Source organism: Rothia mucilaginosa, assembly GCF_964211445.1.
Taxonomy (GTDB): Bacteria; Actinomycetota; Actinomycetes; order Actinomycetales; family Micrococcaceae; genus Rothia; species Rothia mucilaginosa_E.
In genome coordinates, this window is sequence record NZ_CAXOQT010000011.1 from 1 (window position 1) to 57671 (window position 57671).

General features: G+C 60.7%; 46 protein-coding genes and 1 pseudogene (1 of these 47 running past the window's edge). 39 read left to right on the forward strand and 8 right to left on the reverse strand.

The annotated features are described in order from the left end of the window. The 15 genes and pseudogenes from AB8E48_RS03960 to hemW all read left to right on the forward strand — a co-directional run. Positions 1 to 197: pseudogene (locus tag AB8E48_RS03960) on the forward strand (DNA-directed RNA polymerase subunit omega); the annotation flags it as partial. A 30-nt stretch (positions 198 to 227) separates the two neighbouring features. Continuing rightward, entirely contained in the window at positions 228 to 1667 is a 1440-nt protein-coding gene (locus tag AB8E48_RS03965) for a bifunctional phosphopantothenoylcysteine decarboxylase/phosphopantothenate synthase (RefSeq protein WP_070604309.1), read from the forward strand. 383 nt (positions 1668 to 2050) lie between these two features. Further along, positions 2051 to 2965 (forward strand): RNase adapter RapZ, encoded by a 915-nt coding sequence (gene rapZ, locus AB8E48_RS03970; RefSeq protein WP_005505957.1) that lies wholly within the window; start codon positions 2051 to 2053, stop codon positions 2963 to 2965. 109 nt (positions 2966 to 3074) lie between these two features. Further along, positions 3075 to 4127 (forward strand): uridine diphosphate-N-acetylglucosamine-binding protein YvcK, encoded by a 1053-nt coding sequence (locus tag AB8E48_RS03975; RefSeq protein ID WP_368885839.1) that lies wholly within the window; start codon positions 3075 to 3077, stop codon positions 4125 to 4127. A gap of 146 nt (positions 4128 to 4273) precedes the next feature. Beyond that, on the forward strand, positions 4274 to 5239 hold the full coding sequence (gene whiA, locus AB8E48_RS03980; RefSeq protein WP_005505961.1) for a DNA-binding protein WhiA: 966 nt from the start codon (positions 4274 to 4276) through the stop codon (positions 5237 to 5239). Positions 5240 to 5483: 244 nt separating this feature from the next. Further along, positions 5484 to 6740, forward strand: coding sequence for a ComEA family DNA-binding protein (locus AB8E48_RS03985; RefSeq protein WP_368885840.1), 1257 nt, complete (start codon positions 5484 to 5486; stop codon positions 6738 to 6740). Continuing rightward, a complete protein-coding gene (locus AB8E48_RS03990; protein ID WP_368885841.1) occupies positions 6740 to 8848 on the forward strand; it encodes a ComEC/Rec2 family competence protein in 2109 nt (702 codons plus the stop codon). The genes AB8E48_RS03985 and AB8E48_RS03990 overlap by 1 nt, the downstream gene beginning before the upstream one ends. Before the next feature lie 149 nt (positions 8849 to 8997). Beyond that, positions 8998 to 10032 carry a DNA polymerase III subunit delta gene (gene holA / locus AB8E48_RS03995; RefSeq protein ID WP_368885842.1) on the forward strand — a complete coding sequence of 345 codons (1035 nt, stop codon included), beginning with the start codon at positions 8998 to 9000 and terminating at the stop codon, positions 10030 to 10032. A gap of 15 nt (positions 10033 to 10047) precedes the next feature. Next, the gene (locus AB8E48_RS04000) at positions 10048 to 10689 is read left to right on the forward strand and encodes a type II toxin-antitoxin system PemK/MazF family toxin (protein WP_368885843.1); all 642 of its coding nucleotides are present in this window, start codon (positions 10048 to 10050) and stop codon (positions 10687 to 10689) included. A 261-nt stretch (positions 10690 to 10950) separates the two neighbouring features. Next, positions 10951 to 11214: a 30S ribosomal protein S20 gene (gene rpsT, locus AB8E48_RS04005; protein ID WP_005505969.1), complete on the forward strand. Its 264-nt coding sequence runs from the start codon at positions 10951 to 10953 to the stop codon at positions 11212 to 11214. Positions 11215 to 11570: 356 nt separating this feature from the next. Continuing rightward, on the forward strand, positions 11571 to 12593 hold the full coding sequence (locus AB8E48_RS04010) for a PAC2 family protein (protein WP_368885844.1): 1023 nt from the start codon (positions 11571 to 11573) through the stop codon (positions 12591 to 12593). A 96-nt stretch (positions 12594 to 12689) separates the two neighbouring features. Next, a complete protein-coding gene (lepA, locus tag AB8E48_RS04015; protein ID WP_371260509.1) occupies positions 12690 to 14531 on the forward strand; it encodes a translation elongation factor 4 in 1842 nt (613 codons plus the stop codon). A 237-nt stretch (positions 14532 to 14768) separates the two neighbouring features. Next, positions 14769 to 15116, forward strand: a complete 348-nt coding sequence (locus tag AB8E48_RS04020) for an AAA family ATPase (protein ID WP_368885845.1) — start codon at positions 14769 to 14771, stop codon at positions 15114 to 15116. A gap of 89 nt (positions 15117 to 15205) precedes the next feature. After that, positions 15206 to 16270: an ATP-dependent nuclease gene (locus AB8E48_RS04025; RefSeq protein ID WP_439958498.1), complete on the forward strand. Its 1065-nt coding sequence runs from the start codon at positions 15206 to 15208 to the stop codon at positions 16268 to 16270. 124 nt (positions 16271 to 16394) lie between these two features. Beyond that, entirely contained in the window at positions 16395 to 17666 is a 1272-nt protein-coding gene (hemW, locus tag AB8E48_RS04030; RefSeq protein ID WP_368885846.1) for a radical SAM family heme chaperone HemW, read from the forward strand. A gap of 745 nt (positions 17667 to 18411) precedes the next feature. Here the strand turns inward: hemW and AB8E48_RS04035 are convergent. Continuing rightward, a complete protein-coding gene (locus AB8E48_RS04035) occupies positions 18412 to 18831 on the reverse strand; it encodes a DUF4870 domain-containing protein (RefSeq protein WP_368885847.1) in 420 nt (139 codons plus the stop codon). 261 nt (positions 18832 to 19092) lie between these two features. Continuing rightward, the gene (locus AB8E48_RS04040; protein ID WP_368885848.1) at positions 19093 to 19962 is read right to left on the reverse strand and encodes a DUF3097 domain-containing protein; all 870 of its coding nucleotides are present in this window, start codon (positions 19960 to 19962) and stop codon (positions 19093 to 19095) included. 229 nt (positions 19963 to 20191) lie between these two features. Here AB8E48_RS04040 and dnaJ point away from each other — a divergent pair, with 229 nt between their 5' ends. The 24 genes from dnaJ (at position 20192) to AB8E48_RS04160 (ending at position 52894) form a co-directional block, all read left to right on the forward strand. Continuing rightward, a complete protein-coding gene (dnaJ, locus tag AB8E48_RS04045; protein ID WP_296546127.1) occupies positions 20192 to 21328 on the forward strand; it encodes a molecular chaperone DnaJ in 1137 nt (378 codons plus the stop codon). A gap of 169 nt (positions 21329 to 21497) precedes the next feature. Next, positions 21498 to 22271, forward strand: a complete 774-nt coding sequence (locus AB8E48_RS04050; protein ID WP_368885849.1) for a 16S rRNA (uracil(1498)-N(3))-methyltransferase — start codon at positions 21498 to 21500, stop codon at positions 22269 to 22271. A 126-nt stretch (positions 22272 to 22397) separates the two neighbouring features. Next, positions 22398 to 23534, forward strand: a complete 1137-nt coding sequence (locus AB8E48_RS04055) for a PhoH family protein (RefSeq protein WP_368885850.1) — start codon at positions 22398 to 22400, stop codon at positions 23532 to 23534. Between the two features lie 3 nt (positions 23535 to 23537). Further along, positions 23538 to 24059, forward strand: coding sequence for an rRNA maturation RNase YbeY (gene ybeY, locus AB8E48_RS04060; protein WP_005505992.1), 522 nt, complete (start codon positions 23538 to 23540; stop codon positions 24057 to 24059). 9 nt (positions 24060 to 24068) lie between these two features. After that, entirely contained in the window at positions 24069 to 25523 is a 1455-nt protein-coding gene (locus tag AB8E48_RS04065; RefSeq protein ID WP_368885851.1) for a hemolysin family protein, read from the forward strand. A gap of 139 nt (positions 25524 to 25662) precedes the next feature. Further along, on the forward strand, positions 25663 to 26820 hold the full coding sequence (locus AB8E48_RS04070; protein ID WP_368885852.1) for a GTPase Era: 1158 nt from the start codon (positions 25663 to 25665) through the stop codon (positions 26818 to 26820). A gap of 226 nt (positions 26821 to 27046) precedes the next feature. After that, the gene (locus tag AB8E48_RS04075) at positions 27047 to 28486 is read left to right on the forward strand and encodes an LCP family protein (protein ID WP_368885853.1); all 1440 of its coding nucleotides are present in this window, start codon (positions 27047 to 27049) and stop codon (positions 28484 to 28486) included. A gap of 413 nt (positions 28487 to 28899) precedes the next feature. Further along, complete coding sequence (gene leuA, locus AB8E48_RS04080; protein ID WP_368885873.1) at positions 28900 to 30648, forward strand: 2-isopropylmalate synthase; 1749 nt, start codon at positions 28900 to 28902, stop codon at positions 30646 to 30648. Positions 30649 to 30843: 195 nt separating this feature from the next. Next, positions 30844 to 31746 carry a hypothetical protein gene (locus AB8E48_RS04085; RefSeq protein ID WP_368885854.1) on the forward strand — a complete coding sequence of 301 codons (903 nt, stop codon included), beginning with the start codon at positions 30844 to 30846 and terminating at the stop codon, positions 31744 to 31746. Positions 31747 to 31922: 176 nt separating this feature from the next. Further along, positions 31923 to 32771: an undecaprenyl-diphosphate phosphatase gene (locus AB8E48_RS04090; RefSeq protein ID WP_200963036.1), complete on the forward strand. Its 849-nt coding sequence runs from the start codon at positions 31923 to 31925 to the stop codon at positions 32769 to 32771. 159 nt (positions 32772 to 32930) lie between these two features. Next, positions 32931 to 34247 (forward strand): cysteine--1-D-myo-inosityl 2-amino-2-deoxy-alpha-D-glucopyranoside ligase, encoded by a 1317-nt coding sequence (gene mshC, locus AB8E48_RS04095; RefSeq protein ID WP_368885855.1) that lies wholly within the window; start codon positions 32931 to 32933, stop codon positions 34245 to 34247. A 280-nt stretch (positions 34248 to 34527) separates the two neighbouring features. Beyond that, a complete protein-coding gene (locus tag AB8E48_RS04100; protein ID WP_368885856.1) occupies positions 34528 to 35613 on the forward strand; it encodes a tRNA (adenine-N1)-methyltransferase in 1086 nt (361 codons plus the stop codon). A 138-nt stretch (positions 35614 to 35751) separates the two neighbouring features. Next, positions 35752 to 37578, forward strand: a complete 1827-nt coding sequence (gene arc / locus AB8E48_RS04105; protein WP_368885857.1) for a proteasome ATPase — start codon at positions 35752 to 35754, stop codon at positions 37576 to 37578. Between the two features lie 124 nt (positions 37579 to 37702). Continuing rightward, on the forward strand, positions 37703 to 39514 hold the full coding sequence (gene dop / locus AB8E48_RS04110; protein ID WP_368885858.1) for a depupylase/deamidase Dop: 1812 nt from the start codon (positions 37703 to 37705) through the stop codon (positions 39512 to 39514). Positions 39515 to 39704: 190 nt separating this feature from the next. Continuing rightward, positions 39705 to 39899: a ubiquitin-like protein Pup gene (locus AB8E48_RS04115; RefSeq protein ID WP_005506016.1), complete on the forward strand. Its 195-nt coding sequence runs from the start codon at positions 39705 to 39707 to the stop codon at positions 39897 to 39899. 29 nt (positions 39900 to 39928) lie between these two features. Further along, on the forward strand, positions 39929 to 41401 hold the full coding sequence (gene pafA, locus AB8E48_RS04120; RefSeq protein WP_368885859.1) for a Pup--protein ligase: 1473 nt from the start codon (positions 39929 to 39931) through the stop codon (positions 41399 to 41401). Between the two features lie 228 nt (positions 41402 to 41629). After that, positions 41630 to 42691: an FKBP-type peptidyl-prolyl cis-trans isomerase gene (locus AB8E48_RS04125; protein ID WP_368885860.1), complete on the forward strand. Its 1062-nt coding sequence runs from the start codon at positions 41630 to 41632 to the stop codon at positions 42689 to 42691. Between the two features lie 114 nt (positions 42692 to 42805). Then, the gene (locus tag AB8E48_RS04130) at positions 42806 to 43201 is read left to right on the forward strand and encodes an FKBP-type peptidyl-prolyl cis-trans isomerase (RefSeq protein ID WP_005508667.1); all 396 of its coding nucleotides are present in this window, start codon (positions 42806 to 42808) and stop codon (positions 43199 to 43201) included. A 145-nt stretch (positions 43202 to 43346) separates the two neighbouring features. Further along, complete coding sequence (locus AB8E48_RS04135) at positions 43347 to 45614, forward strand: WYL domain-containing protein (protein ID WP_368885861.1); 2268 nt, start codon at positions 43347 to 43349, stop codon at positions 45612 to 45614. 438 nt (positions 45615 to 46052) lie between these two features. Next, a complete protein-coding gene (gene tatA, locus AB8E48_RS04140) occupies positions 46053 to 46298 on the forward strand; it encodes a Sec-independent protein translocase subunit TatA (protein WP_005506024.1) in 246 nt (81 codons plus the stop codon). 132 nt (positions 46299 to 46430) lie between these two features. Then, positions 46431 to 47312 carry a twin-arginine translocase subunit TatC gene (tatC, locus tag AB8E48_RS04145; RefSeq protein WP_070634059.1) on the forward strand — a complete coding sequence of 294 codons (882 nt, stop codon included), beginning with the start codon at positions 46431 to 46433 and terminating at the stop codon, positions 47310 to 47312. 281 nt (positions 47313 to 47593) lie between these two features. Beyond that, the gene (locus AB8E48_RS04150; protein WP_368885862.1) at positions 47594 to 50635 is read left to right on the forward strand and encodes a DEAD/DEAH box helicase; all 3042 of its coding nucleotides are present in this window, start codon (positions 47594 to 47596) and stop codon (positions 50633 to 50635) included. Positions 50636 to 50846: 211 nt separating this feature from the next. Next, positions 50847 to 52025 (forward strand): amidohydrolase, encoded by a 1179-nt coding sequence (locus AB8E48_RS04155; RefSeq protein ID WP_368885863.1) that lies wholly within the window; start codon positions 50847 to 50849, stop codon positions 52023 to 52025. A gap of 134 nt (positions 52026 to 52159) precedes the next feature. Continuing rightward, positions 52160 to 52894: a polyprenol monophosphomannose synthase gene (locus AB8E48_RS04160; RefSeq protein WP_368885864.1), complete on the forward strand. Its 735-nt coding sequence runs from the start codon at positions 52160 to 52162 to the stop codon at positions 52892 to 52894. Between the two features lie 195 nt (positions 52895 to 53089). Here the strand turns inward: AB8E48_RS04160 and AB8E48_RS04165 are convergent, their stop codons facing one another. The 6 genes from AB8E48_RS04165 to AB8E48_RS04190 all read right to left on the reverse strand — a co-directional run. Continuing rightward, a complete protein-coding gene (locus AB8E48_RS04165) occupies positions 53090 to 53428 on the reverse strand; it encodes an RNA polymerase-binding protein RbpA (RefSeq protein WP_005506034.1) in 339 nt (112 codons plus the stop codon). Between the two features lie 189 nt (positions 53429 to 53617). Next, entirely contained in the window at positions 53618 to 54613 is a 996-nt protein-coding gene (locus AB8E48_RS04170) for an SPFH domain-containing protein (RefSeq protein WP_005506035.1), read from the reverse strand. 80 nt (positions 54614 to 54693) lie between these two features. After that, positions 54694 to 55143 carry an NfeD family protein gene (locus AB8E48_RS04175; RefSeq protein ID WP_368885865.1) on the reverse strand — a complete coding sequence of 150 codons (450 nt, stop codon included), beginning with the start codon at positions 55141 to 55143 and terminating at the stop codon, positions 54694 to 54696. A 544-nt stretch (positions 55144 to 55687) separates the two neighbouring features. After that, positions 55688 to 56761: an anthranilate phosphoribosyltransferase gene (gene trpD, locus AB8E48_RS04180; RefSeq protein ID WP_314657563.1), complete on the reverse strand. Its 1074-nt coding sequence runs from the start codon at positions 56759 to 56761 to the stop codon at positions 55688 to 55690. A 114-nt stretch (positions 56762 to 56875) separates the two neighbouring features. Next, entirely contained in the window at positions 56876 to 57229 is a 354-nt protein-coding gene (locus AB8E48_RS04185) for a HesB/IscA family protein (protein ID WP_005506039.1), read from the reverse strand. Between the two features lie 248 nt (positions 57230 to 57477). Next, positions 57478 to 57671, reverse strand: partial view of a dipeptidase gene (locus tag AB8E48_RS04190; RefSeq protein ID WP_368885866.1) — the end only. It continues 1201 nt past the right edge of the window; the window shows 194 of its 1395 coding nt (coding positions 1202–1395); its start codon lies off the right edge, out of view — the gene reads right to left on this strand; it ends in the stop codon at positions 57478 to 57480.

Genomic DNA, 57671 nt, shown 5'->3' on the forward strand with positions numbered 1-57671 from the left:
CTGACCGTGTTGTGGCAGAGCACCGCCCGGACGCTAAGTTCGACGAGGACGGCTACCCGATTCCCGAGGATCTGTCCGCTGTGATTGATTTCAGCGCGGCTGAGTTCTCTGGCGCTATCGAGGAGGAGTACATCCCCGCAGGTAGCGAAGAGGTTATTGCTATCGAAGAGGTTATCCTCGACGAGTCCGCTGAGTAATCTGCTTCTACAAGGATTCTTTGACGTACCATGCGCATTATCGTTGGTATTGGAGGGGGCATTGCTGCGTATAAGGCGGCGATGCTCCTTCGTCTTTTTGCGAAGAATGGCGACGAGGTAATCGCCATGCCCACCCCGAACGCGACGAAGTTCGTGGGTGTTCCCACCCTGGAGGCGCTGAGCGGCAACCCCGTCTCAACGGACGTGTTTGACCGTGTGCCGGAGGTGAACCACGTGCGTCAGGCTGAGCAGGCTGATGCTGTGGTGATTGCCCCGGCGACCGCTGATTTGCTGGCTCGTTTGGCGGCTGGTCGTGCTGATGATCTGCTGTCCTCTACGGTGTTGACGACGCACGCTCCGGTGATTTTGGCGCCGGCGATGCACACCCAGATGTGGGAGCATCCGGCGACTCAGGCGAATGTGCAGACGCTGCGTTCGTGGGGTTATCACGTGATTGAGCCTGCGATTGGGCGTTTGACGGGCCCGGATTCTGGTCCGGGTCGTATGCCAGAGCCGGAGGATATTTTCGCGGTGGCGCTGGATGTGATTGCTCGCTTCCCGAAGGGGCAGGTGCACCCGGTGTACACGCCCGGTTACGCGCCGACTGAGCCCCTGTACACGGGCACGGAGCAGGAGCGTATGGCGGCGGCGCGTGCGGCGACGCTGACTTCGGCGTTGCTGGGTCAGGGTGATTCGAGCCAGGTTGAGCCTGGTCAGGTTGATTCGGGCCAGGCAACTGGCGCATCCGAATCGCTGCGTGGTCCTCTGGCCGGTCGCCTCGTGGTCATTACCGCTGGCGGCACCCGTGAGGCACTGGACCCGGTACGCTTCCTCGGCAACCGTTCGACCGGCAAGCAGGGCGTGGCGCTCGCGGAGGCGGCACGCGACCTGGGCGCGACCGTGCACCTGATTGGTGCGAACCTTGAGGTTCCCGCGCCGGAGGGTGTGCAGGTGACCCGCGTGGTGAGCGCCCTGGAGCTGCGTGAGGCGACCCTTGAGGCGAGCGCGGCGGCGGATGTGCTGATCATGTCTGCGGCGGTGGCTGATTTTAGGCCCGCCGAGTTTGCCGAGTTCAAGATTAAGAAGAGCGCCGATTCTGAGGATGCGCCGGTGATTCAGCTGGTGCGCAACCCGGATATTCTGCGTGAGGTCGTGGTGCGCCGCCAGCAGGCTCATGAGGCGGGGGAGAGCACCCTCGGTCCGAAGCTCATTGTTGGTTTTGCGGCGGAGACCGGTTCGGCGGAGAAGACTCCGTTGGAGCTGGGTCGTGAGAAGCTGCAGCGTAAGGGCACGGACTTCTTGGCGGTCAATACGGTGGGTGTGAATCGTGGTTTCGGCACGGACGATAACACGATTACGTTGCTGTCGACCCTGAATGATGAGGCGCCGGTGTTCTCCGGTTCGAAGAAGGAGCTGTCGGTGCGTCTGCTGGAGCATGTGGCGGCTTTCCTGCCTGAGCTTTCTGCCTGAGTTTTCTGTCTAAGGCAACCTGGCGTATCCGCGTAGAGTTTTGGAGCGTTTATAGTGTGGAGCCCGTGCGGTGCCTCCTGTGGGAGGTATCGTGCGGGCTTTGCTGTGCCCGCGGCAGTGTTACCGCGCGAGGTTCTTAGCCGGGGGCTGTACCCTCCGTAGCTCTGCCGTCCGCCTCCTTCTGTAGACCCCTCGGAGAGCATTATGTGCAAGCACTTGTGATGCGGGTTTCTTTCTTCTGGGGTTCCTTCTGGGGTTCGGTCGGGGGAGCGTCTCATATTTCTGTCATAGTGGTGAAATTTCTGACCGTACCCCTGAACCGTCAGATAAAGGTCTTGTATCATGGCATAGAGAGTATTTCGCGTTGAAGGGGAAGAAGCACCATGCCCGAGAATCAGAGCAAGCCCGCCACGGTACAGTCCGCCCAGAGTGAGGAGCGCCCTCAGATTCTGGTGATTACCGGTATTTCCGGTGCCGGCCGCAGCACTGTCGCAAACGTGCTGGAGGATGAGGGCTGGTACGTTATCGATAACATCCCACCGCAGATGCTCGGTTCCCTGGCTGAGCTGGTGACCCGTGACGGTGCGCGAGTTCCGAAGGTGGCGCTCGGCATTGACGTTCGCGCCCGCGCACTGTTCTCCGATCTTCCCGCTGCGATTGAGACTCTGCGCAAGTCCGATATTGACTTCTCCATGCTCTTCCTTGACGCCAAGGACGAAACCATTATTGCCCGCTACGAGGCTCAGCGCCGCCCGCACCCGCTGCAGGGTGAGGGCCGCGTCCTCGACGGTATCCGCGCTGAACGCACTCTCTTTGAAGGTCTGCGCCTCGCTTCTGACCGCACCATTGACACCACCGGCATGAATGTTCACGAGCTGGCTCGTACCGTGCGTGAAATGTTTGCTGAGGGTGCGGATAAGAAGCTGAACCTGACCGTGATGAGCTTCGGCTTCAAGTACGGTGCGCCTTCGGACGCTAACTACATGGCTGATATGCGTTTCATCCCGAACCCGCACTGGGTTCCGGAGCTGCGCCCCCTGACCGGTCAGGACGCCCCGGTGCGCGACTACGTGCTGGAGCACGCAGGCACCGAGGAGTTCATCAGCAACTATCTTGCGGCTCTTCGCCCCGTGCTTGAGGGCTACCGCCGTGAGGGTAAGTACTACGCCACCATCGCAATTGGCTGCACCGGTGGTAAGCATCGTTCCGTGGCTGTGACGGAGGAACTGGCTCGTCGTCTCTCTGCTTTCGGTGAGCTGAACGTGAATGTTCAGCACCGCGACAAGGGCCGCGAGTAAGTTTTTCCCGGCGCGTCCCAACCACCGCGTCGTGTTTCATTAGCCGCCGTCCGGCCCCGCACACCGTGGGGCCGGCATACCATTCCTTCCGGGTATGTGAGGTATTACTATGTCTACCCATTCGACCAGTTATGACACTCAGGGTATTCCGCGCCTGCCGGCTCTGCCGACTCAGGCTTTGCGCTTGTTGAAGACCACGCACCGTTCGCCGAAGGTTACGGCGATGGGCGGCGGCCACGGGCTGTACGGTTCCCTGTCTGCGTTGCGCCACGTCACGCCTGATTTGACGGCTGTTGTGACGGTTGCTGACGATGGCGGTTCGTCGGGTCGTTTGCGTGAGGAGATGGGTATTCTCCCTCCGGGTGATTTGCGTATGGCGCTTTCTGCGCTGTGTGATGACACCGATTGGGGTCGCACGTGGCGTGATGTGATGCAGCATCGTTTTAGCGCACCCGAGGGTTATGAGGGTGAGTTCCCGCTGGATTATCACGCGCTCGGTAACCTGCTGATTGCTACTCTCTGGCAGCTGCTGGATGACCCGGTTGCGGGTCTGGACTGGGCGGGTGCGCTGCTGAATGCGCGCGGCCGCGTGCTGCCGATGGCGCTGGATCCGATGGTCATTTACGGCACCGTGTTGCGTGAGCATAACGGCGGCGGTATTGAGCGTGTGAAGGTGGTCGGCCAGGTGAACCTCTCGAAGGAGGAGCGGGTTCACGATATTGGTCTATCTCCCGCAAATGCGCGTCCTTGCCCGGAGGCGCTCTCCGCTATTGAGGAGTCCGACTGGATTGTTTTGGGTCCGGGTTCGTGGCGTACTTCGGTTCTGCCGCATCTGCTGCTGGACGCTCAGCGTGAGGCGATTATTCGCACGGAGGCGCGCCGCTGCGTGGTTATGAACCTCTCCGACGATAAGGAGACGGTCGGCTTCACCCCGGCAACTCACCTGGACCTGTTGCGTCAGTACGCCCCGAAGCTGCACCTCGACGCCGTAATTGCTGACGCTGATATGCAGGCTGATCACCGTTCCGAGCTGGAGCGTGAGGCTTCCGCGATGGGTGCGAAGGTTGTGTGGGCGCATCTGCGCTCGAGCGCCCAGCCGAATGTGCACGACCCGCTGAAGCTTGCGGCCGCATATAACGAAGCGTTTGAGCTGAGCGCCTAGCGCTTTGGCTGGCGCATCCCAACGCTCAATCCTCACCGGCTTGCTTCACCGCGCGTGTGCGGTGTGAGTCCGGTTGTTGCGCGCGCCTCTCCCGCATTTCCCCGAATTTATAGACTCTTAGACACTACGCCCAGAAGGACCTGTTCATGGCATTAACCACGCTCGTCAAGGACGAACTTGCCAACTACGAGGCAACGAAAGTCTCTGCACGTAAGGCAGAAATCTCTACGATTCTGCGTTTTACCGGAGGCCTGCACATTGTCTCGGGGCGAATCGTGGTGGAGTCTGAGGTCGACCACGAGGCAACCGCCCACCGCATGCGCCGCACCATCGCCGAGATTTACGGCCACGACTCCGAGCTGACCAGCGTTAGCGGTGGTGGTCTGCGTCGAGGCGGCAGGTACATCGTGCGCGTGGATCACGGCGGTGAGGCGCTGGCTCGCCAGACCGGTCTGCTGGATTTGCGTGGCCGCCCGGTGCGTGGTCTGCCGCCGGCCGTGGTGAATGGCTCTCTGCAGGACGCGGAGGCGGTCATGCGCGGTGCGTTCCTGGCGCACGGTTCGCTGACTGAGCCGGGTCGCTCCTCCTCCCTGGAAATTACCTGCCCCGGTCCGGAGGCGGCGCTCGCGCTGGTGGGTGCGGCTCGTCGCCTGGACATTATTGCGAAGGCACGCGAGGTGCGCGGCACGGACCGTGTGGTGGTGCGTGACGGCGAGACGATTTCGCAGCTGTTGGAGCGTATGGGCGCGACCGGCACCCTGACCACGTGGCGTGAGGCGCGTACCCGCAAGGAGGTTCGTGCGACCGCGAACCGTCTGGCGAATTTTGATGATGCGAACCTGCGCCGTAGCGCTCAGGCGGCTGTTGCGGCGAGCGCTCGCGTGGAGCGTGCCCTGCAGATTCTGGGTCATGAGGCGCCGGATCATCTGCGCTATGCCGGTGAGCTACGTGTGTTGCATAAGCATGCGTCGTTGGATGAGCTGGGTCGTCTGGCTGATCCGCCGATGACGAAGGACGCGATTGCGGGCCGTATTCGTCGCCTGCTGGTGATGGCTGATAAGCGTGCTTCGGAGCTGGGCGTTCCGGGTACTGAGTTGCCGCGTGAGGACTAAGCGAGGGCTAGATTCTGGTCTGTGCGGCGCGGTCTGCGCGTGTGGCGGTGCTTGTGTCTGGGCATGTGGCTGAGGTGTTTGTGACGGTTTTATGACAAACCGAAACCCGCCGTTTTTGAACAAAAACCGCATATTTTTCAAAAATGAGCCTGTGGATAGCTTCTTTCTCGTTGTTCGAGGGGAGTTATCCACAGGTTCTTTGTTCGCGCTCGTGCGTTCGCGCGCGTGAGCCTAGGGTAGGGGTATGACGAGCATGACCCCCAACCCCGACCAGAACGCTGTACAGAGCCCTGCGCAGGACAGCGCAGCCCAGCCTGGCAACACAACCCAGCAGGGCGGCGCGCAGCGTAGCGCCCGCTCCCTGATGAACAGCCTCTACCGCAGCCCCCGCGCCCGCAAGAACGGTGCGCCGGATGCCGAGGACACCGTGCCGCTGGCTATTGCCGCTGAGGTAACGCCCGCGGAGGTAGCTGCCGAAGAAGCTGAGGCACCGCAGCCTGAATTTTCGCTGCCTAATTCTTCTCAGCCCGGCACCGCACAGCCCAGGGCGAGCCAGCCCGTACCTACCGGCGACCCTGTACCTACCAGCAAGCCCACGGCATCCCAGCCGGAGTCGAATGGTTGGGCTGACTGGGATCAGCAGCCCGATTGGAACGAGGTGGACGACTGGGCGGAGTGGGAGCAGGCCGATCAGCCCGGCACCACCCGCAGTGCCCGTTGGGGCTTGTCGCCGCGCGTGCTGCTTCTGGTGGCGGTGTTGGCGTTGGTTGCCGTGGTGTGGGGTGTGACCCAGTTTTCGGCGGCGCCGCGTGCCGAGCAGGTCGCCTCCCCGGGCGCTTCTGCCGAGTCGGTGCAGGCGGTGGGTGCCCAGCAGAGCCCCGGAACTCAACCCGGCACCCAGTCCGCTACTCAATCTACTGCCCAGCCGGGCGCTCATCCGAGTGAATCCGCGCAGGGTGGTGGCGCCTCCGGTGAGGCTACCGTGCGGGTACACGTGGCGGGTGCCGTGAACAACCCCGGCGTGTACACGCTGCCCGCGCAGGGTCGTGCCGTGGATGCGATTGCCGCCGCCTCCGGTGCCGCAGCGGATGCTGACCTGGACCGCGTGAACCTTGCCGGTGCGCTCAGTGACGGGGTGCAGATTTATGTGCCGCATCGTGGTGAGACGGCTGCTCCGGCGCAGATTCAGCCCAACGGTGGCACGGCGAATGCGGGTCAGGGTAATACCGCGCAGAGTGGCGCGGCTCAGAATAATGCCCCTCAGCCTGCGCGCACGCTGACCGCTTCGGGGGGCGCGCAGAAGGGCTCAACCCCGGTGAACATTAACACCGCCACCGCCGAGGAGTTGCAGAGCCTGCCGCGTATTGGTCCTGCGATGGCTCAGCGCATTATTGCTTGGCGTGAGGCGCACGGCGGTTTCCGTAGCGTCGATGAGCTGGATGCGGTGCCCGGCATTGGTCCGTCGATGCTGGAGAATCTGCGCCCGCTGGTGACGGTCTAATGTTCTCGCGGAACCGCCGGGAGATTGCGCCTCAGGGTCGCCCTTCACGGGGCAAGCGGGTATCTTCGCGAAAGCCCGCCGCACCTCAAAAACTCAGCACGCCGCACAAGCGTGCGGGGCAGGCAGAGGAGCTATTTCCCGGTTCCTCGCGCCTCACCCGGCGCCTCACCCGTTCCGCGGCTACGGCGTATGACCGTGCCCGCTACCGCTGGAGTATCGGCGCTGAACGGTGGCGTACCCGCCGTGATGAGCAGGAGCTGCGCGCCCAGGGAAGCCTCATTCACCTGGACTTTCGCCTGAGTTTTACGGTGCTGGTGCTGTGGGCTTTTACCGCGGCGGCGCTGACCGTGGGTACGTGGCGGGTGGTGCATCCGCTGGCGTGTGTGCTCATTGCCCTGCTGGGGTGCCTGGTGATTCTGCTGTTCTTTCCGCCGCGTGCGGTGATGCCCTACAGCCTGCTCTTTCGCACGACCGGTCAGCTGGTTTTTCTGGCGTGTATTGTCACGGTTCAGGCGGTGCTTTTGTGCGCTACGGGGGTGGATGCATCCCGCGCCACACTGCAGCAGGCGCAGGGTGCTTCGCTTCGTCTGAATGGCACGGTGGAGCAGGTTCGCCGCGTGGATCCGCGCACTACTCTGGTGGTTATTAAGCTGGAGGAAATTCAGGGGCGGAGCGTGCGTGCGCTGGTGAATGAGCGGGTGCGCGTGTACCGGCGTGACGGTTCGGCAAAGAGCGCCGCGCAGCGTCTGGAGGCAAGCTCGGCGACGAGTTCGGCGGCTCAGCAACAGGGGAACGGTAGCGCGCGTTCGCAGGCAATCTATCCTGGCATGAAGGTGACCGCCCTCGGCACAGTAGAATTCAACGGTTCCACGGCGAAGCTGAGCGGCGCAACTATTTTTCCCGCGCCCGCCTACGGTGCCGGGTCGAACACTGCCACCCGGCCTGCGGAGGAGCCGTACCTGTCCACGCTCAAGGAGCAGTTGCGTACCCGCGCCCTGGACACCCTCGGCACGGAGTCGGCGGCACTGGTTTTGGGTACCGCCTACGGGGATGATTCGCTGATGAGTTCCACCGCGCGGGAGGAGTATAAGCTCAGCGGGCTCAGCCATATTACGGCGGTGTCCGGGGCGAATATTGCCATCGTGTTTTTGGGTGCGTACCGGCTGGTGCTGGTGATTCGCCCGTACCGCCTCGCCAGCGCATACCTGCTGCTCTGTTCTTTGAAGGAACAGCTACGGGGGAGAGGCACGGCTCGTTCTCGCCGCCCCGCGTACCCCCGCCGCCCCGCCCAGTCTCAACAACATACCCCTCCAAATGCCCACGCCCTGCCGCCGCTCGTGCACCGGCTGAGCACCCTCGCCATTCCGCACCGCGTCATGGTGCTGTGCGGGGTCGCGGCGGTACTCGCCTACGCGATGCTGTTGGACTCTGAGGGTTCCGTAATTCGTTCCCTCGCCATGGGTCTGCTCGGCGCTTACGCGATGCTGCGCGGTTCGGGTCGCCAGTCCCTAGCGGCGCTGCAGACCACAGTGCTGATGTGTCTGCTTGCCGCCCCGCACCTCGCCGTGGACATGGGGTTCGCACTGTCGGTGACGGCGACCTCCGCACTGATTCTGCTGGGCCCGCCGCTGATTCGTCTGCTCATGCGCGTCATGCCGGTGTTCTGCGCGGAGATGCTTGCCGCGCCGATTGTGGCGTCCCTGTGGTGCACTCCGCTGATTCTGGCGATGAGCGGTACGGTGCCGCTCTATTCGGTTCCGGCGAATCTGCTTGCCGCTCCTTTGGCGCCGCTGAGTATGCTCGCCGGGTTGGCGGCGCTCGGATTCATGCTCCTGGGTGTGCCCACGCTGGCGGATTTGTGCCTGCGTGCCGGTGGTCTTGCCGCGCAGGGCATCGAGTGGGCGGCACACACTGCCGCACACGCGCCGGGTAACCCGTGGGAGCCCGGTTCGAGCGTGCCCGCGGTGGTGTGTAGCGCCCTCTGCGTGCTGGCGTTGAGCATTGCCCTCTGGTGGGTGGATGCACGCCGCTACCGTGCGGTCACGCACCGGCAGTATCTGCGGGTGGTACCGCACACCGCGCGCTCCCATCAGCCCGCCCGCCTCTGACAAACTACCCGACCAACTCCCTGACTAACCCTAGGAGGCACCTAAAAAGAAAACGCTATGATGGATACTCGAGACTCTACCCGCGCGGCACCCCCCCGCAGCGGGCCCGAGTTCACCCCGTACCCTGCAGATAAAGGCGAGTGATAAGCGTGTCCGAGCGTAAGCGTTCAACCCAGCGTGGTGGTTCCCGAGGCTACGCCCGCCGAGGTGGCCCCGCCCTCGACACCGCGTGGTGTACCGTCACCCCGGCACCCGCCGTCATGCTGTACGGTCCGGAGGAGTACTTCGCTTCCCGCGCTGCGGCACGCCTGCGTGAGCTCTTCCGCGAGGCGCACCCGGAGGTGGACCGCGTTCAGATTAACGCCGCCACCTACACGGCGGGGGAGCTGACCCTGCACGCTTCGCCCTCCCTGTTCGGTTCGGCGAAGATTATTGAGGTTGAGAACGTCGCCTCCATGAGCGACGAGTTTTTGACCGATACGCTCGCCTACCTGAACGCCCCCGAGCCGGACATCATGCTCATTCTGAACCACTCGGGCGGTAACCGCGGCAAGAAGCTCATCGATCTGGTGCGCTCCCAGTTCGTGCTCATCAACTGCAAGGCGCTCAAGACCGACCGCGAGAAGAGCGAGTTCTTGGCGGGGGAATTCGCCGCCGCCCAGCGCCCGATTACCGGCGGCGCCCTGGCACTGCTGACTGCCGCCGCCTCCGACACTGCGGAGCTTGCCGCCGCATGCCAGCAGCTGCTCTCTGACGTGCCCGGCGACATCACCGAAGAGGCGGTGAACCGCTACTACGGCGGCCGCACCGAGGTCACCGCGTTCCGCGTGAGTGACGCCGCGATTTCCGGCAACGCCCCCGAGGCTCTGCGCTTGCTCCGCCACTCCCTCGCCACCGGCACCGAACCGATTCCGATGCTTGGCGCGCTCGCCATGCGCATCCGCAATATTGCGCGCGTGCACCACGTGCGTATGAGCGCTAACGAGCTGGCGCGCGAGGTGGGCATGGCGCCCTGGCAGGTTGAGCAGGCTCAGCGTGACGGCCGCCGTTTTACCGGCGCCCAGTTGGCGCATATTGTGCAGCTTCTGGCTGATGCTGACGCGCAGCTGAAGGGCGAGTCGCAGGACGCCGTGTATGCGGTGGAGCAGGCTGTTTTGGCGATTGCTCTACCGCCGCGCCTGTAGTGCATAATAGAGCCCATGCTCGAAATTCTGAAGAAAATTTTCTTTGCTCTGCTGCCCTTCCTGCAGAAGGCGGCAGAGGATGCCCTCAATGACGCTACTGCGTCTAAGGGCGGCTCCGAGTCCTCCCAGAAGAGTGAATCCCGCAAGGGTGATTCTCGTCAGGGTGAGGCTCGCACCTCCGGCTCTTCGGCACCTAAGCCGAGCGCCCCGAAGCCTTCCTCTTCGACTCGTTCGGCAAGCACCGCCTCCGCTTCTGCGGGTTCGGATTACCCGGGCGATTACCGCGGCATGATTGACTTTGAGTACTCGCCCTCCCTGGATGGCGACGCTGACCCGGGTGAAATCGTGTGGACGTGGGTTCCCTTCGAGGAGGACCACTCACAGGGTAAGGACCGCCCGGTGCTCCTGGTGGGTCGTGACGGTGAGTACCTGCTGGCGCTGATGATGACCAGCAAGGACCACAATAACCGTGAGCACGCTGATTCGAACTACCTTGATATTGGTTCGGGTCCGTGGGATCCGCAGGGCCGCGCCTCTGAGGTGAAGCTGAACCGTGTGATTCGTGTTCGCCCGGATGCGATGCGCCGTGAGGGTGCGATTATGCCGGAGGATACGTTCCGCCTGATTGAGCGTGCGTGGACTCGCCGTAACGGCTAGCATCCTGTGCCGGTAGTTTCACCGGCGACCGGCGCCAATCGTCTGCGCCGGATGTGGAGTCCGCGTGTAGCGGTTTTCACAGTATTTTTCTCTCCGCGGGGGTCTGTCGTGGAGGCTGTTCATCTGGTATTATGTGTGGTTGAGTGTCCGATGGTCATCGGGCACTGCTGGCCGGTTGCCATAGGCATCCCCACGCCGCTCAGTCGATGATCGGCCAGCGTCGCCCTCACCGACCAATAAGACAAAACAGAAAGTTTAATTGTGGCTAACATTAAGTCTCAGAAGAAGCGTATCCTCACCAACGAGAAGGCTCGCCTGCGCAACAACATTGTAAAGTCCGAGCTGAAGACCGCGACCCGCAAGGTCAAGGCTGCTGTTGAGGCACAGAACCAGGAAGCTGCTGTTGAGGCTCTGCGTTTTGTGAACCGTAAGCTGGACAAGGCTGTTTCCAAGGGTGTTCTGCACAAGAAGACCGCTGCAAACAAGAAGTCCGGTCTTGCTGCGCTGGTAAACAAGGCTTTCTAAAACTTGCGGGGTACGTGAGTACCTCTCTGGTTTAAGGGCAGAGACCCCCTGTGTTCCCCCTCCTCTAAGGGGAATGCAGGGGGTTTCTTTATGCCTAATTCTTGGCACGGATTCCCTGCCCAGATTCGGGGAGGCACCCGCCCGGTGACGAAACCGCTTGCGGGTCGCGTGGGAGCCCGTATAGTGGGAACTATCAGCGGTAGCGCACACCGCCCACGCCTGCATATAGCGCCCTAAACGGCACTGCGAACGGCACTGGGGGAGCAAGCACCGCCGATACACACCACACAACCACCGACGGTTCACCGGCAACTTTCCATACACCCGGTGAACCGACCACGAGCTAAGGACCAACGATGAGCCAGCCGAACTTCCCGCCCGCCCGACTCTTTGACGCTTTCGCCAAGCCCGCCTCCACAGAACAGCCCGCGAAGAAGGGACTGCTCGGCAAGCTGGGCCTGGGCGAATCCTCCGAAGAGGACAGCTACACGACCGTCATGCTGGTCGGCTTCAACTCCGCGAAGGAACCGCCGGGCAACGGTGAGGACGCCCTCGACGTGATTCACCGCGCCTTCGACCCGTGCGATGAGAGCCCCGGCTTCGACATGGACGACTTCTACGACTATGCTTCCGTCGCCCCGCAGCTGCTGAACAACGACGACTCCGAATCCACGGTCCTGGTGTGGCCCAAGATGTTCTACAATATGGTCACCATCCCGGAGCGCCGCCTGCGCCTGCTTGTGGTGACCGGCCCCGCCCCGAGCCTGTGCCTGCAGCGGTTCATGACCCGCTTCTTCAAGTACGTGAAGAAGCTCCACGTGGACCACGCGATTTTCGTTGAGACCTTCGAAGATGAGGTGGCGCACACCCGCCCGTACCCGTACACGCTGACCACTCACGACGAGAAGCTGGCGGCAATCCCCGGCATTCTGCACGAGGACTACACCGGCCCCACCTCGGTGACGATGGCGATGTCTGCGCTCGCCGCCGAGCACGGCCTGTCCTCCTCGGTCATGCTGCGTATGAGCATCCCGGGGTATCTGAGCTTTGACCAGCAGAACCCGCGCGCGGTCGTGAGCCTAATCGAGGCGCTGGAAGTCATCCTCGGCATTAAAGTCGAGTCTGAGGAGTACGACCGCCTGCGCACCCACGCTGATGAGTGGGAGGCGGAGCTCGCCGAAGAAATGGCGAAGGACTACGAGAAGGTTGAGCTGGTGCGTGAGATTGAGCAGAAGATGGATTCGACTCTGCGCACTGTCTCCGGTGAGGTGATTGCCGAGGATATTGAGGGCTACCTTGATTCCCTCAGCGGCGCCTCCGAGGGCGTAAACCCTGCCGATGATGGTGCGGATTCCGCGGAGGATTCTTCGGAACGTTAGGTCCGTTCGCACATATGGCGCGGGTATGGGAAAATGATAGGTAACTATGCCCATACCCGCAGCCAGCATCTCGAAAGGATGATGTGATTGGCACCCATGTCGAAGAACCCGCCCGTACCGGCGGCGACCGACCCCGCGATTATTCGCAACTTCTGCATTATCGCCCACATTGACCACGGTAAGTCCACCCTCGCAGACCGTATGCTGCAGGCCACCGGCGTGGTTGCCCCGCGCGATATGAAGGCGCAGTACCTGGACCGCATGGACATTGAGCGTGAACGCGGTATCACCATTAAGTCTCAGGCTGTGCGCATGCCCTGGGATGTTGACGGCACCTCCTACGCGCTGAACATGATTGACACCCCCGGCCACGTGGACTTCACCTATGAGGTGTCCCGCTCCCTGGCTGCGTGTGAGGGTGCGCTTCTGCTCGTGGACGCCGCCCAGGGTATCGAGGCTCAGACCCTGGCGAACCTGTACCTGGCGATGGAGAACGACCTGACCATCATCCCGGTGCTGAACAAGATTGACCTTCCCGCGGCTCAGCCCGATAAGTACGCTGAGGAGCTGGCGAACCTGATTGGTTGCGAGCCGGACGAGGTCCTGCGCGTATCGGGTAAAACCGGTGAGGGTGTTGAGGCTCTGCTGGACCGTATTGTGGAGGCGATTCCCGCCCCGCAGGGTGACGCATCCGCCCCGGCGCGTGCCATGATTTTTGACTCGGTGTACGACTCGTACCGCGGCGTGGTCACCTATGTGCGTGTTGTGGACGGTAGCCTGCAGCCGCGTCAGAAGATTAAGATGATGTCCACCGGCGCTGAGCATGACCTGCTCGAAATCGGCGTGATTTCCCCTGAGCCCGTCCCGTCGAAGGGCCTGGGCGTGGGCGAGGTGGGTTACCTCATTACCGGTGTGAAGGATGTCCGTCAGTCCCGTGTGGGTGATACTGTCACCTCCGCCGCGAAGCCTGCGCAGGAGTCCCTGGGTGGTTACGAGGACCCCAAGCCGATGGTGTTCTCCGGTCTGTTCCCGATTGACGGTTCGGACTACCCGGCGCTGCGTGACGCACTGGATAAGCTGAAGCTTAACGACGCCGCACTGATTTACGAGCCGGAAACCTCTGCTGCTCTGGGCTTCGGTTTCCGCTGTGGCTTCCTGGGTCTGCTGCACCTGGAGATTGTGCGTGAGCGCCTGGAGCGCGAGTTCAACCTGGACCTGATTTCGACCGCGCCGAACGTTATTTACGACGTGGTGGACGAAGCCGGCAACGCTAAGCGCGTGACCAACCCGAGCGAATTCCCCGAGGGTAAGGTCGCGACTATTCGCGAGCCCATGGTGGCGTGTACGATTATTGCCCCGAGCGAGTACATCGGCGCGATTATGGAGCTGTGCCAGGCGCGCCGCGGCCAGATTGGCGGCATGGATTACCTCTCCGAGGACCGTGTGGAGATGCGTTACCGCCTGCCCCTGGCAGAGATCGTGTTCGACTTCTTCGATCAGCTGAAGTCCCGCACCCGCGGTTACGCGTCGCTGGACTGGAAGTTCGACGGCGAGGAAGAGGCCGACCTGGTGAAGGTCGACATCCTGCTGCAGGGCGAGAAGGTGGATGCGTTCAGCGCCATTACCCACCGCGATAAGGCGTACTCGTACGGCCTGATGATGACCTCGAAGCTGCGTGAGCTGATTCCTCGCCAGCAGTTTGAGGTGCCGATTCAGGCGGCTATCGGTTCGCGTATTATTGCCCGCGAGAACATCCGCGCGATGCGTAAGGACGTTCTGTCGAAGTGTTACGGTGGCGATATTTCGCGTAAGCGTAAGCTGCTGGAGAAGCAGAAGGAAGGCAAGAAGCGCATGAAGATGGTCGGTCGTGTGGAGGTCCCGCAGGAGGCCTTCATTGCGGCACTGTCTTCGGGCGAGGAGAAGGAAAAGAAGAAGTAGCCTTCTCGGCTCTTCCGATATAGGCGGCGTGCTCTACCCCTAAATGGGGGAGGGGTACGCCGCCTTTGTTGCGTCTAAACCGGCGTAAGCTACTTGGTGATAGGCAATTAGCATTATTTTGATATTCATTAGGGATAACGTGTGTTACCCCTTGTCAGGATATGGTAAGAAGGCGTAGGGTAGCAGAGGGTGTAGCACAGATGATTACACCCATGGTTTCCATTCAAAGGAGAATGTATGTACATTTCTAAGTTATCCATTGAAAATATTAAAGGATTTTACGGGAAAACTGAATTTAAATTCCAAAATGGCATGAATTACATCGTCGGAAATAATAACTCTGGAAAATCAACAATTTTTGATGCATTTAATTATCTATACGACTCAAAATCTGTTCCTGGAATCTATTCAAAAGAATCTTTTGAAAGCTCAGTCGAAATATGCCTTCGTGGGGGAGATTTAGAAGAATTGATGCAGATTGGAGATTTCAAAAAATTTCAAAACCATGTTTATCAAGTAGATGGTGAATCTGAAATTAGGTTCCGACGCAGTCTAAGGAAGAAAAACACGGAAGAAAAAATATAAATGAAAGAACGATTCTGGTATGGAATCAAGGTTCTGGATCTTTCGAAAATATTACTGGCATAGATGCATTATTTAAGAAATTTTTTGATATTACTATAGTTTATGCTGATGATACTCCCGAGAATCATCTGAATGCTGCATCGACTAAAACTTTAGGAAAACTTCTATCTAACGTGTATAAGAGTATTCAGGAAACATCGGAGTGGTCAGAGTATGTGGAATCACATAGAGCACTCTTTAGCGGCTCAAAGATTTCAAGAGATATACAGAGTATAGAAAATTCTTTGAACCAGCGGCTTAGTGGTCAGTATGGGAATTCAAACCTGCATCTCAACTTTGCTATTCCCGATGCAAGCAATTTCGTTAAAAACTGCTCGATTGAGTCAATCGAAGAGGTAAATGATGCACAGTACTCAGTTCCAATATCGGGTAAAGGTACAGGTGAACAGAGAGCAGTCATGCTTGCGCTACTACAAATACTTGCTGATCAGCAATCAAGCCTTTCAGGGGAATCTTCAGGGGAATCGGATATAAATAATATGATTTTTGGGTTCGATGAACCAGAAACATGGTTGCATCCAAAGGCGCAAATTAACCTAGCAGAGGCTCTTTGTAAAATTTCTGAAGATATGCAAATATTTGTGGTAACACATTCACCATATTTTATTCGAGAACTGCACAAATCTGGCTCAATGATTAATATTTCAGGGCCTGAATCAGGTGAAAATAGGGTGCGGTATGTTAATTCTTTGTCGAGTATGGGCCTTAACCGTCTATCTGCGGATGCCGTAAATTACTATGCCTTTGATATACCTAGTACGGGATTCATGGATGAATTATATGGACACTTTGCAGGTTGTTGCATGAATCCCAATGGTGGTACGGCTAATGAAAAAGATATTGAGCGAAAGCTAAAAGAGATCATGCCTGGAATATCTATTAAAAACTGGACAAGAGAACGAAAAGACGGTTCAACGAGTACATACCAGGTGCCTACATGTATATATGTAAGAAACTCCATCCATCACCCAGAAAACAATAATAATCCAAAGTATACATATACCGAACTTGATGATTCTATCCGTCAGCTAGAAGAAGCAATCCTGACAATAAAAAATAATTCTGGAGACTTCACTTGCAAGTGCCCATCGTAATATAAATATTTAAAATTTCACCCTTCGAATTAATCTATTACCTGAATTTTGGTAATCAGATGGTTAAAGGTGCGGACGCCTCCTATAATGGGGTGTCCGCACCATTGCTTTTCCAGGAGGCAGAATGCCCGCCCAGCCCACCGGCGACCCCGCACCCCGCGACGGGCGCATCCCCGCCACCAGCGCCGCAGGATGCGAAAACCGCGACTTCAGCCTCTACGTACACATCCCCTTCTGCTCCGTACGCTGCGGTTACTGCGACTTCAACACCTACGCCACCGAAGACTTCGGCGACGGCATCGGCCTCGGCACTTACGCCGACGACGCCATCGCAGAAATCCTCTTCGCCGCCCGCACCCTCGAAGCATCCGGCGTCGCAAAACGCCCCATGCACACCGTCTTCTTCGGAGGCGGCACCCCCACCAAACTGCCCGCCCGCGACCTCGTGCGCATCCTGCAAGCAGCTATCGACGTATTCGGCATCGTCGAGGGTGCAGAAGTCACCACCGAAGCGAACCCCGACTCCGTCACCCGCGAAGACTTGCAGACCCTCAAGGATGGCGGCTTCACCCGCGTGTCCTTCGGTATGCAGTCGGTCGTGCCCGAGGTGCTGCAGGTGCTCGACCGCACCCACACCCCGTCGAACGTGCCGAAGGTTGTCGCCTGGGCTAAAGAGGTTGGCTTGCAGGTGTCCGTGGACCTGATTTACGGTTCGCCGGGGGAGAGCCTGCAACAGTGGGAGCAGAGCGTTCGCGCCGCAATCTCCTACGAACCCGACCATATTTCCGCGTACTCGCTCATCGTGGAGGACGGCACCAAGCTTGCCGCGCAGATTCGCCGCGGCGAATACACCATGCCCGATGAAGACCTCATGGCGGACATGTACCTGCTCGCCGAGGAGCTGCTCACCGAAGCCGGCTACCAGTGGTACGAGGTCTCCAACTACTCGCGCAGCGAGGACACCCGCAGCGACCACAACCTCGCCTACTGGCGCAACCAGGACTGGTGGGGCATCGGCCCCGGCGCTCACTCGCACGTGAATGGCACCCGCTGGTGGAACGTGAAGCACCCGGTGCCCTACGCGCAGAAGGTGCGTGCGGGGGAGTCCCCGGCGGCGGCACGCGAGGTGCTGGACGCTTCGACCCGCGCCTTCGAGATGATCATGCTCATGATTCGTGTGCGCGAGGGCTTGGCGATGCGCGAGCTGCTCGCCGTGCACGACGAGGCGCAGCTGGGTGCCTCGTTGCGCTGGCTGGTTTCTCAAGCTCTGATTGAGCCTGATGCTTTGACCTCTCAGGCTGAACCTGACCCTGAAGCTCACGTGCGACTGACCCTTAAGGGCCGCCTGTTGGGCGATGCTGTGACGCGCGAGCTGCTTCCGGAAGTCTCTGAGTAGCGCGAGGAGCACTAAGAAATACCCGCGTGATAAGGGGCTTTTCAGTCTGGGTGGCATGCTGGTGCAGGTCTGTCGCAGCTCCACTTGGGCTCCGTCCCTGCCACCGCCCGCGCGCAACGCACACCCCGGGATTGCCGTAATATTTCGGTGATTTCGGGGTGTTTTCGCGGGTTCAGAAAAATTTTTAAAAAAATTTTCGGGGCTGTTTGGGGGAGTGCGAGGAGAGCATCAGACCTTACACCGGCGTGCTAATTGTTCGCATTTGTGCTGGACTAGCTGAAAGAATTTTCCACTCTTTCGTACTACTTTTAGGGTTCGTATTTTTCGAATACTTTCCTAAGAAAAATTTTCTCAAAACACCCAATTTCAAGTTGTGGTTGAAGGTTACGCTGTGCCATAATAGGTCATGGCAGGACGGTATATGTCTAACAGCGTGTTCTCGTCTTTGCTGAAGTTGAGTGAATACGGTTGTGGGCTCCTGGTAACAGGGGCCCACGATCGTTTAACAACGATTATGTACAGCACCATTCGGTAGAGTTTGCGGCAATTCATGCGCACTAGGCAAAGAAGCTCAGGTAAGGGAATTTAGGCAGTGCAGCTACAGCCCCAGCCAGGCACAGAACCGTCAGACACAAACCAGGTGTGCTAGCACCTCCGCCAGTAGCTTTGAGAACAGCAGCGCTTAAACGTAGAACGCCCCGCACACAACGTGCGGGGCGTTCATCGTAAAAGTTATCAGCGCGGTTTAGGACTCTGCAGACTCAGCGTTATCAGTGGAGTAGAAGCGGTCCAGCAGACGCGGGTTCAGGCGGTAGCTGTACGGCTCGCCGCGGTTCACCTCAATACCGGCGCGCAGCGACGCAACAGCCATGAACAGCCACACGAGCGCACCCAGAACCATGGCAATGTTGCCCATGCCGGGCAGGAACGACACAACCCACAGCACCACCAGAGCGATGGAGGGCAGGAGGGTGAAGTTCATTGCCTCGCGAGCTTCCTGCTCAGCGAAGGGCGCGTTATTGCGGCTGACGTAGAAAACCGCAGCGGAGGGGATGATGCCGAGAATACCGCCGAAATGCGCGAGAGTCGCGCGGTTGCGGTCCTGAATCACGCTAATCTTACGGGTTTTCTGAGGCCCGGTTGCCGGGCGAACATCGTTAGTCACGAAAATCCTAGTTCGATAGAAGTTTCTTGTGGCGGTCACCGAAGCCGGTGGATTTGCCCTCTGAAGAGGCAAATCGTTTGAGCGGTGGTGACCGGAGTGTAGTGATGGTGCAACATAAACCCACAGGGTCAATGCCACAGCTCAACTATTGTACCGCTTTAGCGGGTAAAACCCACAGGATAATACCCTCGAGGGAAAGGTTCTGAGCAAATTCACACCCTACCCCGCAGACGGGGGCGAATTGATGGGTTTGGGGCGTGCCTATGCGCCGGGCTCGGTCAGAAAATCGATGAGCGATTCGACCGGACCGAGCAGGGTCGGATCCAGGTCTGCGTAGGAGTCGACGCGGGAGAGGATGTGCTTCCACGCCTGCGCCACGTCTGCCTGCGTTTCGTGCGGCTGACCCAGGCGGCGTAGCGTGCCCTTCTTGAAGTCCTCGCCGCGCGGCACCTGCGGCCACGCCTTCAACCCCAGTACCGAGGGTTTGACCGCCTGCCAAATATCAATGAACGGGTGGCCCACGATCTTCACGTGCCCGGCGGCACCCGGCACGGCAAGCGCCTCCGCGACGATGCGTTGCTCCTTCGTTCCCTCAATGAGGTGGTCGACCAGAATACCCAGGCGGCGGCCCGGCCCCGGCGCGAACTCACGAATGGCACCGGCAAGGTCATCCACGCCGTGTAGCGGCTCCACGACAATACCCTCAACGCGCAGGTCGTGGCCCCAGACCTTCTCGACGAGCTCGGCGTCGTGCAGACCCTCAACCCAGATGCGGGAGGCGCGCGCCACCCGAGCCGGGGCGTTCTTCACCGCAATAGAACCGGAACGAGAAATCGTGCGCTTAGGCTCCTTTGCGGCAACCGGGGCAACAATCTCAACGGGCTCACCTTCAATCAGGTAGCCCGGACCCAGCGGAAAATTCTTTACGCGGCCCTTCGCATCCTCCAGACCGAAGAACAGGGCACCACCGATGCGTTCAGCTTTCACGACCTCGCCCACCCAGCCGTTAATATCCTCAATCAGCAGGCCGCGGCGCAGCGGCACCTTACGCGGGGTCGGCGCCTGGCGGCTCATGCGGTCGGCGTTTAGATCCTGGGCACCCCAGCCGTAGGGGGAGTGGTGGGTACTCAACGTATTCTCCTTCGGGGCAATCTTCGCAGGCGGTAGGGGCACAGATACGGTAGGACTACGGAGCCGATTTCAGGGGTGCACGCACCGCAGATTAAGCGGATAGCGGGAGCGACCCCCATTCAGCCTAGCCATTGTATCGGGTCGGGGGTAGTATCCCCTAGAATTGATACGACCATTGTTGGCGGTGCACTCATCGAGCACCGCCATCGTCTCGAGAGGAAGGAAACGCATGAGCCACTACGATACTCTCGGCGTATCGAAAGACGCCAGCCCCGAAGAGATCAAGAAGGCGTACCGAAAGAAGGCACGCCAGCTGCACCCCGACGTGAACCCCTCCGAGGACGCAGCCGAAGAATTCAAGCGCGTCACCCTCGCCTACGAGGTGCTCTCCGACCCCGAAAAGCGCCGCAACTACGACACCACCGGTGACGAACAGGGCCGCGCAGGCTACCCCGGAGGCGGCGGCTACCCGGGCGGCGGATTCAGCGGCTTCGGCGGTTTTGAAGACCTGCTGAACATGTTTACCGGCGGCGCGGCAGGTGCCCGCGGCCCCGCATCCCGTACCCGCCAGGGCCAGGACGACCTGATTACCGTCTCCATCACCCTGGAAGAAGCCGTCTTCGGTGTTGAGAAGACCATTGAGCGTCGCTCCGCCGTGACCTGTAAGTCCTGTAACGGCGAAGGCACTGCAGAGGGCACCCAGCCCGAAACCTGCACCACCTGCTCCGGCCACGGCTTCATGCAGCGCCGCGTACAGTCCATCCTCGGCACCGTCATGCAGCAGGTTGAATGCCCCGACTGCCACGGCTACGGCACCGTCATCAAGACCCCCTGCGCCGAATGCCACGGTCAAGGCCGCGTCCGTGAAGACGTTCCGCTGACCTTCAACGTTCCCGCCGGCGTGCACGACCAGGCGCGTATCCGCCTGCGCGGCAAGGGCGAGGCAGGCCTGTACGGTGGCCCCAACGGCGACCTGTACATTGACCTGAACGTCAAGCGCGACAAGTACTTCAGCCGCGAGGGCGACAACCTGGTCACCACCGTCAACATTCCCATGGCTGCGGCGGCACTGGGCACCACCATTCCGCTGAAGACCTTCGACGGCGACCAGGAAGTCAACATCCCCGCCGGCACTCAGAGCGGCGACGTGATCACCCTCAACGGTCTGGGCGCAACCGTGCTCGGCACCGAACGACGCGGCGACCTGCTCGTACGCGTTCAGGTGGTCACCCCGACCGACCTGACCGAAGAGCAGCGCGAGCTGCTGCGCCAGTTCGCGGCACTGCGCAACGAGCCGCTGAACGAAGGCGCGCAGGTTAAGCAGCGCGGCGGTCTCTTCTCCCGCCTGAAGGACCAGTTCAAGTAGGATTCCTACACCAAGCTGAGGATGCGGCGGGTGCGGTACTCAACCCGCACCCGCCGCATTCCTGTCAGTACTGCTGTCAGCACTGCGCTACACACGCCCGCGCTAAGCGACTATTTCACACTCCACCCGCACACTACCCACGCTTTCAAACCGCACCTCAAGGAGAACCATGAGCGCCCCCATCTTCTACATCAGCACGGAAGAATACGACGCACTCACCCCCGGCGCCACCTGCGCGCTCAGCGGCTCCGAAGGCAAGCACGCCCTCGTCAAGCGCCTTGAGCTCGGCGAACGCATCGACCTGGGTGACGGCACCGGCCGCCGCGCACTCGGTACGGTCGCCTCCATCAACGCGGACGGCGTGAGCGTGCAGGTGCAGGAGCTACGCGAGGAACGCAGCGTACCTTCCATCTACCTGGTGCAGGCGCTCGCGAAGGACGGCCGTGACCTGCTCGCCATTGAAACCGCCACCGAGCTGGGCGTGTACGGTGTGCTTCCGTGGAGCGCGGACCGCTCGATTGTGCGCTGGAAGGGGGAGCGCGCCTCCAAGGCACACACCAAGTGGCAGAACACCGTCACCGCCGCGGCAAAGCAGTCGCGCCGCGCGCTCATTCCCGAAGTGTACGACCTGTACAGCACCGCCGACCTGGTCGAACTCATTGAAGAAGTTGCTGGCTCTGAGCAGTCCGCCGCCGTGTTCATCCTGCATGAGCAGGCGACCGAACGCCTCAGCGTCCTGGCACGCAAGCTTGTAGAGGCAGAGAACCTGCCCGAAGAAATCTACCTGCTCGTCGGCCCCGAAGGCGGCATCAGCGACCGCGAAGTGCAGCTCTTCACCGACGCTGGCGCGCAGCTGGCACTACTCGGTGACGAGGTGCTGCGTTCCTCCACCGCTGGTTCTGCCGCCATGTGCACCCTGAACGTGGTGCTGGGCCGCTGGTAGAGCGCCCGCTACTGGATTCCCTCCGGTAGCACCCCTCTGCTAGAACCCAGCTGACAGAACCTAGCCGGTGCGTGGTGCATCACGCGCATCTATACTTGTAAATACATCACTAGCCAAGGAGCCCATATGACTACCTCCCGACCTCTCTCGACCGCGCGCACCGTGTCCTTCAAGAGCGCCGCAGAAATGATAGCCGTACTCGGCCCGCAGGACGCACACCTGGCGATTATCGAGGACTACTTCGAGCAGATTAGCCTGCGCCCCAAAGACCTGGACGTGCTCATCACCGGCCCCTCCGAGGCCGTCAACACCGCCGCAAAGCTGCTAAACGAGCTGCGCGTGCTCTCCAGCCACGACACGCAGATTACCGTGCAGGTCATTCACCGCCTCATGGGCATGCTCGGCGACGAACTGAGCAACCCGGCGCACTCGCTGTCTACCAGCATCCTCTCCACCCGAGGCACCACGATTCGCCCCAAGACTATTAACCAGAAGAAGTACGTGGACGCTATCGACGCGAACACCGTCATCTTCGGTATCGGCCCGGCGGGTACCGGTAAGACCTACCTCGCCATGGCGAAGGCTGTGCAGGCGCTGCAGAGCCACGAAGTGAACCGCATTATCCTCACCCGCCCCGCCGTGGAGGCTGGTGAGCGTCTGGGCTTCCTGCCCGGCACCCTCAACGAGAAGATCGACCCGTACCTGCGCCCGCTCTACGACGCACTGCACGACATGCTCGAGCCCGAAACCATCCCCAAGCTCATGGAGGCGGGCACCATTGAGGTCGCACCGCTGGCGTACATGCGCGGTCGCACCCTCAACGACGCATTCATCATCCTTGACGAGGCGCAGAACACCACCGCCGAGCAGATGAAAATGTTCCTGACCCGCCTGGGCTTCGGCTCGAAGATGGTTATTACCGGTGACATCACCCAGATTGACCTGCCCGGTGGTGCCGCCTCCGGCCTGAAGCAGGTGCGCAACATTCTGCAGGGTGTGGAGGATATTCACTTCAGCATCCTCGAATCCTCCGACGTGGTGCGCCACACCCTGGTGTCGAACATTGTGTCCGCCTACGATCAGTGGGGCGAAGACCAGAAGGCAATGGAACGCAAGCGCAACCGCAAGGTCAAGCGCGCCACCATCGAGGCGGCAGCCGAGAAGCTGCTGGACCGCGCCGGCATTAACGGCGGCTCCGAAAAGAACGCCGCGCAGAACCAGGCAAACTCCGACAACGCACAGACCACCCCGGAAGGACGCTAAACGGTGGCAGAGATCGAATTCGACTGTGAAGAACCCGCAACCGGTGCCGACCCGGCAACCGACGCCTTCATCCGCGAATCTTTCGAAGCGGTAGATACCGAGGTGCTCACCCGCCTCGTCGAGCACGCCTTCAAACGCATGCACCTTGCCGATGACACCTACCTGTCCATCGCCATCGTGAACGAAGACGAAATGGAACGCGTGCACATCGAATGGATGGACCTGCCCGGCGCAACCGACGTAATGAGCTTCCCCATGGACGAGCTGGAACCGGGAACCCCCGAAAACCCCTCCAGCGGCATGCTCGGTGACATCATCCTCTGCCCGCCCGTCGCCGCACGTCAGGGCGCAGACGCGGGTCACAGCACCCTCGACGAGCTGTGCCTGCTCACCACCCACGGTATTCTGCACTGCCTCGGCTACGACCACGGCACCGCCGAAGAGGAAGCTGAAATGTTCGGCATTCAGCGCTCCATCCTCGAAGAGTTCCTGGGCCGCCCGGCACCGGTTGAAACCCGACACTAGGGGAGCGGCGTGGATATTCTACTCACAGCCCTCCTCGCCGTTCTCGCGCTCTGCTTGACCGTGGTCGCGGCAATCGCCGAAACCGCGTTCACCTACCTGCCGCACAACGAGGCGGAAGAAGCCGTGGAGGCACACCCGGACACTCTCGGCGCGCGCGTCCTGCAGCGCACCCTCGACGGTGACTCCGAGGCGTACACGCACCCGCTGCGCCTGACCCGCCTCATTGCGGCAGCCGCCGCGGTGCTTGCCACCATGACCTGCCTGCTGAACCTGGTTGAGGTGCACGCGCTCGCCGCGGTGCTGACTCTCGTAATCGTTGCGCTGGTGGGCTACCCGATTCTGCACGTGCTGGCTCGTGCTCTGGGCCGTAACCGCCCGGTTGCGTCGATTCGTGTGCTGGCTCGCCCGGTGCACTACCTGTCGGTTCTGTTGAGTCCGGCGACCGGTCTGCTTGATAAGCTCAGTGTGCGCCTGGCGCCGGAACGTTCGGCGGAAGCCCCCGTCGGCGTGTTCGATGAGGAGGAGCTGCGCGAGTTCCTGGACCGCGCCTCCGACGCTGAAACCATCGAGGACGACGAGGCGCAGATGGTGCAGTCCGTCTTTGAGATGGACGATACCCGTATCCGTTCGCTCATGGTTCCGCGTACCGACATGCTGACAGCTAGCCGCGACACCACTCTGCGTGAGGCGCTGAGCCTGTTCCTGCGTTCGGGTTATTCGCGTATGCCGGTGATTGGCGAGTCGAGCGATGAGATTCTGGGCGTGCTCTACCTGAAGGACGCGATGCGCGCCTTCATCCTGCACGGTGAGGCACCGGAGGGTACCACCCTGCCGACCGTGGTTGAGCTGATGCGTCCGGCTCGTTTTGAGCCCGAGTCGAAGCGCGCCATGGACCTGCTGCGTGAGATGCAGCGCGAGTCCACGCACGTGGCGATCATTGTTGATGAGTACGGCGGTACTGCGGGTCTGATCACGCTTGAGGACCTGATTGAGGAGCTGGTCGGCGACATTTCTGACGAGTACGACCACGAGCGCCCCGATTACACGCTGAACGACGACGGTACGTTCCGCCTGTCTGCCCGTCTGGGTATTGATGAGCTGGGCGAGATTTTCGGTCGTGAGCTCGAGGATGAAGATGTTGATACGGTGGGCGGTCTGCTCGCTAAGCATCTGGGTATGGTGCCGATTGTTGGTTCTGAGATTGAGATTGACGGCATTCATATTCGTGCGATTGGTTCGTCGGGCCGCCGCCACCAGGTGGATATGCTGCAGGCGTGGTATGAGCCGCCTCGTGATGAGCAGGAGAACGCTGAGGGTTCTGCCGGTTCCCCGGAGTCTGAGGCCGCTGACCTTCTCACCGTGGATACCGAGCCGCCCGCGGTGGCTGAGCCGCATGCGCATCCGGACCTTCCGGGAGATACCGCAGAGGCTGAACCTGCCACCGACAAGCACGGCAACCGCTAAATATCGAACATAGACGCCGCATCATCCCATAAACACTTTGAGCCAGCCCGCCGCCGCCCCGAAGGCGCAGGCAGATGAGGCTGGCACCCCATACACCCCGCCCGGGGTTTGACCCCGGGATTTGATAAGGAGAAACACAATGGACCAGGAGTACACCCCGCTCGATTTGAGCACTCTGGACTTAAGCACCCCGCTGCCGACTTACCCGAAGGATTTCCGTTCGGGTTTCGCGTCGCTGGTGGGTCGCCCGAACGCGGGTAAGTCCACTCTGACGAACGCTATGGTTGGCCAGAAGGTGGCTATCACCTCGAACCGTCCGCAGACGACCCGCCACACGATTCGCGGTATTGTGCACAAGGACGAGTACCAGCTGATTCTGGTGGATACCCCGGGTATTCACCGCCCCCGCACTCTGCTGGGTGAGCGTCTGAATGACCTGGTGGCGGGCACCCTGTCGCAGGTGGATGTGCTGGGCTTCTGCATTCCGGCGAATGAGAAGATTGGCCCCGGTGACCGTTACATTGCGTCGCAGCTGGTGGCGTCGAGCAATAAGCCGGTGGTTGCGATTGTGACGAAGGCTGACACCGTGAGCTCTGAGGAGCTGCGTGAGCAGCTGCTGGCTGTTGAGGCGCTCGGCGAGGAGGTCATGAGCGCTGAGCGTGCGGCTCGTGCTAAGCGTGCGGCGCATCGTGCGAAGCAGAAGGGTAAGGGCCCTAAGGGTAAGGGCGGCAAGAATGATGCTGTGCCTTTCGCGAAGGGTTCGGGTCCTGCGGCTAAGCGCCGTGCGGGTGAGGTTTCTGAGCCGATGCCGGTTGATGGTAAGGGCGGCTGGGCTGCGATTATCCCGGTGTCTGCTGTGAAGCATTTCCAGGTGGATGCGGTTGCTGACCTGCTGGCGCAGTACACTCCGCTGTCGCCGCCGCTGTACCCGGAGGGTGAGCTGACCGATGAGCCGGAGGCAACTCTCATCGCGGAGCTGGTGCGTGAGGCTGCTCTGGAGGGTGCGCGTGAGGAGCTGCCCCACTCGATTGCTGTGACGGTTGAGGAGATGGAGTTCCGTGAGGGCCGCCCGGCGGATAACCCGCTGCTGGATGTGCACGTGAACCTGTTTGTGGAGCGTGAGTCGCAGAAGTACATCATTATTGGTAAGGGTGGCTCGAATCTGCGCAAGATTGGTACGAAGGCTCGTGAGCAGATTGAGGCGATGCTCGGTACCCGCATTTACCTGAATATTCATGTGAAGGTTGCGAAGGAATGGCAGTCTGACGCTCGTGCGTTGAACCGCCTGGGATTCTAGGCAGCTTTCCTGAGCGCACCGCCCTGAGACTTTACCTTGCGAGGTAGCCCTGAGAGGCAGCCCCGAAAGGTTGCCCTTGGGGCGGTCGCGCATCCTTAGTTTTCACCCGGTGGCTTGCAGAAATATGTGCATGCCTCCGGGTGAAACTTTTCACTCTCATTCGGCGCTCATAGGGAAGAGTGTTACTCTGAGAGGGCACTTGCTCACCGGCAGAAAGAGAAAAGGTATGCCCCAGGCACCTCGTTTACGAAGCACTGGTCGTCATATGCGCACGACGGTGCTGACTTCAAACCGCAATAAGTGGATTGCTCTGCTTACCGCGTGCATGCTCGTCATTGTTGTTGGCTTTGGTGGCGTGTTGGCTCTGCGTATGCGCAATAATCTGCATACTCAGGAGCTGAACATCAGCAATTACAAGGACGGCCTGGAGAACGGCGCCTTGGACATTCTCGTGATTGGTTCCGATACCCGTAAAGGTAATAACGGCGCGTACGGTAATGAGGATGACCGCAATTCTGAGGCTCGCGCGGACGTGATGATGCTTCTGCAGATCAGCAAGGACCGCAAGAACGTGAGTGTTCTGTCCTTCCCGCGTGACTTGATGGTTGATGTGCCGCAGTGTACTGACCCTGAGAGCGGCACCGTGTACCCGGCTGAGGAGAACGTTCAGATTAACGAGTCTCTGTCTCGCGGTGGTGCCGGTTGTACTGTGGCGACCATTAGCAAGCTGACCGGCGTAAACATTGACCACTTTATGCTGGTGGACTTTAACGCTGTGAAGGAGCTGTCGAAGGTTGTTGGCGGCGTTCAGGTTTGTGTGGACGCTCCGATTGATGACGAGTACAGCGGCCTGAAGCTTCCTGCGGGTACTTCCACTGTTGAGGGTGAGCAGGCTCTTGCGTTCTTGCGTAGCCGCCACGGCTTCTCGGATGGTTCCGATATTGGTCGTATTCAGGCGCAGCAGGGCTTCTTGTCTTCGCTGCTGCGTAAGGTGAAGAGCGAGGGTACTCTGTCGAATCCGGGCCGTCTGATTAACATTGCTGAGGCGATTACTCAGAACGTGACCGTGGATAAGAACCTGGGTAATATCAGCACTCTGGTGGGTGTTGGTGCGACTCTCGGCGGTGTGGACCTGTCGAATGTTGTGTTTGCGACGGTGCCGACTGAGCCGTGGAGCCAGGATGAGAACCGCCTGCAGGTTTCTGCGGATGCTGCGAACGTGTTCCAGCGTCTGCGTGACGATAAGTCGCTGAAGGAGGAGAAGGCTCCGGCAGCTGAGGCTACTTCTGCCGCTCCGGTTCAGCTGGATCGTACGGTTCCGGTGAACGTGTACAACGCGACCGGTCTGGATGGTCGCTCGGCTACGATCGCTTCGGTGATTGAGGGCCTGGGCTACACGAATGTTACTCCGGGTACTTCCGCTAACCCGACGAACTTCACCACGGTGTTCTACTCGACCGGTTACGAGGCGGAGGCGAAGGAGATCGCCGCGAAGCTGAACGTGACCCGCGTGGTGGCGACCGAAGAGGTTCAAGGCGTGTCGGTGACGATCGGTACTGACTTCCCGTCCGGTGAGGCGATGGAGAAGCAGGAGGCTGCGATTGCGGGTAACGCGACCGGTCAGACTGCTGATCAGAACAAGTGCCAGACTGCGTTCGCCTACTAGAACCCGACTGCCGGGAACTATGAGGCAAGCGCAGATGCGTGAATAGCGAATGAAGGGGCGTAGCGCCAGTAATGGTGGCTACGCCCCTTCGTCGTTAATTCTTTCCAGATGATGGACGGCGCCCCGTGCGCTGTGCCACCGCCTCCGGCCGCTGTGATAGCGTGGAGGTATGACTATTCACGGTGAGAGCATGCGCGGGGTTACCCGCCCGGCAGTGAACCTGCTGCTTATTCGCCGGAACGGGGCACGCTAGAATCTGCCGCAACCGTTCCGGCTTTTTGACGCGGCATCTCACCTTCGCATCCTTTACGATGCACCGCCTTGAACACGGCAGCCGGGGGGACCGATATCCCGGCAGGTACGAGCCCCGAAACTGGGGTAGAGCGAGACGGACCAACCCACAGGAATTCATGATGAAAAACCACCAGAAGCCCAGCCCCATGCCGGTACACAAGTACCGCCCTTTCCACGAGCAGATTGTTGTTGACCTGCCGGACCGCACCTGGCCGGATAAGGTCATTGAGAAGGCTCCGCGCTGGTGCGCAGTGGATCTGCGTGACGGCAACCAGGCGCTGATTGACCCCATGGACACCGACCGTAAGCTTGCGATGTTCAAGCTGCTGGTGAAGATGGGTTACAAGGAAATTGAGGTGGGTTTCCCCTCGGCGTCCCAGACTGACTTTGATTTTGTGCGCACTCTGATTGAGGACGGCCACATTCCTTCGGATGTGACCATTCAGGTTCTGGTGCAGGCGCGTGAGCACCTGATTGCCCGCACTTTTGAGGCGATTGAGGGCGCACCGCAGGCGATTGTGCACTTCTACAACTCGACTTCCGTGCTGCAGCGCCGCGTGGTGTTCCAGCAGGACCAGGAGGGCGTGCTGGACATCGCCCTGCAGGGTGCGCGTCTGTGCCGCAAGTACGAAGAGCAGATGATTTCTGATACTAAGGTCATCTACGAGTACTCGCCCGAGTCTTTCACCGGCACCGAGCTGGAGTATGCGGCTCGCGTGGTGAACGCTGTGGCTGAGGAGCTGGAGATTGGCCAGAACGGCCGCGAGCTGATTGTGAACCTGCCCGCTACCGTTGAGATGGCTACCCCGAACGTGTACGCCGACTCGGTCGAGTGGATGGACCGCCATCTGAACCACCGCGAGCACATCGTGCTGTCCCTGCACCCGCACAACGACCGCGGTACCGGCGTGGCTGCTGCTGAGCTGGGTTACCTGGCGGGCGCTGACCGTATTGAGGGCTGCCTCTTCGGTAATGGCGAGCGCACCGGTAACGTTGACCTGGTGACTTTGGGTCTGAACATGTACACCCAGGGTGTGGATCCGCAGATTGATTTCTCTGATATTGACGGTATCCGTAAGACTGTTGAGTACTGCAACCAGCTGAAGGTGCACGAGCGTTCGCCGTACGGTGGCGATCTGGTGTTCACCGCGTTCTCTGGTTCTCACCAGGACGCTATTAAGAAGGGCTTTGAGGCTCTGGAGCGTACTGCTGCTGAGGCGGGTAAGACCGTGGATGAGGTGTACTGGGAGGTTCCGTACCTGCCGATTGATCCTCGCGACCTGGGTCGTACCTATGAGGCGATTATTCGTGTGAACTCGCAGTCCGGTAAGGGCGGTATGGCGTACCTGCTGAAGCAGGATCACGGTCTGGATCTGCCGCGTCGTGCGCAGGTTGAGTTCTCGAAGATTGTTCAGGCTCGTACTGACGCTGAGGGCGGCGAGATGACCAGTGAGAAGCTGTGGAACATCTTCGCGGATGAGTACCTGCCGGCAACCGACCCGGAGAAGCGTTGGGGTAAGTACCGTATTGAGTCGATTAACATTGATTCGGCTGATACCGGTGCGACCACTCTGCGTGTTGCTCTGAACATTGATGGTCACACCTACACTCGTTCTGCTTCGGGTACCGGCCCGGTGGATGCTCTGCAGAACATCCTCTCGGGCGAGGGTGTGGATATTCGCGTAATGGATTACTCGGAGCACACCATGTCGTCTTCGTCGACTGCTAACGCGGCCTGCTACGTTGAGGCTGCTGTTGGTTCTCGCGTGCTGTGGGGTATCGGCGTGGACAACTCGACTACTCGTGCGGCGTTGAAGGCGATGATTTCGGCTGTGAACCGTGCGCTGCGTGATGAGCGTCAGGCATAAGCGATAACCGTAGATGTTTCGTGCAGGTTTGTGGGTGACCGGCTGGCTGGTGACCGTTGACCGTGCATGATGCGGGGGCGGGATGCATACTGGGAGTATGTATCCCGCCCTTACGCGTTTAATGCGCGCTGGTGATGTGCGCATTGGCGGACTGCGGGACGGATTAGGCGAATAGTCTGCAGAGAAGGAACTCTCATGAAAAGCTACGCGATGGTGTTTAGCCCCGTTGATGCGGCGGGCACCGATTCTTCTGTCCGTGCATGGAATTATGAGTTGAGCGGTGGTGATGATACTGCTCTGCCTGCCGGTTCCCCCGAGGTGTGGGAGGCTGGCTGGGTGGGTTCTACCGGTCCCGGTATTGAGCAGGATCAGTGGCCGCGCAGTACGTTTACTGGTTTGCCGATGCAACACATTTTTACGGTGAAGCTACCGGGGGAGTACCTGCCGGATGCGCAGAAGTATCCGGGCGTGGTGGCGTTCTCGTTCTTCGCCGGTGATGGTCAGTTCGCTGAGGATGAGGCGACTGAGGGCGTGGCTAATGCTGCAAGTGATGACCCGTTTGAGGTGCAGTATGCGCAGGCGCGGGTGCATCCGTATCAGCTGTTGTTGCGCGATATTTTGGATGCCGAGTTTGCGGTGCTGTACCTGAATGAGGAGGAGTTCTCATCCCGTACGGAGCCGCCGCAGGACGTGCGCCGTGCCGGTGAGCATCGTGGTGAGGAGGAGAGCTTCAGCGCTTGGGCTTTGGCGGATCGTCAGCAACCGCTGGATCGTAAGCCTGCTCTGCTGGGGTGGGTTCCCACGGATGACCCGAATGCCGGTAAGGTCCCCAGTGATGTGTTTGAGAATGTTGACCCGCAGACCGGTTATCTGAGTCCTTTCGATTGGGACGCGGAGGATTCGGCGTGGTTTGAGTGGGCTGAGCCGCTGATTGCGGTGAATACTCACCTGGGTGGCACTCATTTTTATGCGCAGGCTCTGCCGGAGGGTCTGACGGCTCGTTATATTGAGTTCGATGAGTTTGATGTGCTGAATTTTGGGTGCGGTAGCGCTGTTTTTGATTTTGAGACCGGAGTTTTTGACTGGTCTTGCGGCTAGTACGCTCACACATTTGACGCGCTTTTGACACGCAGCTGAGCTGTGAATGCACCGCGGTGTACCGCCCGAAACGGCACCCTGAGCGTTTCACAGTGTGGACGGGCAGGTTTGCGGAAGTTCCACATCACCCTCGGCGAACCGCTCCGGGCGGGCGTGCCTCCTGTATCCTTGAATGCGTGGAATGGATTCAAGCAATTATTTTGGGCTTCGTTCAGGGCCTCACCGAATTTCTGCCGATTTCTTCATCGGCGCATCTGAACATTGTTGGCCAGATCCTGCCGGAGAAGGCTGACCCGGGCGCCGCGTTTACCGCAATCACCCAGCTGGGTACTGAGACTGCGGTTCTGATTTTCTTCTGGCGCGATATTGTGCGCATCCTGAAGGCGTGGTTTGGTGCTCTTGCCGGCCGCGTGCCGCGTAACGACCCGGATGCCCGCATGGGTTGGCTGATTATTATTGGCTCCCTGCCTATCGGTGTTCTGGGTCTGCTGCTGGAAGACTACATTGACACCCAGTTCCGTAGCCTGTGGATTGTGGCAACCATGCTGATTGTCTTCGCAGTGTTCCTGGGCTTGGCTGACCGTTTCGGCCGCGAGCAGCGTGAGCTGAAGGACCTGACTTTCCGTCACGGTCTGCTGTACGGTTGCGCGCAGGCGCTGGCGCTGATTCCGGGTGTTTCCCGCTCGGGCGGTACTATTACCGCGGGTCTGTTCATGGGTTACACCCGTGAGGCTGCGGCGCGTTACTCGTTCCTGCTGGCGATGCCCGCCGTGTTCATGTCCGGTCTGTACAAGACCTTTAAGGTGGTCACCGGCGAGGAGGCAACCGGCTACTACGGTATCCCGTCGACTATCGTTGCGACTCTGGTTGCGTTCGTGGTGGGTTACCTGATGATTGGCTGGTTCTTGAAGTACGTGTCTTCGAAGTCCTACGGCATTTTCATTTGGTACCGCATTGCGCTCGGTATCCTGATTTTCGTTGGTCTGGGCACTGGCGTTCTGAACGCTACTTCTTCGGCGTTCTAAGGCTTTAGCCCTCAGCGTGATATGACATACCCGTCCGTGAGTTTCTCACGGGCGGGTATTCTTATTGGAGTAGATTTTTTGGGCATCCGCACGCCTTGAGGTTGGGCGGCGGGTGTGGCGCGTCCACCGGGTGTGGGCGTTTTTACGGAAAGGAAACCCATGCGAGCTTGGGATGCCCCGGCCTCTGTGACTCTGCCTGGTAAGGCTGCGTTGCCGCGTATTTTTGATACTGCGGCTGGTGAGATTGTTCAGGTTCAGGAGGATAAGGCGGCGAGCCTGTACGTTTGCGGTATCACCCCGTACGACGCGACGCATATGGGTCACGCCTCCACCTATGTTGCTTTTGACCTGTTGCACCGCGCCTGGCTGGATGCGGGCGTGCCGGTGACTTACGTGCAGAACGTGACCGATGTGGACGACCCGCTGCTGGAGCGTGCGACCGCCACGAACGTTGATTGGCGTGAGCTGGCTGAGGATCAGACGGAGCTGTTCCGCACTGACATGAAGGCGCTGAACGTGATTCCGCCGGCGCACTATGTGGGTGTGGTGGAGTCTATTGAGTGGCTGTTCCCGCTGATTGAGGATTTGCTGCGCCGCGGCCTGGCGTACCGCGTGCCCGGTTTCACCGACGAGCAGGGTGTGGTGCATCCTGACGGTGACGTGTACCTGGATTTGAAGGCTGTACGTGAGCTGCCCGCTAACGCTGAGGGCTACTCGTGGGCGCCGGGCGAGGTCTGCCACTTGACCCGTGATGAGATGCTGGAGATTTTCGCTGAGCGCGGCGGCGACCCGAACCGTGCCGGTAAGCGTGACGCACTGGATCCGCTGCTGTGGCGTGTGAAGCGTGAGGGCGAGCCGAGCTGGGACGCCGGCGAGCTGGGCGCGGGCCGCCCCGGCTGGCACATCGAGTGCACCATGATTGCCCGCCGTTTCGTGGATGGTTCACTGACCGTTCAGGCTGGCGGTAATGACCTGACCTTCCCGCACCACGACCTGGGTGCTGGCCATTCGTGGGCTGTTTCTGCACGCCCGCACGCTAAGCATTACGCGCACACCGGCATGGTTGGTTTGGACGGCCACAAGATGAGCAAGTCCCGCGGCAACCTGGTGCTGGTTTCGCGTCTGCGCGCGGCCGGTGAGGATGCGAACGCGGTGCGTCTGGCGATTATGGGTCAGCATTACCGTTCGGATTGGTTCTGGACTGATGAGCTGCTGGAGCACGCGAAGGCTCGCCTGGATACGTACCGTCATGCGGTGTCGATGGCTGAGGGCCGTGAGGGTTCTGAAGGTGTCACCGATGAGGCGGCTGTTGAGTTGCTGGGCGCTGTGCGTGAGGCACTCGGCGAGGACCTGAACGCACCGGCCGCCCTGGCTGCCGTGGATGCGTGGGCTGTGAAGGCTCTGGCGGACACCACCGTCGGTGGCGGCGCGCTCGTGCGTGACATCCTGGCGGCACGCCTGGGCGTGGTCCTCTAAGGGGCAACACCCCGCAAAACGTTGAAGCGCAGGAGCGGCGCTACGGTGTGAAAGCCGTGGTTGCCGCCCTGCGCTTTTCTGCGCCTGCATTTGATGCGCCAGCTTTCTACCGCGGCATGATAAAACCGGGCGGGGGGAGCCGCCGCATTATCACGCCCACGGGGTAATGCGCCACAGCCGATTTGCAGACTCCGCTAAAATAGAAAAGGACTTTTTCCGTCCACAGTTCGCCGTGACGGCGAACAGCACAGACTGACCCAAACCCGAGGAGAACAACCCCGTGAGCAGCGGCACCCCCACCCCCACCGGCGCAATCAACCGCCGCGGCCCCTTCCGCCCCGGCGAGCGCGTCCAAATCACTGACGAGCGCGGCCGCATCACCACCATCACCCTCGCAGAAGGCGGCGAATACCACTCCCACAAGGGCTTCCTCAAGCATGACGACCTCATCGGCGCACCCGAAGGCACCGTCATCGCCAACACTCACGGCATCCTCTACCAGGCGCTGCGCCCCCTCTACAAGGATTTCGTGCTCTCCATGCCGCGCGGCGCAGCCGTCGTCTACCCCAAGGACGCCGCCCAGATCATCGTTAAGGCAGACATCTTCCCCGGCGCACGCGTCGTCGAGGCTGGCGTTGGTTCCGGTGCGCTGTCCATCGCCCTGTTGCGTGCGGTTGGCGACTACGGTTGCGTGCACTCCTTCGAACGCCGCGAAGAGTTCGCAGACGTCGCCCGCGGCAACATTGAGACTATGTTCGGTGGCCCCCACCCGGCGTGGAAGCTGAGCATCGGCGACCTGCAGGACACCCTGCCGCAGGTTGAAGAGCCCGGTAGCGTCGACCGCGTCGTACTCGACATGCTCGCACCCTGGGAGTGCCTGGACGCTGTGGCGGAGGCGCTCGCACCCGGCGGCGTGCTCATCTGCTACGTTGCGACCGTGACCCAGATGTCCCGCCTGGTTGAGGGCATGCGCTTGGACGGCCGCTTCACCGAACCCGAATGCGACGAAACCATTGTGCGCGGCTGGCACGTGGAGGGCCTGGCGGTCCGCCCCGATCACCGCATGGTTGCGCACACCGCGTTCCTGGTGGTGGCTCGTCGCCTGGCTGACGGTGCGGTGCGCCTGGCGCCGAAGCGTCGCGCGTCCAAGACTGACTTCTCTGAAGAGGATATGAACGCGTGGATTCCCATGAACGTGGGTGAGCGCGAGGTGACCGACAAGAAGATTCGCCGCGCCGCACGCGATGCGAAGAACCTCGCCGCGCACGCCGCCCGCGCGAACGAGATTGCGCTGGAACAGAACGGTACCGCGCAAAACGGCGCAGCCGCTGAAACTGACTCTGAGGCGACTGAATCCGCCGAATAATTTGAACCACTGAACCTGCGGGGGCACGGGCGTTGCCTGGAGCCCCCGCAGTGCACCCGCCAGGCTACTCGCCTTGCCCGATGCCCAGTACCCGCATCGAGTAGCCGCCGATGAGGACGAACAGCTAAAGGAGCTACCGTGTCCACCCACGAATCTGCAGATCAGGCAGGAACCCCCCAGTACGGCACCGCCCACAGTGCAGCCAGCGCGGCACCGCACTACTCGGCTGCTTTCGGGTCGACCTCCCTGCCCGGCAGTCAGCCCGTCAGCGCGCAGGAGTATGACGCCGTGCTGCGTCGACTCTCTGCGGCGGAGGCAACCCGCGACAATATGAGCCGACAGATTCGTGGTGCGGGGGAGAAGAACCGCAAGCTCGTTGAGGCAATCACCAGCATGCGTTACCAGGTGGAGCGTCTGCGCGCCTCCCTGTCGCAGAACGTTATGCCGCCGCTGAATTCGGCGGTTGTGTTGGCGGTGCATGAGGGGCAGACCATGACCTACGAGCAGGTCGCGGACGATAAGACCCCCGCCGAGATTGATACGTACCTGGATGTTCAGGTGAGCGGCCGCATGATGCGTATTCCCGTGTCCCCGCTCATTGACCTGTCGACGCTCACCCCCGGCATGACCGTACTGCTCAACGACAAGACGGAGGCGGTCGTCGCCCTGGACACCGAACCCTTCGGTGACGTGGTGACCGTGCGTGAGGTACTGGATGAGCAGCGCGTGCTGGTTGACACCTCCTCGGGTGCTCAGCAGGTGGCGCGCGTGGCTGGCTCCCTCGACATTGAGCAGTTGCGCACCGGCGACGCGGTTACCCTCGATACGCGCACCCGCATGATTACCTCGCAGGTGCCTGCCTCCCGCTCGCAGGAGCTCGTGCTTGAGGAGATTCCGGACGTCACCTACGAGCAGATTGGTGGCCTGGGTGCGCAGATCGAGCAGATCCGCGACGCCGTGGAACTGCCGTACCTGCACCCCGAGATTTTTGAGCGCTACCACCTGGCGCCGCCCAAGGGCATTCTGCTGTACGGTCCTCCCGGTAACGGTAAGACCATGATTGCTAAGGCTGTGGCGAACTCCCTGGCGGCTCGTGCGGCGGCGCTGAACCCGGGTTCAAATACCCGCGGCTACTTCTTGAACATTAAGGGCCCCGAGCTGCTCGATAAGTTCGTCGGTGAGACGGAACGCCAGATTCGCGATATTTTCGTTGCCGCCCGCGAGAAGGCGGAGGCGGGCCACCCGGTCGTCGTGTTCTTCGACGAGATGGAGTCGCTGTTCCGTATGCGCGGTTCGGGTCGTTCCTCCGATATTGAGACGACTATCGTGCCGCAGCTGCTTGCCGAAATTGACGGCGTGGAGTCCCTGCAGAACGTCATCGTTATTGGTGCGACGAACCGTGAAGACCTGATTGATGCCGCCGTGATGCGCCCGGGCCGCCTGGACCTGAAGATTCGCATTAACCGCCCGGACGCCGCCGGTGCGGCAGAGATTTTCGGCCTGTACCTGACCGAGGACCTGCCGCTGGACGCTGCGGAGGTGGCAGCCGCCGGATCCGTGCAGGCCGCCCTGACCTCGATGATTGCGGCCGCGGCAGGTCAGTTGTACGCACGCACCCCCTCCACGGCGTACGCTGTGGCGACCGTGGATTCCTCCATGACGGTTGGTTCTGGTGCGAGCGCGAACCTGTCCACGCACACCCTGTACCGCGGTGATTTCGCCTCGGGTGCGGTGATTCGCAATATTGTGGACCGCGCGAAGAAGGCCGCGATTAAGGAGCAGCTGCAGGCGCTGACCGCCGGTGCGGACGCAACGGGTGTGGGTATTGGTACCCGTCACCTGCTGGAGGCGGTGCGCGCCGAGTTTGAGGATCAGGTGGATCTGCCGCCTCTGCCCGATATCGAGGATGCGCTCACCGTCGCCGGTGTGCGTGGCCGCTTGGTGTCGGTGGAGCCGGCGCGCTAAACCGCGCTACAAGCATGAGCCGGGCGGCGCGCATCCGGCACTCACCCCGCGCTTATCCCGCATCAACCCAGCATTACCGCAGGTCCAAAGCCTTTGGATGGTATAGATTTTTCAGGAGAACCCCATGAACTCCACCCCCAGCTACGGCGTGCACCGCATTATGGGTGCCGAAACCGAGTACGGCGTCATCGCCCCCTCCGCGCCGGGCACCAACCCGACCGTGCTGTCCGCACTGGTGGTCAACACCTACGCCAAGCTCGCCTTCCGCCGCGGCGCCGCCTTCCGCGAGGAGCTACAGCGCCGCGCCCTGGCGGATGAGCTGACCGCCGAGCAGGCACGCCAGGCAGAGAACTACTCGACCGCCACCCCCGAGGGTCAGTGGCTGGGTGAATCCGAGTCACCGCTGCGCGACGCCTTCGGCCGGGTGCAGGACGCCTCCACCGCCCACTCGAGCCAGATGACGCACACCCGCACCGAGCTGACCAGCGAAGATATCGCCCTGGAGATTATGCGTGAGGCTGGCGTGCAGGCACCGGGTGAGCCCGCCGAGCCGCGTAGCGCCCTGGATGCGCTCGCCGGTGTGCACGGCCGCGGTGGTTTCCCGGAACGCCTGGACTGGGACCGCGTGACCATGAACGCGATTCTGCCCAATGGTGCGCGCCTGTATGTGGATCACGCGCATCCGGAGTATTCCTCGCCGGAGGTTCTGACCCCCGCCGATGCGGTGCTCTATGACGCTGCCGGTGACGCGCTGGCGTACGAGTCGCTGGTGGAGCTGGGTAACCACGGGCAGGATTTGCCGCAGGTGAAGCTGTACAAGAACAACACCGACTCGAAGGGCCAGTCCTACGGCGCCCACGAAAACTACCTGATTAGCCGTGATGTTCCGTTTGAGCAGGTTGCGGATGCGCTCCTACCGTTCTTTGCGACCCGCGCGATTTTTACGGGTGCGGGCCGTGTGGGTATTGGTACGCACGGTGAGGTTCCTGGCTTCCAGATTAGTTCGCGTGCTGATTTCTTTGAGCGCACGATTGGGCTGGAGACCACGATTCGCCGCCCGATTGTGAATACGCGCGATGAGCCGCACGCGGATGAGTCGAAGTACCGCCGCCTGCACGTGATTCCGGCGGACGCGAACCTCTCGCACTATTCGAACCTGTTGAAGTTCGGCACGGCGGCGCTGGTCATGAACCTGATTGAGTCGCATAGCGAGCAGCACCCTGTGCTGCCGGGTGTGCGTCTGTCTGATCCGGTGGCGGCAATGCATGCGGTCAGCCACGATTTGTCGCTGTCGGTTCAGCTGCCGTTGGCGCCGTCTTCGGCGACCCTGCCGAACCCGGTGTCCACGAGTGGTTCCGCGAGTGCCCTGCAGATTCAGCGCGCCTACTATGAGGCATCCCGTGCGCACGAGGAGTCGAACCCTGCGGGCGTGGATGCAGCGACCGCGCAGATTCTCGACCTGTGGGGCGAGGTTCTGGACGCCCTGGAAACCAACCCGCTTTCGCTGGCGGATCGTCTGGACTGGGTGGCGAAGTATGCGCTGGTGCGCGGTTATGTCGCTCAGGGCGTAGATTATGCGAATCCGAAGTTGAAGGCTTTGGATTTGCAGTACGCTGATATTGACCCGTCGAAGAGCCTGTACCACCGTCTGGTGGCGCGCGGCCGTATGCGTACGCTGTTCTCTGCGGAGCAGGTGGAGCGTGCGACGACTGAGCCGCCGCGTGAGACTCGCGCATTTTTGCGCGGTACTTTGATGGCGCGTTGGCCGGAGGAGATTCTGGGTATTAACTGGGATACGGTCTCGTGCCGCGGCAGGTATTCGAAGGATCTGACTCGTTTTACGATGATGGAGCCGACCCGCTACGGTGCCGCTGAGGTGGAGCCGCTGCTGGATGAGGTGAACCATTCGGATGCGCTGCTGAACCGCCTGCGCTAGTAGCACCACCCACAAACCCACATAAACTCATATTCTTCCCCGGGGCGAATACCCCTATTCGGAAGAGTAAAAACCACATAACCCACAGGTAGGGTGCAGTATGGCGGGGGTACCAAAACCCTCACACCCCGCACCCGACCCCACTAAAAACTTATTTGTCCACAACCGAAAACCCCTTGAGGAGAGAACCATGAGCCGCGAACGCATCAGCGCACAGCAGACCGAAACCACCGCAGCCGAGCAGGAGCAGGAACTGACCCTCGCCGCCTCCCACGTTGTCTCTGACGTGAGCGAGGTCGACGACCTGCTCGACGAAATTGACGGCCTGCTCGCTGAGAACGCTGAAGACTTCGTCACCGGCTTCGTCCAGAAGGGCGGCGAGTAACCGGCACACCCTTACGCCGGGTCAGCATCATGGAACACCGTATTTTCGGCATTGAAAGCGAATTCGGGCTCAGCTACGTCCCGCACGGGCTCGGTCGGCTGAGCATCGAAGAGTCCGCCGCCGCCCTTTTCAAGCCCGTCCTGGATCAGTGGCGTTCAACGAACGTCTTCCTGCCCAACGGCGGTAGGATCTACCTTGACGTGGGTTCGCACCCCGAGTACGCCTCCGCCGAATGTGCCAGCATCGACGAGCTGCTCGCGCAGGAACGCGCCGGTGAGCTGCTTTTCGCTGATCTGGCGCGTACCGCCCGCAAGCGCCTGCTCGCAGGTTCGGAGGGCCGCCCCCTCGACGGTGAACTGTACCTGTTCAAGAACAACGTGGATTCGGCGGGCAACTCCTACGGCAGCCACGAGAACTACCTGATCAGCCGCAAACTGCAGTTCAACGACCTGATTGCCCAGCTCGTGCCGTTCCTGGTGACCCGCCAGATTCTGGTTGGTGCCGGTAAGACCCACCCGAAGGGTGGCCCGGTGCCCGGTTCGACCGACCCGGCGTCCAGCACGGGTGTGCCCTCGTACTCGTTCTCGCAGCGTGCCGACCACATTTGGGAGGCGGCGTCCACCTCGACCTCCCGCGCTCGTCCGCTCATTAACACCCGCGACGAGCCGCACGCCGACGCTTCGAAGTTCCGCCGCATGCACGTCATTAACGGCGACTCGAACATGGCGGAGCCGACGACCCTGCTGAAGATTGCCAGCACCGACCTGGTGTTGCGCATGCTGGAGGATCGCTTCCCGGTCACGAGCCTGGATATTGTGTCTGTTCCGGCGGCTCTGCGCGCTATCAGCCACGACCTGACCGGCACCGCGACCTTCGAGACCACGGACGGTAAGCATTACACGGCGTTGAGCGTTCAGCGTCACTACCTGGATGCGGCACGCCAGTACGTGCAGCAGTACGGCGCGCACCACCACCACGTGGAATACGCCCTGGACCTGTGGCAACGCACCCTGGACGCTATCGAGTCCGGCGACTACAGCAGCATTGATACTGAGATTGACTGGGCGATTAAGAAGAAGCTTCTGGATGCGTATATAGCCCGCGCCCGCGCGGCTGGTCAGCCCGCCGATTATGCGAGCGCCCGCATCCGTCAGCTGGATTTGGCGTACCACGACATCGACCCGGAGCGTAGCGTTTTCCACGCGCTGGTTCGTCGCGGTGCGGTCAAGCGCATCCTGCCCGAGGGTGCCGCGGAGGCGGCGAAGACTCAGCCGCCGAACACTCGCGCCCTGCAGCGTTCGCGTTTCATTAACGCGGCGGTTGCGGCGGGGGAGCAGTTCACCGTGGATTGGGTGCATTTGAAGCTCAACGCGTACCCGCAGCACACGCTGGTGTGTAAGGACCCGTTCGCAACCGGCAGCGAGGAGCTGGAAGAGGTGCTGGGCCTGCTGGAGTCTAAGGCGCGTCAGCATCAGGAGGCGGCATTCCCGCCGCCCTGCTAAACAGCCCTGCTAGACGGCCCCCTAAACAGCACCGCCAGAAACGCCCTGATCAGGGGAAACCCGCCAGCGGTCGGGGTTGTTGGACCTTCGGGAACACCCCGGCCGCTACACAGCCTGAACACAGCTACGTGCTGTAGCATAAAACAGCTAAACCTATACCTGTAAACTGTTCTGTGGCACACGGGCACTCACACGCCCCACTCTCACAGAAAACCCCAGAGGATGACCATGACCAAACGCTCTAAGCTCACTATTTTTGGTGCCAGCGCGGCAGCTCTTGCGCTCGCACTGTCCGCATGTGGCGCACAGTCCAACAACGGCGACCTGTCCAAGGTGCAGTACACCTTGAAGCACGCGACCGCTGAGCCTGAGGCGTCTTTCGCGACCCCCTTCGCCGCTTCTAGCCCCTCCGCGTACGTGATTGAGGAAGGTAACGGCGAGTCCATCAACGATGGTGACTACGTGCTCGTTGAGGCTGCCGTGTTCAACGGTACCGACGGCAAGCTTAACGGTTCCACTTACTCCAGCGAGCCGATTCTGCTGCCCATTAACGACCAGCTGAAGCAGGCTGCACCGCAGGTGTACGAAACCTTGAAGAAGATTAAGGTTGGCGGTTCTTTCTCGTACACCACCAACGTTCTGCAGCAGCGTAGCACCGCGGGCGTGACCACTACGACCGCTTCGCCCGGCGCCGCAACTAACGTTGAGGTGTACACCGTGAAGACGAAGCTGCCCAAGTACGCAACCGGTAAGGCTGTTGAGGCTGACCCGTCGCTGCCGTCCTTCACCCTGGATGAGTCCACCGGCAAGGCTGAAATCAAGCTGCCCGATAACAAGCCGGAGGTCACCGAGCTGACCGCTAAGACCCTCATCGAGGGCGAGGGCGCCGAGGTCAAGGAAACCGACACCGTGTACGTGCGCTACATTGGCGTGCAGTACTCCGACGGTAAGGTCGTTGACGGCAACTACGACGCCGCCACCCCGATGGGTATCTCCCTGCAGGGCGTTATCAAGGGCTGGACTCAGGGTCTGAAGGGCAAGAAGGTCGGCTCCCGCGTTGAGCTGGTCATCCCGGCGGATTTGGCGTACGGTAACGACACCGGCGGCTCCAAGCCTTCGGGCCCCCTCGTGTTCGTGGTTGATATTCTGGGCGCGGAGGAGAACCCGCAGACCCTGCAGCGTGCTCAGGCGGCTTCTAGCGCGGCTGCTGCGGAGGCTTCCGCTTCGGCAACCGCTGATGCTTCTGCGACCGCAACCCCGGCAGCGTCTGCTTCGGCTACCGCGCAGTAACCCGGCACCCACGTTTTTATATAGTGTTTTACACAGTGCTCGCCGCCTATACGACGTAGGCGGCGAGCGCACCCACTATTTCGATTCATTTCGAACCAATCAAAGGAGACACCCATGTCTTTCGGTCAGCGTAACCTCGACCGCGAAAAGCCCGAAATCGATTTCCCCGAGGGCGACGCCCCCACCGAGCTGGTCATTACCGACCTGATCGAGGGTGCAGGCGCTGAGGTTGTTCCCGGCTCCCGCGTGCTCACCCACTACGTTGGTGTTGCATTCTCCACCGGTGAAGAGTTCGACGCTTCTTGGAACCGCGGCGAGCCGCTGCCGTTCCAGGTGGGCGTTGGCCAGGTTATTCGTGGCTGGGATGAGGGTCTGCTCGGCATGAAGGTCGGCGGCCGTCGTCGCCTGGAGATTCCCGCCGACATGGCGTACGGTGACCGTGGCGCTGGCTCGGTCATTAAGCCCGGCGAGTCCCTGATTTTCGTGGTGGACCTGCTGGACGTCCGCTAAGGACTAGCCAGGTTCTCGCGCATCTCGCGCTTCTCACGTAAGACGCGCAGCCCGGTGCTTTCTCCCGATCGTGGGAGGGGCGCCGGGCTTTTGCGTACCCGCCCGCTGAGTAAGTGCCGCGGAACACACACGGTATGATGGAATCATGTCCACCGCAGCTCAGCTTTACATGACTCTTCACCGCCTCGCCACTGCCGCCGAGGCGCGCGATGCCGCAACCCGAACCCAGGGCATCAGCCGCACCGAGCTACTGACCCTGCTCGGTGTCAAGACCCGCGCGAACGGCTCCCTCAGCGAGTCGCAGGAACGCGCCTTTGAACGAGCCAAGCAGACCCTGCGTGATGCCGGCGCGCGCATCACCCACGTGACCACGGATCTGGGGGAACGCTACCGCCTCGAACCCAGTAACGCCGCAGAACTACCCGCATGGAACCCCACCGCTGAGGAGTTCCGCCTCATCAACACCATCCTGCGAGGGTGGGAAGGCACCGAGCTGCAGGATGACGCCTACCGCATCCTGCGTAAGATTGCGCTGACCAGCGAGAACCTCACCGATGAGGCGCTCGCCGCCGCGAAGATTCTGGACCCGAAGACCGGCAAGCGTCAGCGTGCAAAGAACCTGCACACCTACCGCGAGCCTCTTCAGCGCATTTACTTTAGCGATAACCCGCATCTGAATGAGCTGTTCACCGCCTATGCGGAGCGTAAGACGGTCACGTTCACCTATCAGACGGCTGCCGGTGCGACCCGCGTACAGGAGAAGGTCAGTGTCGCCGGTATTGGGTACCGTTACGGCACCTGGTATTTTGTCGGCTACTACACTGAGAGCGCGGAACGTAAGGAGTACACGTTCCGTGCCAGCCGTATTCAGAAGCTCACGATGCTTTCGCGTATCGATTCGACCCCCATCAATGCGACGTTCAACGCCAAGAACTGGCTTGAAGACATTAAGGGCTACGAAGAGAGCCTGATTGTTTCCGAGGTCAACGCCGATTCTACGCTGTCGGAGCCCTTCACCGTGCCCTCGTACGGCACGATTGATAGCGCTGTGGCGGCGACCAGCTACAGCTGCGTGATCGAGCCGCCCGAGGAATCGGAGGCTACCTCTACCCGCCAGCGTGACAGTTACGCCGCCCAGCAGCAGCTGCTACGCACCCTCACCGACCTGCACAGTGGCGCGGTCGAGGATCCCGGCACCTGGAGCAAAATCGACCAGCGTAACCGCAATAATGTCCTTGATGCCCTCGTCGACCTGCTCCTGGGTCTGCACCGTGCCGACCGCTGGGCGAGCACCCACGGTGAAGAGCCCATGCCGTTGAACCAGCTCAACGCCCTCTACAGCGTGGACACCGACAAAAACCGCGACCTCGGTAAGACCATTATTCCCGAGATTTTCGCGCAGGTAGATACCGTTCCCTTCGATTCTGATCCCAAGGACCCGGACGCGCTCAAGCCCACCTACATTAACCTGCTACCGGACTTTAGCGACGCCACCCCGAACACGCTGCTGAACTACGCGCGCCTTACCGACACTGAGCTCGCCATTCTCGTCTTCACCCTCTCTGCCGCAGATATTCTGCACCCGGCGGATGTGCGTCTGGGCAGTATCCGTGCGGCGCTCGCCGCCGCGTACCCGAACGCGCCCGTCTATGCGCAGCACCTGTGCTTCGCCCCGGAGGAGCCGCTACTGCAGGAGGCGACTGCCGCCCTGAGCAGCGGCAACGCCGTGACCATTGGGTACGGTACCTCTGAGCGTGCCGCCGATCGCTTGGTGGACCCGTATGCGTTGGTGTTGCACCGCGACCACATGTACCTGCATGCGTGGTGCCGTACCGCTGAGGAACGCTACTATGCCGCGCGCGGTGAGGAAGTCCCCGAGTATGTACCCGAGGCTTTTGCACACGCGGCCACCGGCGAGACTGCCGACAGCCAGGCGGCGGACAATGAGGCAGAGGAGAAGGAACCCAACTTCTGGCGCAACTTCCGCCTCACCCGCATCAACCACATTCACGAGGCGGGCGCGGGTCGTACCCACCCGGTCACCGGTGACACCGTCCCGCATTGGCACGCGCAGCAGCACAGCACTCAGACCAACCCCTTCGCTGAGTTGCGGATTCACCCGACCGAGCATATTCCCAGCGGTGAGCCGCTTGATACTCTCACCGCAACGTACATGCGTCGAAGCACCCACCACGTGAAGAAGGCTTCACGCACCCAGTACGTGCGCATCCACTACTACAACAACGCCCACGGTGCTGGCGATAAGAACATTCTCGATACCGTCATCGCGCACCGAGGCGCCCTGGAGCTCGTCGGCCCGGCGCACCTGCGTGCGGCGCTGCTTGAGCAGTTGCAAACCCTCAAAGCGAGCAGCCGCAGGGGTGCGTCTGTAGATGTGCCTGCAGAAAAATAGCACTTCACCCACAAGCAAAAACGCCATAAAAACCCTTCCAAGGGGCCAAAACATTAACCTAAAACTTGTATAATGGTGCTCATGTCTTGGTGGTTCTGGATTTTGCTATGGGGCGCGCTCATCATCTGCTCGCTCCTCTATTTGGCATGGTTCACCTACAAAGCACTCACTCGCGGTTTCACACTCCTTGACGAAACCGTAACCTGGGTCGAGTCAATCGAGGGACAATTCGACGCCGCGCAAGCGAACGCAAGCCGAAAACTCCCGCGAGACACCACCCTCGGGGTATTCACACCCATCACCGAGGCATACAATAACTACGAACAAGGTAAGCAGACACGCAGGTCTGAGCGGATCAAGCGACGGGTCTCCCGACGAGATCGACTCGGCCAACCTCAAAACATCGGAGACCTGCTCTAACTAGAAAGGCACACCACCATGGGCCAGATTTTCAGCCACCCCGCGACCATCATCGTCGTTATCCTCCTCATCGTCCTGCTCTTCGGCGCACCCAAGCTGCCCGGTATGGCACGTAGCCTCGGCCAGTCCATGCGCATCTTCAAGACCGAAGTTGAGGGTCTGAAGAACGACTCCAAGAAGGACCCCCGCGAGAAGGACGGCGAAGAGGTCGTCACCGCTGAGGTCGTAGACAACGGCAAGGACGGCAAGACCGAAACCAAGTAACGGTCCCGCCCCAACGCACCAAACCCGTGCCAGCCCACCGGCCGGCACGGGTTTTGCGGCACCACCACATAAACACCCCACCAGACCCCCTCAGCCGAATCACACACGGCACCGACACCCAGAGGACACCACGTGGCAACACCTGACCAGGACGTGCGCAACCGCAAACTTAATCCTGAAGCACGCATGGAACTCAAGGAACACCTGCGCGAATTCCGCGACCGCCTCATCAAAGCGGCTATCGCAACCGTCATCGCAGCCATCATCGGTACGGTCTTCCTCTACCAGCCTTTCATTGAAATGATCTCTGCGCCCCTGCAGCAGATCAATGCAGAAACCGGCCGCAACGCAAACCTGAACTACGGTAGCGTCGCTTCTCCCTTCGACCAGTTGCTGAAGGTCGGTATGTACATCGGCTTGGTGATCGCGTCTCCCGTCTGGCTGTACCAGGCGCTGCGATTCCTGCTGCCGGCACTGCACACCAAGGAGAAGAAGTATCTCTTCGGCTTCCTCACCGCATCTATTTTCGCGTTTGCCTGCGGTGTCGCCATTTCTTACTTCACCCTCCCCGGCGTGGTTTACGCGCTGCTGAAGTTCACCCCCGTCAACGAAAGTAACTACATTGACGCGGGCGTGTACATCTCCTTCATTCTGAAGTTCGTTGTGACCTTCTCTTGTGCCTTTATCATCCCGGTGATTCTGGTTGGCATTAACATGCTGGGCCTGATCCGCGGCACCACGATTTTGAAGGCTTGGCGTTGGGTGGTTGTCCTCGTTGCGGTTATCGCAGCACTAACTGCACCCGGTAGCGACATCATGATGATGTTCGTGCTGATGGCGCCGCTGCTGATTTTCTTCTTTGCAGCAATCGGCATCTGCATGATTAACGACAAGCGCCGTGACCGCAAGCTCGCCAAGCTGGCGCAGGGTTCGGACGAAGCAAGCCTGAACACCGCAACCAGCGCCGAAGACCTGGCGAAGATGGGTTACTTCGAGGAAGAGAAGACTTCCTAATTGAATAGCTCGCTTTGAGCAACATCGCTGGATGGGGCGGGGTACAGAAAGATTCTGTGCCCCGCCCCTTTCGCATGCCCAGACATACCCAAATTCGAGTGCCCAGATTCGCATGCCGGGAAAAGCTTCTAACGCCGGCTCGCACGGCACCTCCGTAGCGAGCTCCACAGGGAGCGTTATACCGTGCCGGATGCGCTCGCTGTTCGCCCATACCGGATTAGTGCCCGTCCGTGACGCTTTCGGAAGGTGCGCGGCGGGCAACCGGTTACACTGGACATACTATGAGCAAGCACCACGCACAGCACACATCTGACGCAGAAACTTCTAACGAGCAGACCCTGGCGGAGCAGACCGGCACCGACTACGCTGCCGCCTACGCCGCATCCCGAGAGCGCGCCGCCTACTCGAAGACCGCCCTCGGGGCTTTTGAGGCGTCCCTTGATTTTCCGCTGGATGATTTTCAGCGTCAGGCGTGTGCCGCCGTGGAGGCGGACCGCTCCGTCCTGGTTGCCGCGCCTACGGGTGCGGGTAAGACCATCGTGGGCGAGTTCGGTATCTACCTGGCGCTGCGCCGCGGCATGAAGGCGTTCTACACGACCCCCATTAAGGCGCTGAGCAACCAGAAGTACCACGACTTTGTGCGCGCGTACGGTGAGGATTACGTGGGTCTGCTGACCGGCGATACGAGCATTAACACGGAAGCACCCGTGGTCGTGATGACCACCGAGGTGCTACGCAACATGCTCTACGCTAACTCGACCACGCTGACCGGCCTGGGCTACGTGGTGATGGATGAGGTGCACTACCTTGCGGATCGTTTCCGCGGCGCGGTGTGGGAAGAGGCGATTATTCACCTTCCCGAGCATGTGAACGTTATTTCCCTGTCGGCGACGGTGTCGAACGTTGAGGAGTTCGGCGCGTGGCTGGATACGGTGCGCGGCGGCACGGACATTATTGTTTCGGAGCACCGCCCGGTGCCCCTGTGGCAGCACATGATGGTCGGGCACCGTGTGGTGGACCTGTTCGTACCCGAGGACAAATCTAAGAACGGCAAGGACCAGGAACCGGAGGAGAAGCTCTCCCGCAAGCAGGCGAAGAAGGCGCAGAAGGCCAAGCAGCGCGGCGCATCCGTGGAGGCGGGCGCTAACCCGCTGCTTGCCGGTCTGCGTCTGAACCCGCAGCTGAAGGCGCTGCGTCCCGGCTTCCGTTCCGCGCCGGGTCGAGGCCGTTACGGCGGTAAGCGTGAGCGTTTCCGTCACCGCCGTGAGGGCTGGCTGAATGAGACGTTCAGCAGCGGCGAGCGCGGCGGCTCGAACCGTCGTGACCGTTTCAGTAACGACCGGGAGTTTGATGCGCGCGGCGAGCAGAAGCCTCTGCGTCCGCAGCGTATTACCCGCCCGGAGATGGTGCGCGCCCTCGACAAGCAGGGCCTACTACCCGCCATCTGCTTCATTTTCTCGCGTGCCGGTTGTGACGGCGCGGTCAGCCACTGCGTATCCGCCGATATTACGCTGACCACCCCCGAACAGCAGCAGACCATCCGCGCCTACATTGCGGAGGCGACCGCTCACCTGGACACCCGCGACCTGAACACTCTCGGCTACTACGAGTGGCGCGACGGCCTCATTCGCGGTATCGCCGCGCACCACGCCGGCCTGCTGCCCCTGTTCAAGGAGGTTGTAGAAACCCTCTTCGCGCAGGGCCTGATTAAGCTGGTCTTCGCCACCGAAACCCTCGCGCTGGGCATCAACATGCCCGCACGCACCGTGATTCTGGAAAAGCTCACCAAGTACAACGGCGAATCCCACGTGGACATCACCCCCGGCGAGTATACCCAGCTGACCGGACGCGCCGGCCGCCGCGGCATCGACATTGAGGGCCACGCGGTCGTCATGTGGCGCCCCGGTATGTCCCCGGAGCACGTGGCGACCCTCGCCTCCACCCGCACCTACCCGCTGAACTCTTCGTTCCGCCCCACCTACAACATGGCGGCGAACCTGATTGCCTCCTACGGCGCCGAACGCACCCGCAAAATCCTTGAGTCCTCCTTCGCGCAGTTCCAGGCGGATAAGTCGGTCGTGGGCGTCGCCTCCCGCGTACGCAAAAACGAAAGCGCCCTCGAAGGCTACCGCGAAGCCATGGCATGCCACCTGGGCGACTTCACCGAATACGTACAGCTCAGCCGCCAAATCGCCGAGCTGGAGAAGAAGGCGTCCAAGAGCAACGAACGCCACGCCCGCGCCCAGGCACACCACAGCATCCAGCAGCTGCTGCCCGGCGACATCATCTACATTCCGCACGGCCGCTCCCGCGGCTACGCGGTCGTGGTGACCCGTTCCGATTCGCACGCCGACCCGCGCATCGGCATCGTCACCGAGGACGCGCACCAGCGCACCGCCTCAACCCGCGACTTCGAGGGCGCCATCGAACCGGTCTCACGCATCAAGATTCCGAAGCGCCTGAGCCTCAAAACCGCCAAGGAACGCCGCGACACCGCAAGCCGCATGCGCCAGGCACTCTACGACGGCCGCGCCCCGCGTGCGCTCGCACAGCAGAACATCCCGGCTCGTCAGAACAGCATTGACGCGCAGCTGGAGGCTCTGCAGGCTCAGCTGCGTAACCACCCGTGCCACGGCTGCTCCGACCGCGCAAACCACATGCGTTGGGCTGAACGCTGGCAGAAGCTCAACTCTGAAACGGAAGGGTTGCGCCGTCAGATTGCCCGCCGCACCAACACGATTGCGCAGGTCTTCAACCGCATTGCGCGCCTGCTGGAGAGCTACGGCTACGTCGAACGCACCGAGGACGGCGAATTGTCGCTAACCACCGGCGGCCAGGCGCTACGCCGCATCTACGGCGAGCGCGACCTGCTGACCGCCCTGTGCCTCGACGCGCACTTCCTCGACGGACTGGAACCCGCCGCCATCGCAGCAACCGTCGCCGCACTGACCTACCAGGGTAAGCGCGACGCGGTGGAATACCTGGCTCACTACCCGCACCCGTCCCTGCGCGCGCCCATTGCGACGATTACGCAGCGCCTCGCAGACCTGAACGCCGCCGAGGAACAGTTCAAGGTCAACCTGACCCCGGCGTGCGACTTCGGCCTGGTCGAACCCATGTACGCCTGGGCGAACGGCGCGCACCTCGCCAAGGCAATCGAAGACACCGGCCTTGCCGCCGGCGACTTCGTACGCTGGGCAAAGCAGGTACTGGACGCCCTAGACCAGATCGCGCACATCCGTTCCCTGGACCCGGTCATCCGCGCCCGCTGTGAAGAGGCAATTGAGGCGGTACGCCGCGGCGTTGTGGCGCTGGACGTCTAACCCGCGCCTAGCGCTACATCCCGCCCGACCGGTTCGGGCCACCACCCCCGCACCTGTGCGTCGTTCCACGTCATCTAAGGACGAACGAACTACCACAGGCAGCGGGGGTGCTTCTATACTCGAAAGAGACGCTCAGCTGAGCTACGCGAGCACAATCGACGTGCCCGCCCCCGTGTGCGCCTCGGCGCGCCTCAAAGGTGAAAGGAATCTAATGTCTACCCGTATTTTCGTAGATGGTAGCGTGTACAGCCCCGTCGACCCGTATGCAACCGCAATGCTGGTTGAGGACGGCTTCGTCCGCTGGGTTGGCTCCGACTCCGGGGCGCGTTCCATTGCTGACGATTCCGCCACCATCACCGAACTCGACGGCGCCCTGCTGACCCCCGCCTTCGCACGCGCCCTGGCACCGGTAGCAGGCAAGGAAGCGCCCGAAATCCTCGACTACCTGCAGGCATACCGCGCAGCTGGCTACCACACCCACACCCTTCTGGCAGGCATGGAAGACGTACCCGACCTCGTCTCCGCACTCAGCTACTACAGCGCCGAACACGGCACCCCCGACATCCGCCTCATCCTCAACGCCACCGGCATTGAAACCGACGAACTCATCAGCGCCATCAAAGCACTACGCCCCCTCACCGAAGGCGAACGCGCCGTCAAAGGCCTGCAACTGGTCGGTATCTCTGTCGCACCCGACGAGGCACCCGCAGCAGCACAGGTAGCCGAAGACGCCGCACTCCTGCTCTCCATCGACGCATCCACCGGATTCACCACCGCAGCCGACGCCGCGCTCGCCGTACGCGGAACCCGCCCCTGGCTCTCTATCCGCCTCGACGCAGCAATCAGCACTCTGCAGGACCCCATCACCGACGAATACCTCACCAAGCTGGCAGAAGCACGCATCAACCTCGGCCTCAGCGTCTGCGAACCCGAAGAAGACGAAACCGCCAACGACACCGTCCAAGCACTCCTCGCACACGCCGGGGGAGAGGCACGCGAATCTGTGGCATCCGTAGCTCGCCGCGCAAACGCAACCGGCACCTCCATCGCACTCGGCTCCGACACCCAACTCTACGCACCCGGCGCATGGTCCCTCATCCGCGAACTCGTCAACGACGAACACGGCATCTCCGCACGTAGCGCCTTCGCCGCCCTCACCCGCGGCGTATACCGCCTCGCCCACGAAGACAACCCCTTCACCGGCCAGCTCACCCCCGATACCCCCGCATACGTCGCACAATGGCGTGTCGAAGCCCTCATGGTTCAAGCACCCGATTCCCGCGTCGCATCCTGGAGCACGGACCCCCGCGCTCGCATTCCGTTGCTTCCGGTGTTGGAGGAGGATTCGCCTCTGCCCGTCCTGGAATCTATTTACACTGAAAGTAACTAATTTTTTAGCTTGTCAAAACCTTTTTAGGCGGTTTAGGGGCAGTGGAAGCCCCTGAGGATTCAGTTGCCCACATGTTTACCCGGTATACTGGATATCTACACTGCCTGTTTTATATGTACCTGTGAGGGAGTAATATGCGCGTTCTAACTGTCATCCCGACGTATAACGAGAAGGAGAACCTGCCCATCGTGGTAGAGCGTCTTCGCAAGGCAGCTCCCGAGGTGGACATTCTCGTGGTGGATGATAACAGCCCCGACGGCACCGGCCAGATTGCCGATGAGCTGTCAGCTAAGGATCCCCAGATTCATGTTCTGCACCGCACCGTTAAGGACGGTCTGGGTGGCGCGTACCTCGCTGGCTTCGATTGGGGTCTTGAGGCAGGCTACGACGTTCTGATTGAGATGGACGCTGACTGCTCGCACCAGCCTGAGCAGCTTCCTTCTCTGGTTCGTGCTGTGGAGGCGGGCGCTGACCTGGCTATTGGTTCGCGCTACGTTCCCGGCGGTAAGACCAAGAACTGGCCGGCTCACCGCCAGATTCTCTCTCGCGGCGCTAACCTGTACACTCGCCTGATTCTGGGCACCTCCATCAAGGACATTACCGCTGGTTTCCGTGCGTACCGCCGTGACGCTCTGCAGCGTCTAAACCTGGACGGTATCGACTCGAAGGGTTACGTGTTCCAGGTGGATTTGGCGTGGCGTTCCGAGCAGGCTGGTCTGAAGATTGTTGAGGTTCCGATTACTTTCGTTGAGCGTGAGATTGGCGCTTCGAAGATGGACGGCAACATCATCTTCGACTCGATGTCTAAGGTGACTCGCTGGGGTCTGACCAACCGTATTCAGAAGCTGAAGAAGGCTCTGGGTAAGTAACTCGTTCTGAGACTTATACGAAAGACCGGGGCAGATACATAAAAGTATCTGCCCCGGTCTTTTTCTGTTTTCTCTGGCGCTCTTTCCTGGCTCACGTACCGAGGAATCCATGCGCCGAAACAAAGAAGCCCGCTAAGAGTATAAGTAGCTCTTAGCGGGCTTCTACAGCCTTTCTACGGCAGGTCTACGGTGCTTTTAGAGCGCGTAGTGCTTGCGGTAGTATTCCAGGCGGTCTTCCAGGGTCTTTTCCAGCTCTTCGATGCTGCGGCGTTCCATGAGCATGTCCCAGTGGGTACGTGCGGGCTTCTCTTCTTCGGCGTCTGCGGTGGAGTCGCCGTTGACGAGGTATGCTTCCTTGCCGGACTTTGCGGTCCAGACCGAGGGGATTTCTGCTTCTGCCGCGAAGGTCACGAAAACGCGGTCACCATCTGCGGTACGGTATTCGACGCGCTGGCGGGGCGCGGGCTGTACGTTCGATTCGGTTTCCATCGACTGGGAACCCAGGCGCATACCGCGCAGGCTACGATCGCTCATTTTTCCTCCAGTGTCGTCGGGTGCGCCTTGTAGCGCTTTAGGCATAACGTTGGGCGGGGGAGAGCTATTCCCTCGAACGTTTACAAAACATCCATTATATCGGTAATAGTCTCCACCCGCCCAGCGTGGTGGTGTTTATTCGGCGTGATTTTTGGTGATTCGCGCCTTTTTATGCGTTAGTTTTCGCGTTTAGCCGTTGATGCCGTAGCTTCCGGGTGCCTGCGGTGCGCTCTTAGGAGCCTCTGCTGCGGGCTTCTTCGGTGCGTCCGCGAGGTCGGATGCGGGCAGGGTGCCGAATGCGTTGCCCAGGCCGCGCAGTGCGTCGCCGAGTTCGGTCGGGATGAACCAGAGCTTGTTGGCGTCGCCTTCGGCGAGCTTGGGCAGGGTCTGCAGGTACTGGTAGGTGAGCAGCTGCTGGCTGGGGTTAGATTCGTGGATTGCCGCGAAGACCTTCTGCACGGCTTCTGCTTCACCGTTTGCGCGCAGGATTGCGGACTGTGCGTCACCTTCTGCTCGAAGGATCTGTGCCTGCTTTTCACCCTCTGCACGCAGGATGGCAGCGCGGGATTCACCTTCTGCGGTCAGAATGTCAGACTGCTTCTGGCCTTCTGCGGTGAGGATTGCGGCGCGGCGGTCACGCTCTGCACGCATCTGCTTTTCCATGGAGTCCTGGATGGACACCGGGGGCTGGATTTCCTTGATGTCCACGCGGGAGACGCGCAGGCCCCAGCGGCCGGTGGTGGAGTCGAGTACGCCTCGCAGTTCTGCGTTGATCTGGTCGCGGGAGGTGAGGGTCTGCTCCAGGTTCAGGCCACCAACGACGTTACGCAGGGTTGCGCTGGTCAGCTCGTCCACGGCGCGAATGTAGTTGGTGATTTCGTAGGTTGCCGAGCGGGGGTCGGTGACCTGGAAGTACACGACGGTGTCGATGCCGACTACGAGGTTATCTTCGGTAATCACGGACTGCGAGGGGAAGGAAACGACCTGTTCGCGCAGGTCGATGAGGGGCAGCACGCGGTCAACTACGGGGATGACGATGTGCAGGCCGGGGTTGAGAACGGCGTGGAACTTACCCAGTCGTTCGACGATGCCGGCTCGTCCCTGCGGGATGACGCGCACGGTCTTGGCGAGCATCGTCAGCACGAAGAGGATGAGTAGGACCGTCAGAATAAGGCTGATAGGCATTGTTTCTCCTTATCGGTGAGTTATATGGTGTGTTTTTGGGGTATCTGAATTGGTATTTGGAGCCGGTATTCAGATGGGCCTTAGTCATGGGGGAGAGGCTCTACAATTGCGGTAGCGCCCTCAATGGCTCGTACCCTCGCGTGTGATCCTGCAGGGAGCGTTCCGGAGGCGGTGCGTGCCGTCCAGATGTCGCCAGCTAGTACCACCAAACCGGTTTCACTAGTCACATCTTGGGTGACGCGCACCTCAGCACCAATGAGTGCTTCAGCATTAGTAATAGCACCGGTGGCTGATTTATTGAGCTTTTTCAGCAGTGGCGGGCGCAGGCCAAGAACCAGAATCAGGCAGATCGCCACGAAAATAACGGTTCGAATCAGCATATTGTCCACGAAGGGCGATATTGCTGCGGTAATGCCTGCGCTGATCGCCAACATGAGAAAGAACAGGTCGAGGCTGAGCATTTCTATGACGGCGAAAACGAGGGCGAGAGCAACCCAGAGTGTCCAGGGTGTCTCAAAGAGCCAATCCACGAGTTTTCTCCTTTGATGTACATCAACCGGCGTGGTTGACGTTGAATCTGTATACGAGGCGACGACACCTTCGTGATGCGGGGTATATCCATTATTTCAGGTGGATTGAATACAAACGATAGTTCTGATGACCGAGTGAGGTTAATACATGAACTGTTAAGACTTTATTTAGATACGGGGAATCTTGGGTTCACTCTAGACCTCCCTAAAAAGCCGATAATATACATTATGTAAAGTAGACCTATTTTTCACTACCCCACCGGCTACTCACCGGTGCTTTCGACGCTCAGGCTGGCACGCTCTGACCGATGCAGGTCGAACTGTGTTCCTTGTGGTGCGACTATGCTGCTCTCGTCCGTTGCTCTTGCTCCGCGCGCCTCAGCTTCCGCGACCCACAGCTGCGCGCTCAAATGCTCCGAATCTTTGGGCTCCTCAGTATGCCCCTCAACGGCTCACGTTAAACGACAAACACCCGAGACCCCAGCTCCACACCTTTCGGTGTGCTCTGTTCGTCTCGGGTGTCTGCTATCGATTTTCTAGAGCTTTACGCCTCTGCATGCTTTTCGCTGAACTCGACCCATGCGTTGAGCACGCGCTCCGCTGCACCGGATGCAATGGATTCGCGTGCATCAGCCAGCGCCTGAGTGAAGCGGGTCTCAAAGCTTTCACCGTTGACCGGGCGGTACGCCACCAGGCCTGCAGCCGCGTTGATGAGCACGGCGTCGTGAATGGCGCGCAGCGGGCTCTTCGGGGCCTCGCCCTCCCCCGCCAAAATTGCACGGAAAACGCCGGCGTTGTACTCGGCGTCGCCGCCTCGTAGCTGTTCCAGCGGTGCGTTCTGCAGACCGTACTCGGTCGGGTCAAAACGGTACTCGGTCAGCTTGCCATCCACAGCCTCCCACAGGCGGCTCGTGGTGGCGATAGTCAGCTCATCCAGGCCGTCATCGCCGCGGAAAATCAGGGCGTGGTCGCCGCGCTCCGCGAAGACGTGAGCCATCTTCTCAGCCATGACCGGGTTAGCAACGCCAATAGCCGAGGACTTCACGCGAGCCGGGTTCGTCATGGGGCCCAGGTAGTTGAACGCGGTCGGAATGCCCAGCAGGCGGCGGGTCGGGCCCACGTGGCGCATTGCCGGATGGAAGGTCATCGCAAACAGGAACGTGATGCCGGTCTCGCGAGCGCATTCGGCGACTGCGGGGATGGGCATGTCGAGGCGGATTCCGAGGGCTTCGAGGACGTCTGCGGAGCCGGATTTGGAGGTGGAGGCGCGGTTGCCGTGCTTGACGACGGTGGCGCCGGTGCCTGCGATGACGAGGGCTGCCATGGTGGAGATGTTGACGGTGTTTTGCTGGTCTCCGCCGGTGCCGACGATGTCTACGGCGTGGGGGTCGATGTCTACGGTTTCTGCTTTGGCGATCATGCCGGCTGCGAGTGCGCCGAGTTCTTCGGGGGTTTCACCCTTGGAGTGAAGGGCAGTGAGGAAGGATGCGAGGATCGGCTGTTCGGTTTGGCCGGTCATGATTTGGTCCATTGCCCAGGCGACTTCGGTGTCGGTGAGGTTTTGGTGCTTGACGAGCTGGTTGAGGATGTATTTCCAGGTAATTTCGTGCGTAGTCATGTGTTAAGTGTAAAACCCCCGTCTCGTATCTGCATGGTTGGGTGCAGTATGCGAGACGGGGGTTTATTAGGCGTGTTGCACTTTGGTGGTGCTTAGCGCTGGGGTTCCTTCGGTTTAGTGGAAGGAATCACCGCATGCGCAGGAGCCTGCTGCGTTGGGGTTGTCGATGGAGAAGCCCTGCTTTTCGATGGTGTCTTCGAAGTCGATGGTGGAGCCGTCGAGGTAGGGTGCGCTCATCTTGTCGACGATGACCTCTACGCCGTCGAAGTTGCGGACTGCGTCGCCGTCGAGGACGCGCTCGTCAAAGTAGAGCTGGTAGATGAGGCCGGAGCAGCCGCCGGGCTGGACGGCGATGCGCAGGCGCAGGTCGGTGCGGCCTTCCTGTTCGAGGAGGGTGCGGACCTTGGTCTGTGCTACTTCGGTGAGGTTGACGCCGTGGGTGGGCAGTTCGGTGGTGGTTTCACTCATGAGTGTTGTCCTTTTGTTTTGTTGGTTGCCCGTGTGCGCCGCGTGTGGGTGCGTGTGGGCGTTTTAGCCTTCACGATACGCGCCGGGGAGAGCTGAGCACAACCTAGGGTGTGCATAGTTCGCCGGGGGCGTGAGTGTTTGCGTGGGGGCTTTATGAGTAATTCTGCTTCTAGGATACCGAAAAAGTGGGGGTTGGGGTTTGGTGACCCTTCTCCCCCACTTTTTGTGGATGTTCCTAGCGAGCGCGTTTAGCGTGCGCCGAATGCGCTCAGCAGCAGCGCCTCCGCAAGGATTGCGTTCTTGAAGTCCGGGATGTAGAGGGACTCGTTGGCGCTGTGTGCGCGGGTGTCGGGGTCTTCTACGCCGGTGACGAGGATCTGTGCCTGCGGGAAGAGGTCCTTCAGGTCGGAGATGAACGGGATGGAGCCGCCCATGCCGGTCT

Coding starts and splice junctions, on each gene's coding strand:
- AB8E48_RS03965 (WP_070604309.1), top strand. CDS start 228: ATGCGCATTATCGTTGGTATTGGAGGGGGCATTGCTGCGTATAAGGCG.
- rapZ (WP_005505957.1), top strand. CDS start 2,051: ATGCCCGAGAATCAGAGCAAGCCCGCCACGGTACAGTCCGCCCAGAGT.
- AB8E48_RS03975 (WP_368885839.1), top strand. CDS start 3,075: ATGTCTACCCATTCGACCAGTTATGACACTCAGGGTATTCCGCGCCTG.
- whiA (WP_005505961.1), top strand. CDS start 4,274: ATGGCATTAACCACGCTCGTCAAGGACGAACTTGCCAACTACGAGGCA.
- AB8E48_RS03985 (WP_368885840.1), top strand. CDS start 5,484: ATGACGAGCATGACCCCCAACCCCGACCAGAACGCTGTACAGAGCCCT.
- AB8E48_RS03990 (WP_368885841.1), top strand. CDS start 6,740: ATGTTCTCGCGGAACCGCCGGGAGATTGCGCCTCAGGGTCGCCCTTCA.
- AB8E48_RS04000 (WP_368885843.1), top strand. CDS start 10,048: ATGCTCGAAATTCTGAAGAAAATTTTCTTTGCTCTGCTGCCCTTCCTG.
- AB8E48_RS04010 (WP_368885844.1), top strand. CDS start 11,571: ATGAGCCAGCCGAACTTCCCGCCCGCCCGACTCTTTGACGCTTTCGCC.
- lepA (WP_371260509.1), top strand. CDS start 12,690: ATGTCGAAGAACCCGCCCGTACCGGCGGCGACCGACCCCGCGATTATT.
- AB8E48_RS04020 (WP_368885845.1), top strand. CDS start 14,769: ATGTACATTTCTAAGTTATCCATTGAAAATATTAAAGGATTTTACGGG.
- hemW (WP_368885846.1), top strand. CDS start 16,395: ATGCCCGCCCAGCCCACCGGCGACCCCGCACCCCGCGACGGGCGCATC.
- dnaJ (WP_296546127.1), top strand. CDS start 20,192: ATGAGCCACTACGATACTCTCGGCGTATCGAAAGACGCCAGCCCCGAA.
- AB8E48_RS04050 (WP_368885849.1), top strand. CDS start 21,498: ATGAGCGCCCCCATCTTCTACATCAGCACGGAAGAATACGACGCACTC.
- AB8E48_RS04055 (WP_368885850.1), top strand. CDS start 22,398: ATGACTACCTCCCGACCTCTCTCGACCGCGCGCACCGTGTCCTTCAAG.
- AB8E48_RS04070 (WP_368885852.1), top strand. CDS start 25,663: ATGGACCAGGAGTACACCCCGCTCGATTTGAGCACTCTGGACTTAAGC.
- AB8E48_RS04075 (WP_368885853.1), top strand. CDS start 27,047: ATGCCCCAGGCACCTCGTTTACGAAGCACTGGTCGTCATATGCGCACG.
- leuA (WP_368885873.1), top strand. CDS start 28,900: ATGAAAAACCACCAGAAGCCCAGCCCCATGCCGGTACACAAGTACCGC.
- AB8E48_RS04085 (WP_368885854.1), top strand. CDS start 30,844: ATGAAAAGCTACGCGATGGTGTTTAGCCCCGTTGATGCGGCGGGCACC.
- mshC (WP_368885855.1), top strand. CDS start 32,931: ATGCGAGCTTGGGATGCCCCGGCCTCTGTGACTCTGCCTGGTAAGGCT.
- dop (WP_368885858.1), top strand. CDS start 37,703: ATGAACTCCACCCCCAGCTACGGCGTGCACCGCATTATGGGTGCCGAA.
- AB8E48_RS04115 (WP_005506016.1), top strand. CDS start 39,705: ATGAGCCGCGAACGCATCAGCGCACAGCAGACCGAAACCACCGCAGCC.
- pafA (WP_368885859.1), top strand. CDS start 39,929: ATGGAACACCGTATTTTCGGCATTGAAAGCGAATTCGGGCTCAGCTAC.
- AB8E48_RS04125 (WP_368885860.1), top strand. CDS start 41,630: ATGACCAAACGCTCTAAGCTCACTATTTTTGGTGCCAGCGCGGCAGCT.
- AB8E48_RS04130 (WP_005508667.1), top strand. CDS start 42,806: ATGTCTTTCGGTCAGCGTAACCTCGACCGCGAAAAGCCCGAAATCGAT.
- AB8E48_RS04135 (WP_368885861.1), top strand. CDS start 43,347: ATGTCCACCGCAGCTCAGCTTTACATGACTCTTCACCGCCTCGCCACT.
- tatA (WP_005506024.1), top strand. CDS start 46,053: ATGGGCCAGATTTTCAGCCACCCCGCGACCATCATCGTCGTTATCCTC.
- AB8E48_RS04150 (WP_368885862.1), top strand. CDS start 47,594: ATGAGCAAGCACCACGCACAGCACACATCTGACGCAGAAACTTCTAAC.
- AB8E48_RS04155 (WP_368885863.1), top strand. CDS start 50,847: ATGTCTACCCGTATTTTCGTAGATGGTAGCGTGTACAGCCCCGTCGAC.
- AB8E48_RS04160 (WP_368885864.1), top strand. CDS start 52,160: ATGCGCGTTCTAACTGTCATCCCGACGTATAACGAGAAGGAGAACCTG.
- AB8E48_RS04165 (WP_005506034.1), bottom strand. CDS start 53,428: ATGAGCGATCGTAGCCTGCGCGGTATGCGCCTGGGTTCCCAGTCGATG.
- AB8E48_RS04170 (WP_005506035.1), bottom strand. CDS start 54,613: ATGCCTATCAGCCTTATTCTGACGGTCCTACTCATCCTCTTCGTGCTG.
- trpD (WP_314657563.1), bottom strand. CDS start 56,761: ATGACTACGCACGAAATTACCTGGAAATACATCCTCAACCAGCTCGTC.
- AB8E48_RS04185 (WP_005506039.1), bottom strand. CDS start 57,229: ATGAGTGAAACCACCACCGAACTGCCCACCCACGGCGTCAACCTCACC.